General features: G+C 43.2%; 57 protein-coding genes, 2 tRNA genes and 1 riboswitch (2 of these 60 cut by a window edge). Of the genes, 25 read left to right on the top strand and 34 right to left on the bottom strand.

Annotated elements, in window-relative coordinates:
• Positions 1-499: the 5' portion of a guanylate kinase gene (gene gmk / locus P8629_RS00785; protein WP_278163545.1), read on the bottom strand. 119 nt of this gene lie to the left of the window's left edge; only the first 499 of its 618 coding nucleotides appear in the window; the start codon lies at positions 497-499; its stop codon lies off the left edge, out of view.
• Between the two features lie 154 nt (positions 500-653).
• Between gmk and aroK the strand changes: the two genes are divergently transcribed.
• From aroK to P8629_RS00770, 3 genes are read left to right on the top strand one after another with little or no spacing between them, the layout of a single operon-like run.
• Positions 654-1178: a shikimate kinase AroK gene (gene aroK / locus P8629_RS00780; protein ID WP_278163543.1), complete on the top strand. Its 525-nt coding sequence runs from the start codon at positions 654-656 to the stop codon at positions 1176-1178.
• 10 nt (positions 1179-1188) lie between these two features.
• Positions 1189-2265 carry a 3-dehydroquinate synthase gene (aroB, locus tag P8629_RS00775; protein WP_278163542.1) on the top strand — a complete coding sequence of 359 codons (1077 nt, stop codon included), beginning with the start codon at positions 1189-1191 and terminating at the stop codon, positions 2263-2265.
• A 27-nt stretch (positions 2266-2292) separates the two neighbouring features.
• Positions 2293-3198: a D-hexose-6-phosphate mutarotase gene (locus P8629_RS00770; RefSeq protein WP_278163539.1), complete on the top strand. Its 906-nt coding sequence runs from the start codon at positions 2293-2295 to the stop codon at positions 3196-3198.
• Between the two features lie 63 nt (positions 3199-3261).
• Here the strand turns inward: P8629_RS00770 and rpoH are convergent, their stop codons facing one another.
• The 3 genes from rpoH to purT all read right to left on the bottom strand — a co-directional run bounded on the left by rpoH (position 3262) and on the right by purT (position 6293).
• On the bottom strand, positions 3262-4113 hold the full coding sequence (gene rpoH / locus P8629_RS00765; RefSeq protein ID WP_278163538.1) for an RNA polymerase sigma factor RpoH: 852 nt from the start codon (positions 4111-4113) through the stop codon (positions 3262-3264).
• A 255-nt stretch (positions 4114-4368) separates the two neighbouring features.
• Entirely contained in the window at positions 4369-4803 is a 435-nt protein-coding gene (locus P8629_RS00760) for a flagellar export chaperone FliS (protein WP_278163537.1), read from the bottom strand.
• Positions 4804-5111: 308 nt separating this feature from the next.
• Complete coding sequence (gene purT / locus P8629_RS00755; protein WP_278163536.1) at positions 5112-6293, bottom strand: formate-dependent phosphoribosylglycinamide formyltransferase; 1182 nt, start codon at positions 6291-6293, stop codon at positions 5112-5114.
• A 189-nt stretch (positions 6294-6482) separates the two neighbouring features.
• On the opposite strand from purT, the gene P8629_RS00750 reads away from it, so the two are divergent.
• A complete protein-coding gene (locus P8629_RS00750; protein WP_278163534.1) occupies positions 6483-7988 on the top strand; it encodes a GGDEF domain-containing protein in 1506 nt (501 codons plus the stop codon).
• 55 nt (positions 7989-8043) lie between these two features.
• Here P8629_RS00750 and mtnN read toward each other — a convergent pair whose 3' ends face one another.
• The 3 genes from mtnN to P8629_RS00735 are packed head-to-tail and all read right to left on the bottom strand — an operon-like array spanning position 8044 to position 10167.
• Positions 8044-8742: a 5'-methylthioadenosine/S-adenosylhomocysteine nucleosidase gene (gene mtnN / locus P8629_RS00745; protein ID WP_278163532.1), complete on the bottom strand. Its 699-nt coding sequence runs from the start codon at positions 8740-8742 to the stop codon at positions 8044-8046.
• Positions 8743-8754: 12 nt separating this feature from the next.
• Positions 8755-9276 (bottom strand): S-ribosylhomocysteine lyase, encoded by a 522-nt coding sequence (gene luxS / locus P8629_RS00740; RefSeq protein ID WP_278163531.1) that lies wholly within the window; start codon positions 9274-9276, stop codon positions 8755-8757.
• A gap of 18 nt (positions 9277-9294) precedes the next feature.
• Positions 9295-10167: a glucosaminidase domain-containing protein gene (locus P8629_RS00735; RefSeq protein WP_278163529.1), complete on the bottom strand. Its 873-nt coding sequence runs from the start codon at positions 10165-10167 to the stop codon at positions 9295-9297.
• 210 nt (positions 10168-10377) lie between these two features.
• Between P8629_RS00735 and P8629_RS00730 the strand changes: the two genes are divergently transcribed.
• Positions 10378-10836: a PAS domain-containing protein gene (locus P8629_RS00730; RefSeq protein WP_278163528.1), complete on the top strand. Its 459-nt coding sequence runs from the start codon at positions 10378-10380 to the stop codon at positions 10834-10836.
• 19 nt (positions 10837-10855) lie between these two features.
• Here P8629_RS00730 and P8629_RS00725 read toward each other — a convergent pair whose 3' ends face one another.
• The 7 genes from P8629_RS00725 to P8629_RS00695 are packed head-to-tail and all read right to left on the bottom strand — an operon-like array spanning position 10856 to position 17648.
• Positions 10856-11704, bottom strand: coding sequence for a MerR family transcriptional regulator (locus P8629_RS00725; RefSeq protein ID WP_278163527.1), 849 nt, complete (start codon positions 11702-11704; stop codon positions 10856-10858).
• Between the two features lie 32 nt (positions 11705-11736).
• Positions 11737-13176: a cryptochrome/photolyase family protein gene (locus P8629_RS00720; RefSeq protein ID WP_278163525.1), complete on the bottom strand. Its 1440-nt coding sequence runs from the start codon at positions 13174-13176 to the stop codon at positions 11737-11739.
• Positions 13177-13178: 2 nt separating this feature from the next.
• Positions 13179-13727 (bottom strand): chalcone isomerase family protein, encoded by a 549-nt coding sequence (locus tag P8629_RS00715; RefSeq protein ID WP_278163524.1) that lies wholly within the window; start codon positions 13725-13727, stop codon positions 13179-13181.
• A 14-nt stretch (positions 13728-13741) separates the two neighbouring features.
• Positions 13742-14284: a DUF3833 domain-containing protein gene (locus P8629_RS00710; protein WP_278163522.1), complete on the bottom strand. Its 543-nt coding sequence runs from the start codon at positions 14282-14284 to the stop codon at positions 13742-13744.
• A 19-nt stretch (positions 14285-14303) separates the two neighbouring features.
• Positions 14304-15521 carry an SAM-dependent methyltransferase gene (locus P8629_RS00705; RefSeq protein WP_278163520.1) on the bottom strand — a complete coding sequence of 406 codons (1218 nt, stop codon included), beginning with the start codon at positions 15519-15521 and terminating at the stop codon, positions 14304-14306.
• Positions 15515-16309, bottom strand: coding sequence for a DUF1365 domain-containing protein (locus P8629_RS00700; protein ID WP_278163518.1), 795 nt, complete (start codon positions 16307-16309; stop codon positions 15515-15517). Before P8629_RS00700 ends, P8629_RS00705 begins: the two co-directional genes overlap by 7 nt.
• On the bottom strand, positions 16302-17648 hold the full coding sequence (locus P8629_RS00695) for an NAD(P)/FAD-dependent oxidoreductase (protein ID WP_278163516.1): 1347 nt from the start codon (positions 17646-17648) through the stop codon (positions 16302-16304). The genes P8629_RS00700 and P8629_RS00695 overlap by 8 nt, the downstream gene beginning before the upstream one ends.
• Before the next feature lie 111 nt (positions 17649-17759).
• Between P8629_RS00695 and P8629_RS00690 the strand changes: the two genes are divergently transcribed.
• From P8629_RS00690 to P8629_RS00680, 3 genes are read left to right on the top strand one after another with little or no spacing between them, the layout of a single operon-like run.
• Positions 17760-18521: an SDR family NAD(P)-dependent oxidoreductase gene (locus tag P8629_RS00690; RefSeq protein ID WP_278163514.1), complete on the top strand. Its 762-nt coding sequence runs from the start codon at positions 17760-17762 to the stop codon at positions 18519-18521.
• Complete coding sequence (locus P8629_RS00685; protein WP_278163512.1) at positions 18518-18955, top strand: nuclear transport factor 2 family protein; 438 nt, start codon at positions 18518-18520, stop codon at positions 18953-18955. Before P8629_RS00690 ends, P8629_RS00685 begins: the two co-directional genes overlap by 4 nt.
• Before the next feature lie 16 nt (positions 18956-18971).
• On the top strand, positions 18972-20339 hold the full coding sequence (locus P8629_RS00680) for an MFS transporter (RefSeq protein ID WP_278163511.1): 1368 nt from the start codon (positions 18972-18974) through the stop codon (positions 20337-20339).
• Here P8629_RS00680 and P8629_RS00675 read toward each other — a convergent pair.
• The 3 genes from P8629_RS00675 to P8629_RS00665 all read right to left on the bottom strand — a co-directional run bounded on the left by P8629_RS00675 (position 20301) and on the right by P8629_RS00665 (position 21029).
• A complete protein-coding gene (locus tag P8629_RS00675) occupies positions 20301-20654 on the bottom strand; it encodes a hypothetical protein (RefSeq protein WP_278163509.1) in 354 nt (117 codons plus the stop codon). The two genes, P8629_RS00680 and P8629_RS00675, sit on opposite strands and share 39 nt — an antisense overlap.
• 177 nt (positions 20655-20831) lie before the next feature.
• Positions 20832-20915: transfer RNA gene (locus P8629_RS00670), tRNA-Leu, on the bottom strand.
• A gap of 38 nt (positions 20916-20953) precedes the next feature.
• Positions 20954-21029: transfer RNA gene (locus tag P8629_RS00665), tRNA-Phe, on the bottom strand.
• A 107-nt stretch (positions 21030-21136) separates the two neighbouring features.
• Between P8629_RS00665 and P8629_RS00660 the strand changes: the two genes are divergently transcribed.
• The 5 genes from P8629_RS00660 (at position 21137) to P8629_RS00640 (ending at position 26797) form a co-directional block, all read left to right on the top strand.
• Positions 21137-21361, top strand: a complete 225-nt coding sequence (locus P8629_RS00660) for a ChaB family protein (RefSeq protein ID WP_278163507.1) — start codon at positions 21137-21139, stop codon at positions 21359-21361.
• 103 nt (positions 21362-21464) lie between these two features.
• A complete protein-coding gene (locus tag P8629_RS00655) occupies positions 21465-22490 on the top strand; it encodes an AI-2E family transporter (protein WP_278163506.1) in 1026 nt (341 codons plus the stop codon).
• Between the two features lie 115 nt (positions 22491-22605).
• Positions 22606-22989 (top strand): DUF302 domain-containing protein, encoded by a 384-nt coding sequence (locus P8629_RS00650; protein ID WP_278163504.1) that lies wholly within the window; start codon positions 22606-22608, stop codon positions 22987-22989.
• 46 nt (positions 22990-23035) lie between these two features.
• Positions 23036-25885, top strand: a complete 2850-nt coding sequence (locus P8629_RS00645) for an ATP-binding protein (RefSeq protein WP_278163502.1) — start codon at positions 23036-23038, stop codon at positions 25883-25885.
• 15 nt (positions 25886-25900) lie between these two features.
• Entirely contained in the window at positions 25901-26797 is an 897-nt protein-coding gene (locus P8629_RS00640) for a phosphotransferase (protein ID WP_278163501.1), read from the top strand.
• A 9-nt stretch (positions 26798-26806) separates the two neighbouring features.
• On the opposite strand, the gene pnuC is transcribed toward P8629_RS00640, so the two are convergent.
• The 3 genes from pnuC to P8629_RS00625 are packed head-to-tail and all read right to left on the bottom strand — an operon-like array spanning position 26807 to position 29861.
• Positions 26807-27433, bottom strand: a complete 627-nt coding sequence (gene pnuC / locus P8629_RS00635) for a nicotinamide riboside transporter PnuC (protein ID WP_278163499.1) — start codon at positions 27431-27433, stop codon at positions 26807-26809.
• Positions 27420-27695 carry a hypothetical protein gene (locus P8629_RS00630; protein ID WP_278163497.1) on the bottom strand — a complete coding sequence of 92 codons (276 nt, stop codon included), beginning with the start codon at positions 27693-27695 and terminating at the stop codon, positions 27420-27422. Before P8629_RS00630 ends, pnuC begins: the two co-directional genes overlap by 14 nt.
• A 60-nt stretch (positions 27696-27755) precedes the next feature.
• Complete coding sequence (locus P8629_RS00625) at positions 27756-29861, bottom strand: TonB-dependent receptor (protein ID WP_278163495.1); 2106 nt, start codon at positions 29859-29861, stop codon at positions 27756-27758.
• Positions 29862-29921: 60 nt separating this feature from the next.
• Positions 29922-30024: riboswitch (TPP riboswitch) on the bottom strand.
• Between the two features lie 172 nt (positions 30025-30196).
• Between P8629_RS00625 and P8629_RS00620 the strand changes: the two genes are divergently transcribed.
• Entirely contained in the window at positions 30197-30739 is a 543-nt protein-coding gene (locus P8629_RS00620; protein ID WP_278163493.1) for an ATP-dependent zinc protease family protein, read from the top strand.
• Here the strand turns inward: P8629_RS00620 and P8629_RS00615 are convergent.
• Entirely contained in the window at positions 30736-31800 is a 1065-nt protein-coding gene (locus tag P8629_RS00615) for a succinylglutamate desuccinylase/aspartoacylase family protein (protein ID WP_278163492.1), read from the bottom strand. The genes P8629_RS00620 and P8629_RS00615 overlap by 4 nt on opposite strands.
• Before the next feature lie 28 nt (positions 31801-31828).
• Positions 31829-32734 (bottom strand): 30S ribosomal protein S6--L-glutamate ligase, encoded by a 906-nt coding sequence (rimK, locus tag P8629_RS00610; protein ID WP_278163490.1) that lies wholly within the window; start codon positions 32732-32734, stop codon positions 31829-31831.
• Positions 32735-33066: 332 nt separating this feature from the next.
• Between rimK and mgtE the strand changes: the two genes are divergently transcribed.
• Positions 33067-34428 (top strand): magnesium transporter, encoded by a 1362-nt coding sequence (gene mgtE, locus P8629_RS00605; RefSeq protein ID WP_278163489.1) that lies wholly within the window; start codon positions 33067-33069, stop codon positions 34426-34428.
• On the opposite strand, the gene P8629_RS00600 is transcribed toward mgtE, so the two are convergent.
• The 6 genes from P8629_RS00600 to P8629_RS00575 form a co-directional block, all read right to left on the bottom strand.
• Positions 34425-35033, bottom strand: coding sequence for an FMN-dependent NADH-azoreductase (locus tag P8629_RS00600; protein ID WP_278163487.1), 609 nt, complete (start codon positions 35031-35033; stop codon positions 34425-34427). The genes mgtE and P8629_RS00600 overlap by 4 nt on opposite strands.
• A gap of 179 nt (positions 35034-35212) precedes the next feature.
• A complete protein-coding gene (gene adk, locus P8629_RS00595; RefSeq protein ID WP_278163486.1) occupies positions 35213-35860 on the bottom strand; it encodes an adenylate kinase in 648 nt (215 codons plus the stop codon).
• A 69-nt stretch (positions 35861-35929) separates the two neighbouring features.
• Entirely contained in the window at positions 35930-36808 is an 879-nt protein-coding gene (locus P8629_RS00590; protein WP_278163485.1) for a fructosamine kinase family protein, read from the bottom strand.
• A gap of 36 nt (positions 36809-36844) precedes the next feature.
• Positions 36845-39259, bottom strand: a complete 2415-nt coding sequence (locus P8629_RS00585; protein WP_278163483.1) for a penicillin-binding protein 1A — start codon at positions 39257-39259, stop codon at positions 36845-36847.
• A gap of 234 nt (positions 39260-39493) precedes the next feature.
• Entirely contained in the window at positions 39494-39703 is a 210-nt protein-coding gene (locus tag P8629_RS00580; RefSeq protein WP_278163481.1) for a hypothetical protein, read from the bottom strand.
• A gap of 192 nt (positions 39704-39895) precedes the next feature.
• Positions 39896-40759, bottom strand: a complete 864-nt coding sequence (locus P8629_RS00575) for a YicC/YloC family endoribonuclease (protein ID WP_278163480.1) — start codon at positions 40757-40759, stop codon at positions 39896-39898.
• A 161-nt stretch (positions 40760-40920) separates the two neighbouring features.
• Here P8629_RS00575 and rdgB point away from each other — a divergent pair, with 161 nt between their 5' ends.
• A complete protein-coding gene (rdgB, locus tag P8629_RS00570; protein ID WP_278163479.1) occupies positions 40921-41520 on the top strand; it encodes an RdgB/HAM1 family non-canonical purine NTP pyrophosphatase in 600 nt (199 codons plus the stop codon).
• A gap of 13 nt (positions 41521-41533) precedes the next feature.
• Here rdgB and P8629_RS00565 read toward each other — a convergent pair whose 3' ends face one another.
• Together P8629_RS00565 and xthA are read right to left on the bottom strand one after the other, a co-directional pair.
• Positions 41534-42229: an FAD-binding oxidoreductase gene (locus P8629_RS00565; protein ID WP_278163477.1), complete on the bottom strand. Its 696-nt coding sequence runs from the start codon at positions 42227-42229 to the stop codon at positions 41534-41536.
• A 32-nt stretch (positions 42230-42261) separates the two neighbouring features.
• Positions 42262-43083 carry an exodeoxyribonuclease III gene (gene xthA / locus P8629_RS00560; RefSeq protein WP_278163475.1) on the bottom strand — a complete coding sequence of 274 codons (822 nt, stop codon included), beginning with the start codon at positions 43081-43083 and terminating at the stop codon, positions 42262-42264.
• A 180-nt stretch (positions 43084-43263) separates the two neighbouring features.
• Here xthA and purU point away from each other — a divergent pair, with 180 nt between their 5' ends.
• Positions 43264-44121: a formyltetrahydrofolate deformylase gene (purU, locus tag P8629_RS00555; protein WP_278163474.1), complete on the top strand. Its 858-nt coding sequence runs from the start codon at positions 43264-43266 to the stop codon at positions 44119-44121.
• Between the two features lie 6 nt (positions 44122-44127).
• Here the strand turns inward: purU and P8629_RS00550 are convergent, their stop codons facing one another.
• The 4 genes from P8629_RS00550 to P8629_RS00535 are packed head-to-tail and all read right to left on the bottom strand — an operon-like array spanning position 44128 to position 50627.
• Complete coding sequence (locus P8629_RS00550) at positions 44128-46260, bottom strand: GNAT family N-acetyltransferase (protein WP_278163473.1); 2133 nt, start codon at positions 46258-46260, stop codon at positions 44128-44130.
• Positions 46261-46306: 46 nt separating this feature from the next.
• Positions 46307-47707, bottom strand: coding sequence for a CAP domain-containing protein (locus P8629_RS00545; protein WP_278163471.1), 1401 nt, complete (start codon positions 47705-47707; stop codon positions 46307-46309).
• Between the two features lie 9 nt (positions 47708-47716).
• Positions 47717-49732, bottom strand: coding sequence for an EAL domain-containing protein (locus tag P8629_RS00540; RefSeq protein ID WP_278163469.1), 2016 nt, complete (start codon positions 49730-49732; stop codon positions 47717-47719).
• A 10-nt stretch (positions 49733-49742) separates the two neighbouring features.
• Positions 49743-50627 carry a sulfurtransferase gene (locus P8629_RS00535; protein WP_278163467.1) on the bottom strand — a complete coding sequence of 295 codons (885 nt, stop codon included), beginning with the start codon at positions 50625-50627 and terminating at the stop codon, positions 49743-49745.
• 193 nt (positions 50628-50820) lie between these two features.
• Between P8629_RS00535 and P8629_RS00530 the strand changes: the two genes are divergently transcribed.
• The 8 genes in view from P8629_RS00530 to hypA are tightly spaced (at most 40 nt apart) and all read left to right on the top strand, a layout consistent with a single transcriptional unit that may run on beyond the window.
• A complete protein-coding gene (locus P8629_RS00530; protein WP_278163465.1) occupies positions 50821-52125 on the top strand; it encodes a TlpA disulfide reductase family protein in 1305 nt (434 codons plus the stop codon).
• A 17-nt stretch (positions 52126-52142) separates the two neighbouring features.
• Complete coding sequence (locus P8629_RS00525; RefSeq protein WP_278163463.1) at positions 52143-52640, top strand: thioredoxin family protein; 498 nt, start codon at positions 52143-52145, stop codon at positions 52638-52640.
• 40 nt (positions 52641-52680) lie between these two features.
• Complete coding sequence (locus P8629_RS00520; protein ID WP_278163461.1) at positions 52681-53319, top strand: hypothetical protein; 639 nt, start codon at positions 52681-52683, stop codon at positions 53317-53319.
• A 27-nt stretch (positions 53320-53346) separates the two neighbouring features.
• Positions 53347-54105 carry a hydrogenase nickel incorporation protein HypB gene (gene hypB, locus P8629_RS00515; protein ID WP_278163459.1) on the top strand — a complete coding sequence of 253 codons (759 nt, stop codon included), beginning with the start codon at positions 53347-53349 and terminating at the stop codon, positions 54103-54105.
• A 21-nt stretch (positions 54106-54126) separates the two neighbouring features.
• Positions 54127-54366 (top strand): HypC/HybG/HupF family hydrogenase formation chaperone, encoded by a 240-nt coding sequence (locus tag P8629_RS00510; protein WP_278163458.1) that lies wholly within the window; start codon positions 54127-54129, stop codon positions 54364-54366.
• Positions 54363-55529, top strand: coding sequence for a hydrogenase formation protein HypD (hypD, locus tag P8629_RS00505; RefSeq protein WP_278163456.1), 1167 nt, complete (start codon positions 54363-54365; stop codon positions 55527-55529). The genes P8629_RS00510 and hypD overlap by 4 nt, the downstream gene beginning before the upstream one ends.
• Positions 55526-56533 (top strand): hydrogenase expression/formation protein HypE, encoded by a 1008-nt coding sequence (gene hypE / locus P8629_RS00500; protein WP_278163454.1) that lies wholly within the window; start codon positions 55526-55528, stop codon positions 56531-56533. Before hypD ends, hypE begins: the two co-directional genes overlap by 4 nt.
• A gap of 15 nt (positions 56534-56548) precedes the next feature.
• Positions 56549-56677 carry the start of a hydrogenase/urease nickel incorporation protein HypA gene (gene hypA, locus P8629_RS00495; protein ID WP_278163452.1) on the top strand. Its footprint extends 216 nt past the window's final position, so the window shows 129 of its 345 coding nt (coding positions 1-129); its start codon is at positions 56549-56551; the stop codon falls past the right edge of the window.

Here is a 56677-nt window from a genome sequence, read left to right as displayed (position 1 = left end):
TATTGATGACCAAATAATCGAATTCATTGAAATGTTTCATTTCGTTGACGGCATCTGACATACGGCGTTCGATTACTTCTTCGCTGTCAGTTCCGCGCCCTTTGAGCCTTTTTTCAAGTTCTTTAAGGCTGGGCGGTAAAATGAAAATGCTCACGGCTTCAGGGATTAATTTTCTGACTTGCTGAGCACCCTGCCAATCAATTTCCAAAATGACATCCTTGTCCTCGGCTAATTTACTTTCAACCGTGCTTTTAGAAGTACCGTAGTAATTGTCGAATACTTGAGCATGCTCTAAAAAATCGTTTTCAGTGACTTTTTGCTTGAAATTCTTGACGGAAAGAAAGAAATAATTGATACCTTCTTCTTCACCGGGACGCTTTGGCCGAGTGGTGCTTGAAATAGAAACCTGGATTCGACTGTCTTTTTCAGTCAGCTTGCTGACAAGTGACGTTTTGCCAGCACCGGATGGTGCGGAGATAATATAAAGAGAACCAGCCATTTTTAAATTCCTTACGTCTGTATTCTTATTGTTCTTAAAGCGGTGAAAGCTTCTATTCGGCACTCCACGTGAGGGAGCAATACCTTGTCCGTTTTGGCACAACATTTTAACAGAGTTTACCTAAAATTGTTGTGATTAGGCTACAATACTGTCTATGCATAGAGAAAGTATTTTTTTAGTAGGCCCTATGGGCGCTGGCAAGTCGACGGTCGGTCGTTTTTTAGCTGACAAACTGCATTATCAGTTTTTAGACAGTGATCAAGTGATTGAAGATAAAACGGGTGCGACGATTCCGATGATTTTCGATATTGAAGGAGAGTCAGGGTTTCGTGCGCGCGAAAAAGCAGCGATTGATGAGCTGACTAAGCAATCCGAAATTGTCCTCGCGACAGGGGGCGGCGCGATTTTGCACTCTGATAATCGCAAAAATCTGCGTTCAAGAGGGTTTGTGGTCTATTTGAAATCTTCGGTGGATTCTTTGGTTCAGCGAACCCGACATGATCGTAATCGTCCGTTGTTACAAACGGAAAACCCAGAGCAGGTTTTAAAAAAGCTGATTGAAGAGCGCGGCCCATTGTATGAAGAAGTGGCCGATTTGGTGATTCAGACAGAACAGGTTTCAGTGCATCGCGTAGTCAAGCAAATTTTGGATAAGTTGGCAGAGCAAAAAATCATTTAAGGAAAAGAGATTGAAGACACTAACAGTTGAATTGGGGGAAAGAAGTTACCCTATTTTTATTGGACAGGGTTTGTTAGGGCAAGCCGAACTGGTTAAGCCTTATGTAACCGGAACGCAGGTTCTTATTGTGTCTAATACCACGGTTGCCCCTTTGTATTTGGAAAAAGCGAAACAAGCCTTTTCAGAATATGACGTTAAAACGGTTGTTTTGCCGGACGGTGAACAATATAAAAACCTTGATGTTTTGAATCAAATTTTTGACGTGGCGATTGAAAATCGTTTTGACCGAAAATGTACCTTCGTTGCTTTAGGCGGCGGGGTGATCGGTGATATGACAGGCTTCGCTGCCGCATCTTACCAACGAGGGGTGAATTTTCTTCAGATTCCGACCACGTTGCTGTCACAGGTCGACTCTTCTGTCGGCGGTAAGACTGGCGTAAATCATCCGAAAGGGAAAAACATGATTGGCGCTTTCCATCAGCCAGAATGCGTTGTCATTGATACCGATACCTTGAACACCCTTGAGGATAGAGAGTTGTCCGCAGGACTTGCCGAGGTTATTAAATATGGTTTGATTGTCGATTATCCGTTTTTTGAGTGGTTGGAACAAAATCTACCAGGCCTGCTGGCAAGAGACCCCGTCATTTTGGCAGAAGCAATCGAGCGTTCTTGTCAGAATAAAGCCACGATTGTGGCAAAAGACGAAAAAGAAGCAGGTTTGCGCGCTTTATTCAATTTAGGCCATACCTTTGGCCATGCGATTGAAGCCGGAATGGGGTATGGTAATTGGTTGCATGGTGAAGGGGTTAGTGCTGGGATGATGCAAGCGGTTTATCTTTCTAAGTTGATGGGAGATTTAACACAAGCAGATCAGGATCGAATCGCCGCCATTTTACAGTCGTCTCATTTACCCGTGTTGCCACCCAAGGAAATGAGTACTCAACAGTTTTTAGATTTAATGGCGGGTGATAAAAAAGTACAGGCCGGTCAGATTCGGTTGGTTTTATTGAAAACCATCGGTAAAGCCTATGTGACTGGAGATTATCCAGTGGAACTATTGGAACGGACTTTGGTTGAATATCGTTAGTTTGTAAGCATGTGAGGAGGAAGAAGAATGCTAGACAGAATGGCTCAGCAATTTGAAGCAACAGGTGTTCGTCTTTCCATGCGAGAACAATTAATGATGATTGAAGTCGAAAATGACTTTGCTAAAGCCACGATTACGCCGCACGGAGCCTGTGTTCTGAGTTTTGTGCCAAAGAGTGGTAATCCTTCAGGAGAAGATCTTTTGTGGGTGTCGGAGACGGCGGTGTACACTGGTGAAAAACCGGTTCGCGGTGGTATCCCAGTCTGTTGGCCATGGTTTGGTCAAGCTTCGGAAGCCGGACTGCCGGCACACGGGTTCGTTCGTAATCGTGTATGGCATCTAGACAGTGTTAGAAATTTAGAGGCAGGGCTGACTGAAATTGTTTTAATGCTTGAGTCTGATGAAGCATCACTCGCGCTTTGGCCTCATGCGTTTCGTTTGGAGCTAAGAATTGAAGTCGGCACGGAATTGGTGATGACATTGACGACGCATAATTTGAATGATCATGATATTGAAGTGACAGAGGCGTTCCATTCTTATTTTACTGTTTCGGATGCTGAATCTATCCAGGTTGACGGTTTAGAGCATAGCTTTTGTTATGACAAATTAACAAATTCAGACCCGGTTCAACAGGCGGGGAGCTTAGAAATTGTTCCGCCGATTGATTCGGTTTTTATTGACCAATCAATGCCAGTAAAAATTAAGGATGCTCAGCTCCAAAGAAGAATCTGTATTGAAAAAGGAAATAGTCATTCCGCTGTAGTATGGAACCCGGGTCCTGAAATTATTAAGGGGTTCTCGGATATGGATAATGGCGCTTGGACAACCATGTTGTGTGTTGAAGCGGGGAATGTATTACAGAATGCGGTCTGGATTCCAAGTGGCGAGAAGCATAAAATGATTATGAAACTGTATGCGGAAGAATTTAAATAAGCTAAGAAAGTTTTACATATAAAAAAGGCGCCATCGGCGCCTTTTTTGTTGAAGTTCATACGCTTAATCTGCCATACTCGCCTGTAACATTTTGATGGCTTGTTGTTCGATTTGACGAATACGCTCCATGGAAACGCCGTATTCTTGTGATAACGCTTTTAAGCCAGTTTTGTCATCGCTGAGCCAACGCTTTTGCAAAATATCTCGACTACGTTCATCTAGCTGGCTTAAGGCTTGGTACATTTTCCCTAACTCATAGTCAGACTGTGAGTCATTAGATAATTGCATTTCAGGATCAAGTTCCTGGCTGACCAAGACCGGATAAGTCTTAGAGGTAGCTTCTTCCTCGTCTGGGGATAGATCGACAGACATATCTTGACCATAAAGACGCATTTCCATTTCTAAAACGTCTTTACGAGTGACCCCTAGCTCTTTTGCAACCGCATCAGCATCTTTATCTCCGAACCATTCCAAAGATTTTTTCGAACTACGTAGTTTAAAAAAGAGCTTGCGCTGTGCTTTGGTAGTTGCCGTTTTAACAATACGCCAGTTTTTAATCACGTATTCGTTGATTTCGGCACGAACCCAATGAACCGCAAAAGTCATTAAGCGGACTTTTTCAGCAGGGTTAAAGCGTTTAACCGCTTTCATCAGCCCAATATTTCCTTCTTGAATCAAGTCACTTAAAGGTAAGCCGTATCCATTGTAAGAGCGTGCAATCGGCACGACGTAGCGCAAAGACGATAAAATAAGCTGTCTTGCTGCATTTAAATCTTGTTGTTGGTATAGTTTTTCTGCCAACTCTCTTTCTTCGTCAGCTGAAAGTTGAGGAAGGGTTTTTACCGTTCTCAAGTAGCTTTCAATATTCTGTCCAGGAGTAAGATTGTTCGCAAATGTAATCAATTGATTTGTCATATTGATCCCTCTCCTAATTAAATTAATATCAACATATTACACTTAATTTGGCACTCAAGTCAAGAGAGTGCTAATGTTTTTTAAAATTAATGCATTTATTTTTATTTCAATAAGTTAGTGTGGTTTTTTAAAGTATTTTGAAGAATTGTTAAGACTGGTGTCAGAAATGAAATATGAAGGGAAGTGATTGAAGGAGAATGGGGTTAATCAGAACCGGAAAAAGGAGGAGAAACCGGCTCTGACTAAGGTCTGTCATTAACCGTTATCGGCTAACTGACCCGATTGGTGCATCATTTCTAACCATGCATCACGCAATTCGGTTAGGATTTCAATGGCGCTATCTAGGTAAAAACTGTCTTTTTCAAAAACAGCTTCCTGGATTGATTTATCTGCATAACGATAAAGCTCGTCTAAATCATACGCCAGCGGAGTGGTTTCTGACATAGCTAAGCGATCACGTAAAGCGTCTAAGATAGTTGTCATACGACCTAAATGAAAGCCTTTTTCAACAAGGGCGTTACTCTGATGGCATACTTTTGCTAAGTTTCCTTTGTCGACCACACCTTGTAATAATAAAAGAATGGTTTTGCTAGGGTTATCAGCCAGCTTTGATTCTGTATCTGGGTTGCGGTTGTATTCTTGAAGAATTGGGGCTTTTGCTTCTGATGTCATTGTTTGATTCGTTGTCATGATCATGCTCCTGTACGGTAATCTGATTTATTGAACGTTTAAAAAATTCTTTCTGTCTTATTACAGAATCATAGAAAATTCTAAAGTTATTCTGCTAAGGGTCGTACAGCAGACAGCGTGCCAGGTTTGGTTTTATATGCTTAAGATTTTGAAAGTAAAGGGTATTTTAAGAGTTGTATAGCGAGGAAATCAGGAGAAAAAGTGAAGAAATTAGCCAGTAGTCAGATATTTGGCGATGCGATGTTAGAAAGCCACTTTTAAGATATTTAGGTTAATAAACAGTATAAAAGCGGCTTTTCAAAGGCATTTTAGAAATGCACTTTAATTGCCGCAGCGGAGGCCTTGGCTTTTTCAATGGCTTTTTCAATAGAGGTGTCGCGAGCTAAGGCAACCCCCATTCTTCGACGGCCGGCAATTTCTGGTTTGCCGAACAAGCGGATTTGGGTATTAGGTTCTTTTAAAGCTTCTTCTAACCCACTGAATTGAGTTTCTGTTGAGTGGCCTGTTGGCAAGATAACGCTGGAAGCGGATGGTCCGTGTTGGGTAATGTTCGGAATGGGAAGACCTAAAATGGCTCTTAAATGCAGTGCAAATTCAGATAAGTCTTGAGAAATTAAAGTCACCAGGCCTGTATCGTGTGGGCGAGGAGACACTTCACTGAAAATGACTTGGTCATTCTTAATAAAGAGTTCAACCCCAAACAACCCCCAGCCCCCGAGGGCCTCTGTAATTTTTAAGGCAATTTTTTCCGCCGAATCAATAGCGATATCGGACATTGGGTGCGGTTGCCAAGATTGTCGGTAGTCACCATCTTCTTGTATATGGCCTATTGGTGCGCAAAAGCTAGTGCCATTTTTATGACGGATAGTTAATAAGGTAATTTCGTAGTCGAAATCGACAAATCCTTCGATAATGACCTTGCCTTTGCCTGCTCGTCCACCTTCTTGTGCATAATGCCAGGCTGAATCAATGTCCGCTGTCGACTTTATGACACTTTGTCCTTTTCCTGATGAGCTCATAATCGGTTTCACGACACAAGGAGCACCAATGGTATCGATGGCGGCAATAAAGTCTTCTTTGTTATCTGCAAAAGCATATGGGCTGGTTGGTATATCAAGGTCTTCAGCGGCTAATCGACGGATTCCCTCACGGTTCATCGTTAGTTGAGTGGCCTTGGCAGATGGCACAATGTTAAATCCTTCCTGTTCCAATTCGGCTAAAGTGTCTGTGGCGATGGCCTCAATTTCTGGCACGATATAATCAGGTTTTTCTTTTTCGATAATGTGTCGAAGCGCATCACCATCCAGCATGCTTAGGGTATAACTTCGGTCTGCCACCTGCATGGCAGGGGCATTTTCATATCGATCCAAAGCAATCACTTCTAAGCCAAGTCGCTGGGCTTCAATCGCCACTTCCTTTCCTAGTTCGCCTGCACCGCATAATAAAATTTTGGTGGCAGTCTTTGAAAATGTGGTACCGATTTGCAACATGGCATTCCCCTTGCTTATAGACTTCTTAAAAAGAAACAGCCAAATTTATCGGCCGAAAGAATGAAAACTTGAAGGCAATTATAGTGGATTTTATCCAGTTCTGAAAAATAACGATTGAAGTCGAGTGATATTTTTAGCGGTGATGACAGTTTGATTTTCAGATAAGGCAAGGGATGTAGGAATAATAATATGATTGAGTTCGCACAAAATACTGCTTTGGAACCGCTTCTAGATCATTTGAAGTTTGATCGTCGCTATGTATCGTCTCGCTCTTTTGATACTTTTCCGGATATCGCGGCTAATGAAAAGTCCAGTGTTAAGCGGTTATTATCTGAGTTGCAGCACAAGTTTTCAGATTCGGCTGATGTCGCTTATTTGATTGAATCTGAAGTTAGCTCTAGAACAGCGGAATTGTATCGTCGTGCGAATTATGACTCTTTAACGCACTTGCCTAATCGTGCCCATTTTCATGATATTTTAGAAAATTTAATTCAAGGGACTACGCAAAAAGAGAGTGTGTTTTCTTTATTGTTCTTAGATTTAGATGGTTTTAAGACTGTTAATGACACCCAGGGGCATCATATAGGCGATGAATTGTTACGACATGTGAGTGGTCGGTTGATTTCGTCTGTTAGAGAAGAAGATGTTGTCAGTCGTTTAGGCGGTGATGAATTTGTAATTTTGCTAGCCGAGACAGAAGATAGAGCTGAAGTAGAAGATATTTGTCAACGCATTATTAATGAAGTGTCTCGCCCTTACTTGTTTGAAGGACAAGAGGTGAGAACGTCGACCAGTATTGGTGTTTCAATGTTTCCACAAGATTCAAGATTGGCGTCTGAATTGATTGAAACAGCGGATGAAGCACTGTATGTTTCAAAATCAAAAGGCAAGCAAACATTTCGTTTTTATAATGATGTTAAGCAAGAAGTGCCGACTCATAAACATGTTATTCAAGCTAAATTTGATGCCGCTGTTTTAAATGCAGAGTTTGCGCCTTATGTTGAGCCTCAAATCGATTTGAAACAAAATCGAGTGGTGGGTGGTTATGTCAGTATGGAATGGCTAACTGCAGAAAACGGGCAGCAGGCACTGGAGTCATGGCAGCATTTATTAAAAGAGAGCCATTCGGAAGCTTCTATGAGTTTATGGTTGCTGGACAGTGCTTGTTTTTATTTAAACCAATGGTTAAAAGTGGATGCGGAGTTTGTTGTGACGGTGCCTGTTTTGGAAGGGTTGTGGCGACAAAAAGGTTTTCTGGAGCTTTTAAACCAAAGAGTGAATCAGTATGGGATTCCTTCGAGTCAACTGCAGTTAGCCTTTTCATTAAAAAGTTTTGAGACATTTGATCAAGATTTAAAGGCATGTCTTCAAGGGTTGTCCGATCAAGGGTATCAATTGACTTTAACGGGGCTGGGCGGGCAAGCATTTAATTTTGCAATGCTGGTTGGTTTGAATATTCAAGAATTTAAATTTGATGAAGTCTGGTTGCATGAACAACTTGAAACAACCTCTGGACAACAGTGGATTCAAGCCCTGATTCAAATGGCTAAAAGTTTGGATTCTTGTATGATTGCGACAGGGATTACATCAGAAAGCCACGTGAAAAAATTGACGGAATCGGGGTGTACTCTTGGACAGGGCGTTTATTGGTCTGCTCCGATTGAAGCAGCCGAATTTAAACAATTGATGGTTTAAAAGGGGTGCAGCTTTGTCTGAATCTTCAAGCAAAGCCAAGTCAACCCCGGTACCATTAAGGCTTTAAGTGATTTAACATTTCAAGAATAAGGCGTGCTGAGTGTGTGGCTGCTTTATCTAAATATTGTTCAAACGTCACAGCATTCTCTTTGCCAGCAATATCCGATAAAGATCGAATAATCACAAAAGGCGTTTCAAACGCATGGCAGGTTTGTGCAACAGCCGCCGCCTCCATCTCACAAGCAATCATGTCGGGAAAGTATTCTCGCGTGGTGGCGACATCTTCCGGCAAATGCATAAAACGATCCCCGGTGGCAATCAAGCCATGCATATGGGTCACTTCTTGCAAGGCATCAATACTGCGCTTTGCAACATCAATCAACTTTACATCGGCAAGATAGCACTCTGGATGACCTGGCACTTGACCTCGCGCATAGCCGAACGGGGTAACGTCGACGTCATGATGACAAACGGATTGGCTAATCACGATGTCACCGACGTTTAATTCCGTATGGAAGCCTCCTGCCGAGCCTGTATTGATGACAGAGTCCGGTTCATATAGCTTAATCAGTAAAGCGGTTCCAATGGCGGCATTGACCTTGCCAATGCCAGAACGTAATAAAATGATGTCAATGTCATTAATTTGACCCAAATAGTATTCAAAACCACCGTGAACTTCTGTTTTTAAGTTCTGAATCTGGTTGCGCAACAAGGCAACTTCTTCTTCCATAGCACCAATGATGGCAACTTTCATAGAAAATCCTTCTTAAACTTCGTTGCCAAGCGCTTTTAGGGTGTCTTTATCCAAGGCAATGTTTTCATTTTTATTCACCCCAATGCCGTGGTCAATGATGTTTTGTGCAATGGATTTTGCTTCTTCTAAAGAGTGCATTTTATAAGTGCCGCACTGGTATTCATTCAACTCTGGGATGTCTTCCATTTTTTCAACATCCAGCACGTCCTGCATGGCCTTCATCCAGGCATCCGCCACACGTTTCTCATCTGGTGTGCCGATGACACTCATGTAAAAACCAGTACGACATCCCATTGGTGACACATCGATGATTTCCACATCATTTGCATTTAAGTGAGTACGAATAAATCCAGCGAAGAGGTGTTCCAAGGTGTGAATGCCTTTTTCTCCCATCATATCAACATTGGGTTTATTGAAACGTAAATCAAATACGGTGATGGTGTCGCCTCCAGGTGTTTTCATGGTCTTGGCAACTCGAACGGCAGGTGCGTTCATGATTTTATGGTCAACTGTAAAGCTGTCGAGTAATGGCATAATCAATCCTTTGTAACGTTATGATGTCTGATTGTATTGAGTGAGTTTATTGTAACGAATCATGCTTTTTAATTCTTTAACATATTCGTGTTTTCGAGCTGAGTAATTGACCAACCCTTCTGTCATTTTGAGACCGGTTAACGGCTGATTCTGTTGACGAAGTTGGGCACGGATTTTTCTCAGTTGTGCATAGGTTCGGTGGCTATTCAAGTTATGGATATAGCTTTTGACGGAAAAATAAGGGTGGTCAAATGCTCGAACTTCGTGAATGGCGCCTTTAGTGCGTTGTTTAGGAACCAGTCCACACCCCTTTGAAAAACACCATTGACCAAAAAAGTTATTGGCTTGGCGTGCAAAGCGAGATGTTCCCCAGGCACTTTCATTTGCCCCTTGTGCAAGTGCAAGTGAGGTTGGTACGACATCGATTCGGACAAGAAGAGCCTTTAAATCGGCAGCTTTATTGGGGTCCAGGTTTTCCAGTCCATACAGATCACCTTCTTTTTTCAGCCAGGCCTGGTCCTTTTTTGAAAGGGTTTGTGCGGCGATTAATGTTTTGAGGTGAGCACGTTTTTGCATCACTTGTTGATTGGCTTGGTGAATTAAAGGCACCATAAATTTGAAAAAAGCGTCTTTTCGAGGTGGACCCGCAGCGAATTCTTTAAATTGTGGAGGAGGGGGCAATTTTACGGCTGTCTTTTTAGGGGTAGCCTCGACTTTGGCAGGTGTTTTTGTTTCGGAAATGGAGGGGTTGGCTGACGTTGATGTTTCTGCAGCAACAGAGGATGTCGGTTTTTCGGCCGTGTTTGAAGAAGGCGCTTCATTGCAGCCGGTTAATAAAAAGAGGCCACCGATTAAGCCAACCCATGGTGAGGTGAGAGCGATTTTTTTCATTATAGATCCTTGTCGACGCGGTTGAAAACGATGACTATATGATAACGGATTGCAGTCATCAGTTGTAAATAACCTAGTTATCTTCTCGGGTAATTAATTTAAAAAACCAAAGAGTCAGGGACGGGATTTTTCTCCAAAACTATTGGGGCGCTATTTTTTTATCGCAGAAACTCCGCTAGAATGAAATCAATTGAAATGGAACGGGCCGTTATGAAAGATACGAAATTACGTTATGCCACTCTTCTACAGTTGGTTGAAAATGCGCAAGATGGCATTGTGGTGGCAGAAAAAGAAGATCACGATACGATTTTGATTTATGTAAACCCAGCGTTTGAAAAGCTGACAGGATATCGTTCGGATGAGATTTTGTATCGGGACTGTCGTTTTTTACAGGGTAGCGATACCGAACCGGATGCTGTTAAAACCATTCGTTCAGCGATTGATTCGGCCAAACCGGTTAGAACTGTTTTAAAAAATTATCGAAAAGACGGTACGAGCTTCTGGAATGAACTCAGCGTCACGCCTTTTTATGACGAAGTGGACCAGTTGACTTATTACATTGGCATCCAAAAAGATGTGACGGAAGAAGTGGCATTAAAAAATCAATTGGATGCCGCACATGCAAAAATTGCCGAGCTAGAAAAACAACTTGAAGCTGCAAAAGCTTAATTGAGACTTTGTGCTCTTCCTATGGCGTCAATAAGGCGCTATTCAACGGGTGGTAATTGACTTGTAGTTGTTGGGAGATGTCTCCCGGTTTTTGGTTCAAAAACAGAAAAAGTTCAAAGCTTGGATGTGCCTCAATCCAAGTTTGCCAGCCGTCATTATCGAAAGAATCAGTCTCATCTATTATCACAACGCCCATACAATGCAATGCTTGTAGCTGGGGTAAAATCGTTGCAAAATCGACTTGTCCGGACGGTTGTGTTAAAGGATAAAACCCTTTAGACACCATATACAATGCTGCTAATGCACCTTGAATATCGCTGGTCTCAACGGTGCTTTGTAACCATACCCGTTTGAGTGGGGGGCTGAGTTGACGAGTTGATAAGTGTAGCCTTGAATGGAGTCGGGGTATGAGCAAGCTATGCCATAAGCGATAGGAAGGCGTGTCTTTGTTGTCGGACAGCTCCAGTGTTAGGTGTGTCAAAATATCTCGCCAAGCTTCACTGGGATAATCTGCCAACATACTATCGAGTAAGGCGTTCAACTCAAAAATATTTTGGTTTTCTAACAGCTTTCTGAGCTGCGGAGCCAGTTCTTTTTCCGGTTTGGGTTCAATGATTTCAGGTCTGGCAATATTCACCAGGTTCTTGATTTGGCTGATCGGAATGCCCTGCTGGGTCAGCTGCACTACTTCTTTAAGGGTGTCAATATTGTGTTGGGTATAAAGTCGGTGGCCTGAATCGGTTCTCACCGGCTCAATTAATCCATAACGACGCTCCCAAGCGCGAAGGGTGATGGGGTTGACCCCCGTCAGTTTGGCCACTTCCCGAATCGGGAAAAGTGCGTCGGTAGCATGGTGAGAATTTGTCATAGCTGGTATCTTATACAGTAGTTATACATTCGTCAATCTACCTGGGTTAAAGATTTAAGGGCCGCCACTTTTTCTAAATGGTATTGCCTTGATTGCGTTAAGTCGATTATCGGACAAAAACGTTTTTCATCAGGTATGAATTGCCAGGGCGCATGAATGTGTTTGTTGTCATATCGTTTTAAATCAGGTAGCCATTGACGTAAGTAGTGTCCGTTCCTATCAAATTTTTCACTTTGTCGGACGGGGTTGAACAAGCGATAGTAAGGCGCAGCATCCACCCCGCAACCGGCCACCCATTGCCAGCCTAAGGTGTTGTTGGCCGGGTCAGCATCGACTAAGGTGTCATTAAACCATTCTGCGCCGGCGCGCCAGTCAATATCGGCATTTTTGGTGAGCCAGGAAGCCACCAGCATACGGACACGGTTGTGCATCCAGCCTGTTTCCCAAAGCTGTGTCATGCCCGCATCAATAATCGGCACGCCCGTACGCCCCTGACACCAGGCCTGGTAATTTTTTGATTGTTCACAATCTGCTTTTGCCAAAGGGCGGTAAAAGGTTTCAAATTTCGCTTGAAAAGGATGAGTTTCAGTGTGTGGAAAATGCCACAAGATGGCACGGGCAAACTCGCGCCAAGCCAGCTGTCTTAACCAGCCTCGAATGGCTTGATTGGGAATGCTGGCGTGCGTTTCCAGTGCTAATAATTCGAACACAATGGCACGACTGTGGATTTCTCCAAAATGTAAGTGGGGAGAAAGTTGGCTGGTGCCTTCAATGGCTGGAAAGTCTCGATCCTGTTCGTAATCTGCTAAAGCTCCTGTCAGAAAGCCTTCTAATTTTGACCAGGCCTGGGCTTCTCCCACTTGCCAGTGGCTCATCACTTTTTCAACCCACGGGGATGTTAATAATTTTGATAGGCGGGGAGAAAGTTGATGGTCATGCCGTGTCTGACAAGCCGTTTCGGCTGTTTTTTCTAAAGTGTTTATCGAATCGGGAAAGGACTCTAACTCGGACAGCTTTTGGTTGAGACAATTGTAGAAAGGGGTGAACACTTTATAGGGCTGGTTAGACTGGTTGAGAAGTCGGTCATAAGGCAGCCAGTTTTCGGTTTGAAAAGCACGTAAATGAATATTTAAGTGTTGGCATACGTTGAGTGCCTGTTGTTGCATCTGTTTAAACGGGCTGCCGAGTTGGAAAGTATAGAAAACCTGTTGAATCTGGTAGGTTTGAATCAGATCTTTCAGTTCTTGCTCAAAGCTTCCTTCCAGACACCATAACCTGCCATCGAGTGCTTTAAAATCTTGTTGGAGTTGGGATAAGCTTTTGGCAAGCCATGCCGTATTGGCTGCGCCGATGGTTTGTTCAGGGTCATGAAAATACGCCACGATGACATCGTCTGATTCTGCCAGCGCCGCTTCTAAAGCGGGGTGGTGTTGAATTCTCAGTTCTCGTTGCAGCCAAACCAGTGTTTTCATATTCATAAGCCCTTTAAAAGATGGGTCTTAACGGTGTTGGAAAGAGGGGCTTCCCCTAACCATAAGCCAAAATAAATCGCCTTGAATCCAGGTGTTTTATTTTCAAATTTCAGTTGATTGTTTAGCCATAGCTGGGTACCTTTGATCGTGTTATAAGACAGTCTATAACAATCACTTGGCGAGACGTTTTCATAGGCTAAGTATAACTCATTAATCGCTTTTAAATGTAACGGAGACAGTCGTTTCGGTAAGACTTTTTCCGCCGCTTCAACAAAGTTTTTTTGACTTAAAGGGACGTGATAGCACAATTCGAGACTAAGGGCCGTTTGATCTGAAAGCAGGTTTTTATGCGTCGTGATATCAGAGACCCACAACTGTGCGTCGTAAACAGGAATCAGTCCTGCCCAATAGGCGGTCGCTTGACCAGACTTTTTCAGAACGGGCATTTCCGCCATGGTGGGCAAGGGGCGCCCGAATACGACTGAAAATAAAATAAAAAGGGCAACCCAACGAGTCGGTTGCCAAGCATGGAGATAGCTTAAAAAGGACATTTTGATGGTTTCCTCTAAGAGTCTTTGCGGAAAAATAAGGTCACTTCCCCGACCTTGAATCCCCATTTTGTGACTTCCGCACGATTGATTAGGGTGGTGTCTGTCTGTAGGAACATCCAGTCATCAAATTGCACATGCAGGGAATCGTCTTTATAGGGTAAATCCAGCGTGTATCGCCAATTTAAAACCGGTCCGGCTGACATACCTTTTGCCGTTCCGATGACATCGCCCGCTTTACCTTCATATTGATTAGGTGCGGTTTCGGTGATGACCCATTGGCGATGTTGTTTTTCCCCATCGTCATAAAGAAAATGCTCGTCTAGCACCAGTCTTTTCCCGTTTGGGGTCTTTGTAACCGTGCCGTGAATCTCCACTTCAAAGCGACGAATCAGGTCGCCATTTCGATTTTGAAACTGTCCCCAGGCCTTGGTTTTTCCAGAAAAAAAGGTCATCAAATCCAATTTTGGATTCAAATGAGCATATTTTTCAACTGGCACTGCACTGCAGCTGGCGAGCAGTAAAGGAAAGTATAGAATAATAAGGGTCCGACGTAGCATAAATAGACTCCGTGATACGCTAAAAGCGTTTTTCCAAGGTGATTTGATAAACCGAGATATGTTTTTGTTCAAACCCGACACGGCAATAATCTAGGTAGTAACGCCAAAGTCGTCGGAATGCTTTGTCATAGCCCATTTTTTCCAACGCCTCTGATGACGCGTTAAAGTGTTTCAGCCAATGTTTCAGCGTTGTTGCATAGTCCTGACCAAATTCAAACTGATCCACAACCTCGAAGTGATGATCAATTGCCAGTTGGTGAAGTTGTTCCAAGCTTGGAAGAAGTCCCCCGGGAAAGATATAAGATTGAATGAAGTCAACACCATTTTGGTAGGCTTCCGCTTCATCATTATCAATCGTGATAATCTGTAATACTGCCTTTCCATGGCTTTTTAAATTACGTTGGAGCTGTTCAAAATAACGATGCCAGTATTCTTTCCCAACGGCTTCAAACATTTCAACACTGACGATGTAATCATATTGACCAGTTTCATGCCGGTAATCCTGTAAGGCGAGTTCAGTTTTTGTATCGAGAAAAACGGCTTTTAAGCGGTTTTGAGCATACTGTTGCTGTTCAGTGGAAAGCGTGAGTCCTTTAAGGGTAGCGCCTTTTTGCGCGGCCATTTCTGCAAAACCACCCCAGCCGCATCCGATTTCGAGAATATTTTCCTGACCGTGTAATGCGAGTTGATCCAAGATGCGTTGGTATTTCTGCTGTTGCGCGAGTTCGAGAGTGTCGTCACTTGCCAAGAATAGCCCGCTGGAATAGCTCATACTTTGGTCGAGCCAAAGTTCATAGAAATCGTTGCCAAGATCGTAGTGAGCAGCAATATTGCGACGGCTATTCGAAAGGGAGTTATGACGTCTTCGATGACGCCATAAATGCCACATGCCTAAAGGTTTTTTATGGTGTAGTAATTGGGAAAACACCTCTTTGTTTTGGTGTGCCAAGGTCATTAAGTGATACAAGGAGGCCGTTTGAATAGAGCTTTCTATATACGCTTGCGCAAAACCGAGCTCTCCCTGTGTTTTGAGTAAGTAGCCAAATCGCAACATAGACATAATTTCCAGGTCGGCATGCGTGCCGGGTTCAGAGCCTTCAAATCGATAGGATTGCCCTAAATATTGCACGGTGAGACTGCCTTTTTGAATATGTTTAAAAGGCAGATTTTGAATAAAATTTTGTAGTAGCTGAGAAGGAATCATCCATTCAATGGGGGTGGTAATAAGTTTTAACATGATGTCATCTCCGAATCACTGTGCTTGGTTTGAGACAGATTTTTAGGGGTTGAATGAAACTTTCCCCCTTTTACCCAAATTTTGAGTGCCCACCAATGAATCAGGAAAAGAACCTTCACTGAATTCACTGGAAACAGCAACGTTGCCTTTAATAAGAACGCATTGCTGAGCGGTGTCTGCTTACCGGTTTGCGTTGCAACCAGGGTCGGTTGGTTTTGTTCATATTGTTTGATAGACAACTTGTAATGGTCGCTCGGCGCATAAAATCTAAACTGATAAAACGCTTCCATGCTAATGAAAGGGGAAACATGAAAATCTTTATTGGCGCGTGCTTTTAAGGCACTGTGATGAGGCATTAAAGGCGCCCCTTGGTGAGTGAGCACGTAATGGTGCCATTGACAGAAAGTATTGCTGACTTCTGCGATGATGCCGATGAGGTCATTGCTTTGGCTGTATGCATACCAGATTGCCAATGGGTTGAATACCACCCCTAGCATTCTGGGAGAGCAGACCAATTCGATTCGAGCAGCAGGTTGTAGCAACCCATAATCGGCAAATAGGGTGTCCGCCCACTCACGCCAAGAAACGTCTGGATCGCGAGCACCGAAATCTTTGGTGTATAAACTGACCAAGTTGAACCGATCTATTGATAGCCACTTTAATTGATCGGATTCAGTTGCAATATGGTCAATATCGATTCTTAAATTAAAGACTTTGTAGTTAAAACGATATTGGAAAGGACGCAAACGTTGATGCATCACCTCACAGATATATGCATGGCTAGGCATGATTAGGTTCCTTATCAACGGGGTCGTCTTTTTTCCAAGGCAACGTTATGCCGAACAAATTTGCAATTTGAACGGCACTGCGCAAGCCATCTTCATGAAATCCATAACCGGTGTAGGCGCCGGCAAAATACAACCCATGTTTCCCTTGGAGGTCGATTAAGTGTTTTTGCGCTGAAATAGCGGCCTGATCAAAGACAGGATGGTCATACTCAAACCTTTTGAAGGTTTTGTCTGGGTCGGGGTGTGTAATCGGGTTAAGCGTGACAAAAACCGGCGTTTCCGTTTTGAGCGATTGTAAAGAATTCATCCAGTAAGTCACAGCCACTCGATTCTCTTCGTGCGCCATTTCTCTTAGGTAATTCCAAGCGGCCCAAGTGTTTTTACGACAAGGCATTAAATGGATGTCCGAATGCAAATAGGCAGTGTTTTTTTGATACTGAAAGGCTTGTAAGAGAGAAAAGTCTTTTTGACAGCTGGCAGCAATCATCTGATAGCTTTCATCTGCATGACTAGCGAGCACCACTTTATCGAAATAAGTGGTGTCGCCTGATTCGGTTGTTACTTTTATCTGCTGTGTGTCTGACTGCGGAGTGACTTGTGTGACCTTGGTGTGAGTATGACGTTTAAACGTTGCTTGCTTCAAGATTGCTTTTAAATACTCAATGCTGCCATTTGCCACGGTTTGCCATTGCGGACGGTTTTCGATATTCAATAAACCGTGATTTTCAAAGAATTGTAAGAAGCTTAAAACCGGAAACTTAAGCATGGTTTGTGTTGGGCAAGACCAAATCGCGGCTGCCATCGGCAGTAAATAATGGTCACGCATGGCAGGTGACATTTTATGCTTTTCTAAATATTGTCCTAATGTCATTTGTACAAGATTTTTAGATTGAGCCGCTAGGTCTTGTTTTGCGCGCCGATTGAAGCGAACGATGTCGGTGATCATATTCCAGTGTGTAACGGAAAAAAGATTGCGTCTTTGCGCAAAAAGCGTGTTGAGGTTGTTACCGGAGTATTCAATTTTTCCATGATCGATGGATACGGAAAAACTCATCTCTGTCTTAATCGTTTCGATATTTAAATGTTCAAACATTGCCGTTAATAAAGGGTAATTGGGTTCGTTATACACAATAAACCCAGTATCAACCGGTACCGTTTGGTTTTCATGGTCTTGAATTTCTACCGTATGCGTATGCCCGCCTATATAGTCATTTTTTTCAAACAGCGTAACTTCATGGTTTTGACTTAAAAACCAAGCGCTGGCAATGCCGCTGATACCACTACCAATGACCGCAATTTTTTGTTTTTCTGGGGTAACGAAGTTGGTTTTTATTTTCATGATGCTTCATATTGTATAAGTAATCTGTTATTATTTATACATAAGTTATACAGTTATGCAACAATTAGATTTAAAAAATACGAAATTAAAGAAAGATTTGGAGTGTGAGGCATGAAAAGGATATGGATTGTCGGAGCGTCTTCAGGGATTGGGTTGTCTTTGACTCAGTCCTTGTTACAGGCGGATTATCTAGTGGTTGCGTCTTCTCGAACGGCAGAGCAGTCAGATGCTTTAGCGGTGTTGCAAAAGCAATTCGGTAATCAGTTGCAGAGATTGAATGTCGATGTCACTCAGCCCGACGATTTAGTCGCAAAAGTTGACCAGGCCTGGTCATTTTTTGAGGGGATAGATATTTGGTTCTATAACGCGGGGGCATATCAACCGATGTCTTTTGATGCGTTTGATTATGATGCCTTTGCATCGATGAATGCGGTGAATTATTTAGGGTGTGTTGCCATGATGGTCGCCATGAAAAAGCGTGTTCTTCAAAAACCAGATTTTAAGATGCGCTGGATTTGGAACATCAGTATTGCCAGCCAGGTTGGTTTGCCTTATGGCGGCGCTTATTCAGCCCCGAAAGCGGCTTTATTGAATTTGGCAGAATCCATTAAGCCGGAATTGGATTGCTATGGTGTGACGCTACAGGTGATTAATCATGGGTTTGTAAAAACGCGTTTGACCGACAAAAACCCGTTTGAAATGCCAGGTCTTTTAATGCCGGATGATGCTGCAAAAAAGATTGCGCAATTTATTCATTACAACGATACGACCTTTGAGATGACGTTTCCCAAAAAAATGACTTTGTTTTTAAAGTTTTTGAAAATTCTGCCTTATCGTTGGGTGTTTTTTATAACCAAGAGGGTGTTGAAATGAATCAAGTTGATAAAAAAAATTTACTGGTGTATATCCATGCCTATGAAAGCTTAACCGAAGCGAATATGGACAGCCTATTACTTCCCTTGTTTTCTGAAAATGCATATTTTGAAGACCCTTTCAATCAAGTGGTTGGGAGGGAGCGTATTCAAAAGATATTTCAGCATATGTTCAACCATACCCATTCCCCTCGATTCGTGGTGATGAATTATATGTTAGAAGGACAGACCGCTTTTTTACGTTGGGAGTTTTATTATTTAGACAGTCAATTTAAGGAGCATCGCATTATTGGCGTTTCAAAAGTTGTTTTCGACCAAAAAGGATTGGTTCTATCTCATATCGATTATTGGGATTCAGGTAAATATATCTACCAAAAAATTCCTGTTATAAGATCGATTATTCGATGGGTCAATCGTTTCTTTACACCTAATTAATCTAGCACGTTAACGGATGAAACAATCACCCGCTCAAAACCAATCTTCGTTACCCCTTTCAGTCGATGTTGCTTACGGCTGGATGGGGTTTTCACTTGCCTTGCTTGGCATTCCTTTGTATTTATATTTGCCGTCATATTTTTTTGAAAACTGGGGAGTGAGCTTAACCGCGGTTGGATTGGCGTTAATGGTCACCCGGTTGTTAGACATGCTCACGGATCCCATCATCGGCAGGTTGTCAGATAAGTTTGCCACACAAGGGATTTCAAAAGTCTGGCAAATGTTTGTGGGGGCTATGATTTTATTAATCGGACTCGACGCGTTATTTTTTCCAGATGAATCTCTCTTGTCACAATCACCGATGCTCTATATCACTTTTTGGAGTTTTATTACTTTCTTAGGCTGGACGCTGGTAGCTGTGCCTTATCAGGCATTAGCAGCGGAAATAACGCCTGATGCACATGAAAAAACACGCCTAACCCTTTTTAGAGAAGGGTTTAGTATTTTGGGCGTGGTGTTAGCTTTAAGCCTGCCTTTTGTGTTGTCTGTCGCGCCGACTGACCCGTTTGTATTTGACTGGATTTGGTTGCTTGTCTTTTTCGGGATTATTTTGGCTTTAATCGCTCAAGTGCTTCAAGTAAAGCCGTATGTCGATCAAAGAACAAAGTCGTTTTCTCCCTCATTGAAATCATCTGTCTTGAAAAAACTTTGGCGAGATCAACGCTGGAGCTTCTCTGTGATGCCTGCTTATTTTTTGAATAGTTTGGGAAATGCCTTTCCCGCAACCTTGTTTTTGCTATTTGTGTCACATGCGTTACTTTTAGAAGAATATGCCGGTCTGTTTTTAATGGTGTATTTCTTATCCGGTATGTTGGTTTTGCCTGTTTGGTTCTGGCTGTCTAAAAAAATAGGTAAGTATGCTGCTTGGCAATGTTCCATGGCATTTGCCATTATCGGGTTTATCGGCATTTTTGCTGTGTCTGCAGGTGATTTTTATGGTTATTTAATTATTTGCGTGCTGACAGGCATGAGTCTCGGAGCCGATATTGCTCTGCCGTCTTCCATTCAGGCGGATATTGTTCAAAAACTTTCAGAAGAGAGAGATGAGATCAGTGGCATTCTATTTGGTGTTTGGGGAATGCTAACCAAAATGGCGCTGGCTTTAGCTGTCGGGATTGCTCTGCCACTGCTGGAATGGCTCGGTCTCAAACAAGGTGATCAGCTGGCAATTAATACTTTGTGGTTCTTTTATGCAGTCGCCCCAATATTGTTAAAGGTCGTGAGTTTTTATTTAGTTAGTCGAGAAAGAGGGAACTGTTTAAGAACTTCTACCTTGTTATGGGCCCTATTTAGGCATCAAATGGTCAATAAAAAAGATTGTTAATAATAAGATAATGCTGGCAAGTATAGGAAGTCCATACCGATACTTGATGACGGTTTTGGTTTTGGGAGCGCTTTTTTTAGGAAAAGGAATCTCACCTTTATGCATTTTAACGGTTCGAATAAATTCTTGTGCCAGTGTTGGCGAGAGTGCATTGGCGATCTTTGTGACTTTGCTAGAATGGAACGTCGACATCGCCTTGGCAAGCGAGTTTAAGTCACACTGCTTTAGCTCTTTAGAGCGTTGCTCGGTAGGAAGTTGTAACATCCAATCGATTTTCTCTATATCGAGTTCAGTTTTAAACGTTCTTTTAGCCATTGTCATAGATTCCGATAAAACAGTATTATCAGTCAGTTAATCGACTTGTCTTTTGATAACTTTATCACAAACTTTGTCTATTAATGCTTGAATGACTCTGAAAAAGGTTGAATTGAGGAGGTTAAATCATGAGAATAGAAATAAAAAAGCCCAGGTAAAAACCTGGGCTTAATGATGTGGTGCGGAAGGAGAGACTCGAACTCTCACACCAATGGCACCAGAACCTAAATCTGGCGTGTCTACCAATTCCACCACTCCCGCGTATAAAATGTTTTAGAAAAAAACATTTTAAAATAATGTGGTGGCCACACCTGGAATCGAACCAGGGACACAAGGATTTTCAATCCTTTGCTCTACCGACTGAGCTATGTGGCCTTATTTTGATTCGGCGTATTGTATAGAGAGGCGCTGAAGCTGTCAAATTTTATTTTAAATTTATTAAGTTTGATTTTGTTTTTCATCAAAACCGGAGGGAATGTCTTATGCCATACTCATCAAAACGTGATTTACCTGATGCTGTGCAAGCCCATTTACCTGATCATGCTCAAGATATCTATCGAGCAGCCTTTAATAATGCCTGGGAGGAGTATAAAGATCCCAAAGATCGTCAAGGCGATGAAAGTCGTGAGGAAGTTGCCCATAAAGTTGCATGGGCTGCGGTAAAGCAGAAATATCAAAAATCAGGGGATGAATGGGTTGAAAAATAGTTTCAAAACCCCTTTATTTCATAGCAAAAAGGTTGGTTTTTTAAATTTATCATTGGTTTCGGTTAAAATGAGGGTTCTTTATTTAGCGTAAGAAGGCGTTTGAATGGTAAGTAAGAATAAAGGGTTATCCTGGCTGGTTGGCATGGCGTCTGTAATTATCATTTTAACAGCGTTGAAAATAGCAGAAAGTATTGTCGTGCCTATTTTGTTGGCGATTTTTATCTCTATCCTTTCCGTCCCTTTTATTCGACTCATGGAACGTCATTCGGTTCCTAGCTGGTTAGCCATAATGTTGATGCTTAGTATATGGGTTGCGTTGTTAATGTTGTTTTTTTTGATGTTGAGCAACTCTGTAGAAGTATTTAGTAATAATCTTCCTGATTACGCGAATGGCGTTAATGATTTATTGGTTGAATTATCACCGTTATTTAAATATTGGTCTTTTCCTTTTTTTGAGCCCACGTTGAAAGAGCACTTTAGCCCTGAATCAATCATTCAATTTATGGCAGAGGCTTTAGCGGGTATCGGTGTTTTTTTAATGAACACTTTCCTCGTTTTGTTTATTACGATTTTCTTATTGATGGAAGAAAGTACCCTCACTCGGAAGTTTCACGCGGCTTGGCCGAATTCTGAATATAAGCTTCATGCCATTTCTGAGTATTTTAAGCAGGTGAATAAGTATATTCTCATTAAAACCGTAGTGAGTTTTATGACAGGGGTGCTCGTGACCCTTTTATTGATGTTTTTAGATATCGATTTTCCTTATTTGTGGGGGGTTTTAGCTATGCTGATGAACTATATTCCGAATATCGGTTCATTGGTTTCAGCGGTTCCACCTGTTTTCTTAGCATTGATAAATGTAGGCCTTTTTGATGCGTTTATGGTAATGAGTGGGTTTATTGTTATTAATGTTGTACTTGGAAATTTAATCGAACCTAGATTGATGGGGTTTAAATTTGGGTTATCTCCTCTGGTGGTGTTTTTGTCGATAATGATTTGGGGGTGGATGTTTGGTCCGGTCGGAATGATTTTATCAATCCCTCTAACAATGGTTGTCCAAATTGCCCTCTTTCAGAAGGAAGATACTCGAGCCATAGCGGTTTTATTGGGAAATAAAGTGCCAGAGTAGTTTTTCGCTAATAAAAAATCGTCTGACTACTGTAAAATCTGAAGAGATATTTTTGATATTCATCTAAAAAACCAGTTCAATAAAGCTGAGTTTTTAAAAATATAAGGGAAGCAATATGTATTACATCGTTGAAACCAACAAGTCGTTTGAACAAGCAGGTAAAGATCTAGATGCTGCGGTGAAGAATCATCAATTTGGTGTACTTTATGTTCATGATTTGGGCAAAACCTTACGAAGCAAAGGCCTTGAGTTCGCTGAAGACTGTCAAGTGTTTGAAGTGTGTAACCCTGTTAAAGCAGCTGAGGTCATGGGAATTGATATGCGTTTAAATATGGCTTTGCCTTGTCGTATTTCAGTGTATACCGAAAAGGGTCAAACTAAAATCGGAATGATTGAGCCGGCGAAAATGCTAGCCACTTTGTCTGATGATGATGCCTTGCAATCCATCGCAAAAGAAGTTGAACAAAAAGTCATCTCGATGATTGATGAAGCAAAATAAACGGTACGTTCGTTGAGCATAAATATTGAATAATTGATTTGAATAGATGATTAAAAAAACACTTTTAAAGTTCTATGAATGGCCTTTGGTCATTGCTTTTTCGGCAACACTGCTTGCGGTTTATGGGCTTTATCAGGTTTTTGATCAAGGTAATCAACAAGAAATGAAAAGTTGGGGGCAGCTTGCCATCGAGCGTAATAAGCTGGAAACCCTAACGAAAATTTATGATCTTCGAACACAGTTAAAATTGTTGCTGAAAGATGCCGTCGTTCATAAAGATGAAAACGAGCAGCGAGAAATCTTCAATAGAATTTCTCAACTACGGCATAAAATTGTTGAAGAAAGCGCTCGTATACGGCAATTAGCCAGTCAAAAAGAAGAGTTAAGAATCTTGGTTGAGCATAACCAAATTCTTGAAAAAGGGTTGCCAAAGCAGTTCTATTATCAAAGTTTATTACTTGATTTTGGCGCAGTTGAAGAAGCCAAAGAGGTTCTTTATACCGAAGTTATTCCAACGCAAGATTATGCGGATGGCTTACTTTCTTCATTTCATTTGTTGGTCGGCCACTCTATTGAAAGGTTACAACAGGAACATCTCGCTCAAAAAGCCAAAAGAAATGAAAATTTCAAACACCAAATTTGGTTAGTCATTATTTTGATCCTGGCGATCAGTATTCTCGTGATTTCTTTGGTCAGTTATTCCAAACGCCGATTGCAGTCTTATACGGTTGAGCTTGAACAGGAAGTAAAATCTCGCACACATCAGTTAACCGAAGCAAAAAATGAACTTCAAAATTCGTTAGCAGATCTAAAAAGCATTCTCCATGCGGCGCCAGATGGTATTTTAAAAACAGATAAAGACGGCAATATCATGGAAGTAAATCCTGCAATGGAAAAACTGTTCGGGTATTCGTCCGTCGAATTGATTGGCAACAATGTCACGATGTTAATCCCTCGCGCATACCGTAAATACCATACCGAAATTATTCATAATTTGAATGCAAATAGCTTCAATGATACGAATTTAATGGGACAAGATGGTCGCGTAAAAGGTCAGCATAAAAATGGCGGTATTTTTCCGATTGAAGCTGCGATAGGTCCCATTAAGGATTCCGATCAGGATGGATTCACGATTATCATCCGAGACATTACCAGTAGCATGCATATTGAACATAAATTGAAAAAGCAAAAAGAACTGCTGGAAACGCTTTGGAAAGCGACTAACTTATTTATGGTTTATAAAGACCTCCCTGAAGTAACGGATTATTTACTGGGCCGAATTTTAAAACTCACCAATAGTGAATATGGCTTTATTGGAGAGGTGTTAAAAGATGAAGATAATCAGTCTTATTTGAAAACACATGCCTTAACCAACATTGCTTGGAATGAAGAAACGCGAAAGTTTTATGATGAAAATGCGCCGGATGGTTTGGAATTCAAAAACATGAATACCTTATTCGGCAGCGCCATCCGCACAGAGAAAGTGGTGATTAGCAACAAGCCGGCTAATGATCCTAGAAGTGGTGGGCTACCGGAAGAGCACCCTGACTTAGATGCATTTTTAGGGGTGCCGGTATTTTACGGCTCAAAACTGGTTGGAATGTACGGGCTAGCAAACCGTCCAGAAGGCTATGATGACGAAATAGTCGATTTTTTAGCATCCTTTACGCAGAACTATGGAGCATTAATTTACGTTAAACGGATGCTGGCTCAGCAAGAGCAAATGCATGAAGAGATTTTAAAAGAACGTAATGAAGCTGAAAAAGCCAGCCAAGCCAAATCTCAATTTCTATCCAGCATGAGTCATGAGTTAAGAACGCCTTTGAATGCGGTGTTAGGGTTTGCTCAGTTATTGGATATGGAAGACAACCTGACAGCTGATCAAAAAGACAGTATCTACGAGATTGTTAAAGCAGGTAACCATTTACTAGATTTAATCAATGATGTACTTGATTTGGCTAAAATTGAATCGGGAAATATCGATTTATCGATTGAGTCGGTTGGCCTAAAAGAATTACTGGAAGAATGTCGTAACTTGATGCTCCCTGTCGCTGAGAATAAAGGTATTACACTGGATATCCCTGAACTGAACGAACGGTATGTTCGTGCTGATCGTGTGCGTCTTAAACAGGTTTTATTGAACTTGTTATCAAATGCTGTGAAGTACAATGATGATTATGGGCAAGTCTGGGTGGAATGTGAACCACTATCAGCAGAGACTCTTAGAATTTCTGTAAAAGATAGTGGCCTTGGCATACCGACGGATAAGCAAGCTGAGCTGTTCCAGCCTTTTAATCGTCTTGGGCAAGAAGGCGGCGGTATTGAAGGGACTGGTGTGGGGCTTTCCATCACTAAAACGTTAATTGAGTTGATGGGTGGGAAGATTGGTTATGAATCCAATACCCCAAAAGGAAGCAATTTCTTTATTGAGTTGTATATTGACTCTTGTCACCCATTTGAAGCCAGTTTCGACCCGGATTCGCAATCACAATCTGACCAGCTTGATGGCCAGAATAAAACCATTCTGTATATTGAAGATAATCCCGCGAACTTAAAACTGGTGTCGCATGTTTTGGCCAAGCGGGACTATACCAATTTAATTACCGCGCATGAACCTAAGCTAGGGATTGAACTGGCAAAAGCGAACAAACCGCATTTGATTCTGTTGGATATTAATATGCCAGGGATGAATGGTTATGAAGTGTTAGAGGTGCTCAAGAAAGATGACGATATCCGTGATGTGCCAGTGGTGGCGATTACGGCGAATGCCATGTCGCACGATATTCGGCGTGCAAAACAGGCTGGTTTTGATGACTATTTAACCAAACCGTTAGATGTTGAGAATTTTTTAAGCGTTGTAGAATATTATCTCTCGCAAGTTGAAACAAAAGAATAGGGTTGAGAGCTCGTCATGCCGTCAGTTATTGATGCGTTAAAATCTTATTTTGCTCAGGTTGACCCCCGGTCATTTAAACTGATTCCTAGCTTGTATGAAGATAGCAGTCATCATATTTTTTTGCACGAAGCGCCTCATGGAAAAGAGATTATTAAAGCGTTAAATTCGCAGTCTACGAATGGCTCTGACTTTTGGCAAGGCATGGAACGTTTTTTTGGAATTGATTTAAAACAACAGGTGTCGTCTTTTGAATCGCTTTATCCTTTAATTGCACAGTCTTCACCCCTTGATATTCCAACTTTATTGGAAACTTTGATTGTGCCATCAAAGGGTATTTGGGCGATCAAAACTGACCTTTTGTCCGGTCAAGCTGTACAGACACCGCAGGTCACTTCTCATATGGTTCGGCAGTTGGCCGAACACCTCGCAAAATTGCATCAAATTCGGTCCGATCATTTTGGTTATATTGCTAACGACCCGAAAAAACAAATGCACTGGCCGCTTTACTTAAAACAACAACTGAACCAGTGGTTAACGGATCGACCAGTATTGAGTTCTTCTGAAAAAGACGCACTTATTTCTCAAATAGATGAGCACTTTCAATCGGCTTCATTTGGCGTGATTATGCCGGATTTAAGATGGGATCAGTTTTTGCAATTGGATGGACGTTTAACCGCGTTAACTGATTTGGATGCACTGGTATTTGGTCCGGTTGAGTTAGACTGGGTATTGCTGGAGTTTTTACTGACACCAGAACAAGCTCAGGTGTTCTGCGTTGAATATGCGCGACATCACCCGATTCCTGCGATTTCTGATGTCAGAGCTGTATATAGAATGATGCTGTTTTTAATGAATGTGCTGGGCGAAAAAAACTACCAGGCCTGGCGTGATCAGCCACGGCTTTTTAACTGAAAATGTGTGTTATTTTGTCGTGTGTGGCATAGGTGTTGGTAATTCTTGACGCCAAGCTCGATAGCCTACAATGGCTAATCCGAAATACAATATGAACATCAAAATCGTAAAATAAAACCCACTTTGCCAGTACAAAATAATGGCAGCACTGTTGATCACAAGCCAATAAAGCCAGTTTTCCAATACCTTTCGAGCCATTAGGTAAGTATTCATCACGGAAAAAATCATGACACCCGCATCTAAAAAGGGTGCACGTGAATAATCACCTTGTTGCAGATAAAACCCGATTGCGATGGTTAGGGTTGCCCCGATGGCTAAAAAGCCAAGATGAAAAGCGATAGGCTTGTTGTGAACATGAATGGCTTCGCTGGACTGGGAAGGTTTTCGCCAAAGCCAGAAACCATAAATAGCCATGACCAGATAATAGGCATTGAGAATAGACTGAAGTGGGAGTTGTCCATTCCAAAAAAGCAATGTGTAGATAAACGTGCTGAAAAAAGCACAAGGCCACGCCCAAACTGATTGTTTTATCGCGAAGAGGATATATCCCATGCCGAGGAGCGTTGCAAGCGCTTCCCAGCCCGACAAGGCTAAGATAGATGCCAGGATGTCAGAAAAAAGATTAGTGGTCTCCACAGTGCTCAATATCCGCTTTTGATCGGTCCGTACCCAGTAGCTTTAAAACAAAAATGGTTTTTGGGTTTTTTTGTAACACCTGTTCAATGTCTTCAGTCAATGCGGCCATTAAGATACGATAGTCGCCAAAAATCTGTGTGCTCATGGCATTTTTTTTAATACGGATTTCATCGTGTTTTTCCAGCGACGCAATAAAGTTTAAAATCGGTTGGCAATATTGCTCCTGTAACGGGTACATACTGATTTCAATAGATGCTAGCATAGAAACTCCTTGGTTATAAACCGTTAAAAATGGCCAGGCCTGGCCATTTTTTTGAACCCCTTAAAAGTGTACTCTAACCGTTGCGCCAAATTGGCGAGGGTCGCCTAAATGGATGTACTCTTTTACACCTGCCCCGTCACCATGATCAAACTTAAAGCCTCGGGTTGCATAACGCTCATCGGTTAAGTTGTTACCCCATGCATAGACTTCCCAATCTTTTGCTTCGTACCCAATACGCGCATTAAGGATTTGGTAAGCTCCTGTTTTGCCATCATTCACATTATCAAAGTAGTAACTGTCCATGCCCCGTACTTCGGTACGAGCAAAAAAACCATTGTTTGCACGATACTGGGTGCCTAAATGGAATTGATAGTTCGGGGCATGGGCTTGATCGCGGCCAGACATTTCAAAGGCGCTGTTGACGGGGGTGCCTTCTACATCGGTAAATAGTAATCCTAACGAACCGAAAAACTGCCAAGCATAGGTCGCTTGCCAATCAAATGAGGTTTCTAGGCCATAATTCTGTGCTGCATCAAGGTTTTCTGTGTAGAAAATCCATTCTCCTCCATTGTCAGCGCTGCCAGCAAATTGAGGGTTCTGTCGGTCCATATAAAAAAACGTGGTCGCCGTTTGTAACCGGTTGTTCAGATAGTTTGATTTTAGCCCGATTTCATAATTCAACAAGGTTTCCGCATCATAAGTGACATTGGCAGAAGAACCGCTTCCGGCATTAAACCCGCCTGCTTTATAGCCTCGGGTAACACCAGCAAAGGCCATCTGGTTCGGATTATAACGATACTTATAGTGAATTGATCCACCCCAAAGGGTTTCAGTGGGTGAGAAATCATCGGTTAAAGTATTGTTATTATAATTTTTTTTGGTTTGATCAAAAGTTTGTTGATTATGCTCAATCCGTAGGCCATACGTTAGGGTTTGCTTTTGGTTTACGTGTTGGTCAAGTTGTGAATAAGCGGCCAGTTTTTGGTGGTTAAAGTCGCTGTCAATCAGTTCAGTTTTGCTGGCATAATAGGTCTGATCCCAATAGTTATCAGCATGGTTGCTTTCATTCATATTCGAGAAATATGCACCGATCAACCAATCGGTTGAATCATTAAAAATGCGCGCAGATTCTTTTGATTGGAATCGTAAGTCTTGGGATATATGGCGACGGTGTTTTTGAGTTTCATAAAACTGGCCTGTTTTTGCTACCCAGTCACCATCAAAGTTATAAAGCGCATCAGTATTCGATAGGCTAGTGGTGGAAATCAAGTTATATGCTTTGTTCCCCTCATAAGTCACTTTCATCGCAGCCGCATTGGAAAGCTGGTTATCATTTCCAGGTTGGTTAGAGCGAGTTGTGAAAGTGTTATCTCGTGACCAAGCATCATAGCCATCAATAAAGTCAGCATGTAACAAGGTTAAATCAATCGTGGTATTGTCAGTTGCAAAAACGCGTAGTTTGCCGCGTAATGTCAATTCATCCTTGGAATTGGTGTCTTTGCGATTCAATGTCGCATTTTTATAGAAGCCATCGCTTTGATGCTTGAATACAGCAATACGGTATTGGGTTGCGTCTTTTTTGTCGCTGACGGGGCCACTAGTCATTAATCCGAGCTCTTTATGGCCGTATTGTCCTAGACTGGTTTCGATTAAGCTTTCACGGTAAGGCGTTGGGTCATTGCTTTGAATGTTAACCAACCCGCCAATGGCGCTTTGTCCATAACGGGTATTTTGTGGGCCGCGTAAAATTTCGACCTGTTTTACATCAAATAAACTGCCAATGCCGCCGAGTCCGCTGAAATCAATATCGTCAATCGCGAGGCCGACACTGGCATTTGGAGCACCAGTATATTCTTCTCGTTCGCCCATGCCGCGCACCTGTATGTGTTTGATACGAGCATTCTGGTTTGATACATTGACATTTGGTGCACTCAATAGCACATCATCAGTATGGGCTGCGCCAGCATCCTGTAATTCGGCTGAGTTAATGACGGTAACGCTTACCGGCATATCTTCAGCATCAGATTGTCTCAAATCGGCTTCTACTTTGACGGGGGCCAGCACAACGGTGTCGTCTGATAAAGCATATGGACTATGGAGTAGGCTCAATAATAACGTTGGGGCGGTTAAATAAGCAAAAGGTTTAAAAAGTGTTTTTGAGTTCATGGTCAATTCCTTTTTAGTTAACCAAAAAGGACAGGGCAGGTCGGTACTTTGAAGAAGACAAAGTCGAGTTGCAGCCTGTTCCTACGCCAGTATTAACTGGATCAGGTTATAAGGGTTCCCAATTTAGGATCTCAGGCCATTACGGCCACCCCTCGGCGATATTTCAAATATTCGATAAAGAGCGGGGATTATAGAGTAAAAATGAACAATACACAAAAACAACTTTAACTAATTGAAAAAATAAAGGATTTCTTAAGGTTGCTTAGTTTGAATTTGTATTAAAATAAAACTATAAGAACTGTCGTTAATGTTGCATCTTGCATAAGAGGTAGGTTATGAACTCTGTAAGCTTTGAAGAAAAGAATAGAATGAAATTGATGTCGCATTTAAAAAAGTACAGTGCTGTTCTTTTTTTAGCAGTGTGTGGATTAAATGTTCAGGCGGATAATAGCCCTGTTGTGATGGGCTGGGTTGAAAAAGTTGCGATTCCTGAATACAACTTGACGCTAAAAGCGAAAGTGGATTCTGGGGCTGACAACTCTTCTTTACATGCGGTAGCGATTCATCGGTTTACCAAAAACGACCAGGCCTGGGTGCAATTTAGGACACAGGGCGGGGTTGCGATTCAGAGACCGGTCACCCGTATTGCTTATATCAAAACCAAAGTGAATGGTACTCAAGCCAGAGAAGTGGTTGAAATGCCGATATGTTTGGCAGGACGTTTAACGACCGTGCCGGTTAATTTGGTCGATCGAGGGCATTTTTCTTATCCGATGTTAATCGGGCGTTCCGCGATGGAAGGAACTTTTTTGATTAACCCTCATCAACAGTTTCTAACGAAACCAGAGTGCGGTTCCAAAAACAGCAAAGCTTCTTAAATAGACGGAATCCCCTCATTATCGTAAGGCAGAGTGTCTTCTCCATGAATATCCTCAGAAAAAGACTCAACACGCTCTTCCGCTAAGTCGGTACGGGCGAACTGGGCAATATGGTATAACGCATCTCCTTCATTCACTAATGGCATCACCATTTGACCAATCACAATGCCATTGGCATTGGCATAAATTTCAAATTCGGCTTCACCAAATGGATCTGATACGACACCTAACACCGTTTTATCTTTTTGGACACGATCTCCATCGTTGACTAATGACCGGAAAATACCACTGTGCGGTGCGCGAATCCAGTAACTCGAACGAGCGATCATCGGCTTGATTGGGACTTTTTTGGAACGACCTTTTGCAATCATATCTAACGATTTCATCACGTTTAAAATGCCGTTGACCCCAGCACGAATGCTGAACTCGTCAAAGCGAAGTGCTTCCCCTGCTTCGTAAAGCAGGATTGGGATGCCTTTTTTGACCGCTGAAACGCGTAGAGAGCCTGGCCGAAGAGCGGCATTCATCATTAACGGCGCACCAAATGCGGTTGCCATTTCCAGAGTTTCAGGGTTCTCCAGGTCGGCTCGGATTTGAGGTAAGTTGGTTCGGTTGATGGCACCAGTGTGCAAGTCAATACCATGAGAGCATTGCGCAACGATTTCTTTTAAAAATAAATTCGCCATTCGCCCGGCTAAAGAGCCTTTGGATGAGCCGGGAAAACTTCGGTTGAGGTCGCGACGGTCAGGGAGATAACGGTTTTGGTTAATGAATCCGTGTAAGTTAACAATCGGAACGGCAATTAACGTGCCTTTTAAGCGATTAAGGGATTTCACTTTCATCAAACGCCGAATAATCTCAACCCCATTCAGTTCATCACCATGAATCGCAGCACTGACAAACAAAGTGGGCCCTTTTTGTTTGCCATTAATCACTTGCACCGGCATATTGAGTTCGCCGTGGGTATAGAGCTTTCCGACTTGTAAGTCGACCGTTTTACGTTCACCAGGATTAATGGTTTCCGGTCCGATTTTAATCGGACGGTTTGCAATTTTTTTCATCAGATGCTTCCTAATAGCCCTTTAGAGGTTACCCTTTGCCACGCGTTTTGGTGTGAAAGGGTTTAGCATTTTTTTCAATAAAAGTAATGATTTGTCCTGCAATATCTTTTTGCGTTGCCATTTCAATTCCTTCAATACCGGGAGAAGAGTTGACCTCCATTACGACCGGGCCATGGTTGGAGCGTAACAAATCCACCCCACAGACATTGAGCCCCATTATTTTAGCCGCTCTAGCCGCCGCAGCCCGTTCTTCAGGCGTGATACGAACCAAGGAAGCTGAGCCTCCTTGGTGAAGATTTGAACGAAATTCCCCTTCTTTCGCCTGACGCTTCATGGAAGCAACTACTTTCCCCCCAATGACGAAGCAGCGCAAATCCGCACCCCGAGCTTCTTTTATAAATTCCTGTACTAGAATATTCGCTTTTAATCCATTGAATGCTTGGATAACGGATTCCGCTGCTGAGTGCGTATCTGCTAAAACCACGCCAACGCCTTGCGTGCCTTCCAGTAACTTGATGACCACAGGGGCACCACCAACAGTCTGCAACAAATCGTTAACATCATCAGGTGAATGCGCGAATCCTGTTACAGGGAGACCGACGCCTCGGCGGGACAACAGTTGTAAACTTCTGAGTTTATCTCGAGAGCGGGAAATCGCGACGGATTCATTGAGCGGGTAAACCCCCATCATTTCAAACTGTCTTAAGACCGCTGTGCCATAGAACGTAATTGAAGCACCAATTCTTGGAATAATCGCATCAAATCCATCTAAAGTTTCCCCTTTATAGTGTACTTGAGGGTGATTGGACGTAATGTTCATATAGCAACGTAATGCATCAATGACTCTGACCTCATGACCACGTTGTTTAGCCGCTTCAATTAAACGACGGGTTGAATAGAGCTTGGCATTACGGGATAGGATAGCGATTTTCATACGGATTTCTCTTTAAATTCGGCGTTTCAGTGAGGTATGCATCTTGTTGAAATTATTGAGAGAACTCAATGAGATTTAATGACACCTACCTATTACTTTAACTATAAGATATTTCTTGTCAAGGAAGTAAAAAAACACAAATTATTTGCGATGCAACCAAGCAGTATGACTTTAGTTTACAACGTAATTAGGGTATAAAGAGAGCGGCCCAGAAAAATGGCTGTTATAAAATGCTTATCATCCTTAATGGATAGGCTATTGAGAGCCAAACCGTAGGTTCCGCATGCTAAAAATGTCAGAAGTGAATCACTCACCCGAAAAAAGAGAACGTTATGACTGTGAATGAAGAAAAGCCATTTTCCTCAGAAGAAAAACTTGTCCAACTGCAAGCGTTATTAGCCCAAGAAGATCAAACAGCCGTTTGCGATTTTTTTGTCGACTTATCCGATACTGAAATCGCATTGTTACTAGAGTCTTTTCCCGCGAGCGATCGAGAAAAAATCTGGGTTTGCGTTCCTGATGACTTGAAAGGGGAGGTGCTGGCTGAGGTTGGTGATGATGTTCGAAGTGTATTAATGTCTGAAATGGCATTGTCTGATGTCTCGGAGTTGACAAAAGACCTTGGGGCGCAAGACATTGCCGAAATCCTGGATACGGTGAATGAATCAGTCAAAGAGGCGGTGATTGATAAGCTGGATGACAGCACGCGTGAACAAGTTCAAGCCTTGCATGCTTATGATGACAATATGGTGGGTCGTTATATGGATCCGAATACGGTGAATATCAAACAAGATGTCACCTTGGAAACGGTTCAGCGTTATATCCGAATTAAGGGGTTATTGGACGAAACAACTCAGGAATTTATGGTCACTGATAAAGACAACCGGTTAGTGGGGTCTTTAGGGCTGGTTGATTTGGTTAAACAAAACCAAGAAGCACAAGTATCTGAGTTCATGCATCAATCGGTGTCATTGCTGGATGAGATGAATGTTCATGATGCGGCGGTGATTTTACGCTCTAAAGAACTCCGTTTTGCGCCGGTTGTGAATCAGGAGGGGATTCTGGTCGGGCAATTGAACATCGATCACATCATGGAAATTACCCGTGAGGATGCTGATACCACCTTATTAAGTATGGCAAGAGTGAGCGATGATGAAGAATTATTTGCTCCTATTCTTTCCAGTGCCAAAAGTCGAGGAATTTGGTTGGGCATTAATCTGGCAACGGCTTTTTTAGCGTCCTACGTGATCGGGCAATTTGAAGCGGTGTTATCGCAAGTGGTGGCGTTGGCTGTTCTGATGCCGGTGGTGGCCAGTATGGGCGGTATTGCCGGAAGTCAGACCCTGACAGTGATTATTCGTGGTTTGGCAATGGGTCAAGTGGGGGGAAGTAACCGATGGTGGTTGTTTAATAAAGAATTGTGGGTAGGCGCTTTAAACGGCTTGGTTTGGGCGTTTGTGGTTGGTGGCGTGGCTCAGCTGTGGTTTGAAAACTGGATGATGAGCCTGGTGATTACATTGGCCATTGTCATTAATATGACCGTCGCCAATGTGTCCGGTATTGCCATCCCGTTATTGTTACGCCGAATGAAAATTGATCCAGCTTTATCTGGCGCAGTCATTTTAACGACGGTCACCGATGTGGTCGGGTTTATGTCTTTCCTAGGGCTTGCGACACTATTGATTTTAACTTAGAGACAGTCGCGTAAAGCCTGTTTTGCCTGCTCAATCGATGAATTGATAGAGGCTTCATCTCCAGCCATGCCTGGCGCCTCGACAAGAGTGACGTCTTCAATTCCGATAAAGCCCAATGCGGTCTTTAAATAAGGCGTGACAAAGTTCAGTGAATCTAAAGGGGGCTGTGAATAATCGCCACCGGATGCCGCCATAACAATGGCTTTTTTCCCTTCTAATAACCCTTTGGGACCTTTATCCGTGTAAACAAAGGTTTCCCCGACGCGTAAACTGTGGTCTAAATAGGCTTTCAACGTGGATGGAATGCCAAAATTATACATAGGCGTGCTGATAAGAATGACATCGGCTTGTTTCAGTTGTTCGATATAGTCAGTGGATAAGGCCAATTGCTGCGTTTGTTCTTGAGAACGTTCTTCAACCGGTGTAAACATGGCGCCAATCGTCGCTTCGGATAAGTGAGGCGGAGGTGTCTGACTTAAATCAAGTGTTTGAAACGTATCGGCCGGGTGTTTTTCTAACCATTGGGTTTGAAAAAAATCGGCCAATGCTTTTGAGTGAGAACCGTTTGATAACGCGCTGCTGTCAATTCGTAAAACCGTTGCCATGTAGCTTTCCTTTTGAATATCAACTAAATTATCAATAGTGTAAGGAATTTGATCTTTCTTAAAAAGAAAGGAAATGGCAAAAAACTATTGCGGTTTTAGCAACAATGATGCGGAAAATAGCAAGGCTTGCCATAGCGTGTCTAAACAAGGAGAAATCACGCTATGGCCAGAAGCGGCTTTTACTTTAAAGCGGAAAGAATGGATTTCTCAACAGTGTCGATGGGTTGAGTGCCATCTACTTGAATATATTTTAATTGGTCATTTTTCTCAGCTTCTACTTTGTAATAACCGATTAATGGAGCCGTCTGCTCGTGGTAGACTTTTAAACGGTCTAAAACCACTTCCGCTTTGTCATCTTCTCGTTGAATCAGGTCATCCCCGGTTTCGTTGTCTTTATTTTCAACTTTTGGCGGGTTGTAAGTGATGTGATACGTGCGACCTGATGCAGGGTGGACACGACGACCGGCCATACGGTTAACGATTTCAGAATCAGGTACGTCAATTTCAATGACGGCATCAATTTCAACGCCAGCGCCTTTTAATGCATCCGCTTGAGGTACCGTTCTTGGAAAACCATCTAACAAGAATCCATTAGCACAGTCCGGTTCGGCAATACGGTCTTTAACTAGGCCGATAATGATTTCATCCGTCACCAGTTTGCCAGCATCCATAAACTCTTTGGCCATTTTTCCCATTGGGGTTTGAGCTTTGATTGCTGCACGCAGCATATCACCGGTAGAGATTTGAGGGATGTTGAACTCTTTGGTTAAAAATTGTGCTTGCGTTCCTTTGCCGGCCCCGGGGGCGCCTAACAGAATAAATTTCATAGTCAGTTCTCGCTAAGTTCTTGTTTTAAATTAAATCAGACGAATCATAAAAATTTTGGCGCTATTCTATCAAACTGAATCCAAAAGCGTTTGAATCATTCGTTCAGACTGGTGGGCATAATGGCCGCCAAACAAATTAAAGTGATTGAGTACATGGTACAGATTGTAGAGGCTTTTACGGTTAGCATAACCCATATCCAGCGGAAAGACCGAGTGATACCCCTCATAAAATTTTGGGCTAAAGCCACCAAACAATTCTGTCATGGCAAGATCCGCTTCTCGGTCCCCATAATAGCTGGCGGGGTCATAAAATACCGCTTCTCCCGTTTGAATAAAACCACTGTTTCCGCCCCAAAGGTCACCATGCAATGGGGAGGCTTCTGGCTGATAGGTCTGAAAAAAATCAGGTAGTTTTTCAATCAGTTGCATTCCCATATCCATTAAACGATAGGGAGCCTGATTTGAAATCGCCAAATTTAATTGCGGTTGTAAACGGTTTTGACCGTAAAATCGAACCCAGTCTGATTCCCAATCATTTGGTTGCCGGGTTTGGCCAATAAAATTATCTTCAAACCAACCGAACTGTTTTGTTTTATTGACTTGGTGATGAAGTAAAGCCAGGTCTTTGCCGCGCTGAAAATCATCCCCCTGTCCAGTCAGGTCTAAATGTTCTAACAGTAACCAGGCCTGGTCATTTTCAACGCCGGTTGCAATAACTTTTGGGACGGTAATACTAAAAGTGTCTGATAGGGCTTTTAAACTGTTTGCTTCCGTTTCAAATAGCGCTGCTTTGGAGGTGTGGTTGGTTTTAAGAAAATAATTTCCTTGAGCAGTGTGCAAGCGATAGGCATTATGAATGTCGCCCCCAGAGACAGGGGCGGCGCTTTCTATTTGAAAAGGCGTTTCGGTGAGTTGTGAAATTGAGTTTGCCAGTGCATTCCAATTCATGGTCTCTCCTTTTACTGGGTGGTCTTACCCCTCGGTTTATTCAAATAGTTCTTGCGTGATTTCTTCCATGCGTTTTTCCGAGATATCCGGGATTTTGGGCGCAAAAGATTCTCGGAAAACTTCGAAGAATGCGCCGGGCGTATCTGCCGGAACTGCCTTGCCAGTTGAACGGTCGATTGGAACATTGACCAGTCCTTCCGGTAATGGAAAAGGGGCATTTGGATAGGGTTTTAATGCTTCTCGCATATAATCAATCCAAATCGGTAAGGCGGCACGCCCACCAACTTCGGAGCGCCCTAACGTTTTCGGTTTATCAAACCCGACCCAAACGGTAGTTGCAATTTCTGGGTTGAAACCAGAAAACCAAGCATCTTTTTGCTCATTGGTTGTCCCAGTTTTTCCAGCAATATCTTGTCGCCCCAACACTTTTGCTTTACGCCCCGAACCATAATTGATAACGTCCTGCATCATCGAGGTCATGATGTAAGCATTCTGAGGCGTAATCACGCGTGGAGCATTCAGCGGATCCCCTTCATAGCATTGCGATATACATGCTTTGATAGGCTGCGCTTTATATAGTGCTTCACCATTAAAGTCCAAAACCGAATCAATCAGATAAGGTTCAATACGATAACCGGTATTCGCAAAAGTAGCGTAACCTCGTACAACTTGAATCGGGGTCAATGGAACTGACCCTAATGCTAACGAAAGGTCACGGTGTGCATTGAGTTGGTCTTTAGGAAAGCCGAAGCGTTTCATATAATTGACCGCATAACGAATACCGATTTGGCGCAATAATCGAATCGAGACCAGGTTTCGCGAATGTGCTAAAGCTTGGCGCAAACGAGTTGGGCCATAGAAGCGCCCAGAGTAGTTTTCTGGGCGCCAAGTATCTTCCAACGCGCTGTCATGAAAGACCACTGGTGCATCATTGATGATGCTGGCAGCAGTTAAGCCTGTTTCCAAGGCACTCGAGTATAAGAAAGGTTTGATGTTAGACCCCACCTGGCGCTGTGCTTGCAGTACGCGGTTAAATTTACTTCTAAAGTAATCAAACCCGCCAACCAGTGCGATGATTTTGCCATCTTTAGGGTCAATAGACACCAAAGCGGATTCGGTTTGTGGATCTTGTGCTAACTGCCGATGATCCTCTTTGTTTTGTAAAAAAATCACATCGCCAGCGGTCAGGACATCCAGAGCGCTTTCAGGGTCAGGGCCGGTTTTATTTTCATCAATATAAGGTGCTGCCCAGCGCATGTCTTCGAAAGTGAGGCTGACTTGTTCATTGTTTGCCATCAAGACGGTGGCATCTGCTTCCGTGACGTTGGTGACTACGCCAACTTCAAGGAAGCCATATTTTGGAATGTCATCTAAGGTTTCCAATAATTTTTCGTTATCGGTCAGTAAGGTTGGAGCCAGGTGTTTGATCGGACCTCTATAACCATGACGCCTTTCATAGTCTTGCAACCCTTTTCTAACTGCCAGGTTGGCGACCGATTGAAGGTGGCTGTCAAGGGTGGTGACAATCGTCAATCCATTTTTTAAAGCATCTTCCCCAAAGTGTTCAACCGCAAAGCTTCGCGCCATTTCAGCGACATAGCCAGCTTCGATATCAATTTGAGCGCCAGTTAATTTGGCATGAACTGGGACATTCTGCGCCTGATTCATCTCTTCTTGAGTGATGTAGTGGTTCTCATGCATTCGACGTAATACATAGTTACGACGTAATTTTGCGCGTTCCGGATTGTAGATCGGGTTGTATCGTGAAGGCGCTTTAGGCAACCCGGCAATCATGGCAAATTCGTCTAAAGAAAGTTGGTTAATCGACTTGCCATAGTAGGTTTGAGCCGCTGCCGCCACACCATAAGAACGGTAGCCTAAAAAGATTTTGTTTAGGTACAGTGCTAAGATTTCCTGTTTACTGATTTGGTGTTCAATTTTATAGGAAAGAACAATCTCGTTCACTTTACGCAAATAGGTTTTTTTCTTGGTCAAAAAGAAGTTTCGCGCCACCTGCATGGTGATGGTCGACCCCCCTGACTTTTTGCTTCCGGTGGTGATCAGTTCATAAACGGCTCGAGCCAACCCTTTGTAGTCCACGCCGCCATGTTCAAAAAAGCTTTCATCTTCCGAAGAAATAATGGCTTGCGTCATTCTTTCTGGAATCTCGGAATAATCTAACGGGATACGTTTTTTGGTACCGATTTCGGTAATAAGTTGATTATCCCGGGTGACGATTTTCAGAGGAACCTGGTATGTGACATCTTTTAATGCCGAGGCATCCGGCAGGGTCGGGTATATGGTGATTACATAGACCGCAACCACCACTGCAGGCACAACGATAAATCCGAGTAGGCTTGAAAACCAGAAAAAACGTTTAAATTTACCGCGTTTTTTCTTAGGAGGGGTTTCGTTATCTTCTGGCGCTTGAGGATTTGAGTCAGTGGTCATGGTTACGTTTTTTACCGTTTCAGGATGTAAGGAATCTTTGTTATATCAATATCTAAGCTTAGTTTTAAACCAAGAGTTGATTATCGCATCTCTTTTGAAAATCAAAAAAGCTTTTTTTAGCTAAATTAGGAAAGGATTATACGAGAAAACCGTTAAAGACTAAAGAGATAGCTGGAATTGAAAGCAAAAACCCGGCATAGGCCGGGTTTTTAAGCACGTATTTTCAACGAAAGATTACTTTGAATAACGCTTTGTTTTGATGTCACTGTAAATCATATACAGATGACCCAATACGATAACAGCGATTGCTGCGATGACACCAAACATGCCGATACCAACTTGTAGAGATTCTGGAAGATAACCTGCCCAGATTCCTAATATCACTGCCAGTGGGATAACAACCGTCACCACAAGCACACCAAGCATTTTCATAAAATTGTTCATTTTTTTTTCCTCAGATAAGTTGTGATTCCTTACAACATTTCGAACTATACTGCGCTTATAGTCAAATTTCAAATAAAAATCTTGATTGAGGTCAAGAAAGAATCTTTATGAGCTGAAAAACTATCAGGCAGCGGTTGTGAGAAGTTTTGGCATCTCTAATAAGGAATGTTTAACGACACTCTCTTTGATTTATTATTCAATATTTTGAATTTGCTCACGGATTTGTTCAATCAGTACCTTTAATTCTACACTGATTTGAGCGGTGCGGCTATCGATGGATTTGGATCCAAGCGTATTGGCTTCACGATTCAATTCTTGCATTAAAAAGTCTAGACGACGCCCCACAACTCCTGTCGTTTGTACCAATCTTTCCACTTCATCTAAATGCGTGTTGAGCCGATCCAGCTCTTCAGCTACATCCATCTTTTGCGCTTGAATTGCGATTTCTTGATGATAGCGGACTTCATCTAACGAATCGGTTAAATCGATGATACGGTGTTTCAATTGTTCAGCGAAATGTGCTTGTATTTCTGGCAATAATGTCTGTGCTTGTGTGACCAACGCTCTCATGGCTTGGCTTTTTTCGATAATGATTCTTTGAAGAGACGCGCCTTCACGCGAACGGGTTTGGTTAAACTCGTTTAACCCCGTTTGCAGCGAATTTATGATGTCGCTGTTGAGGGTTTCATTGGTTTCAGTATTTTGGTTTTGCAGCAGGCCTGGCCATTTTAGCAAGTCGACAGGATTAACTTGGGTGGCTTCTGGCAGTGCCATTTGGACAGTCTGAATGGCTTGAGTCAGGTCTTTTAGCAGGGCTTCATTCAAGCAGAACTCTGCATCGGATTGTGTGATGGATAATCGAAGAGTCGCTTCAACCTTGCCACGCGAAATCTGTTTTTTGAGGTGTTCGCGAATCGCCATCTCCAGCGGCTTAATACTGTCTGGAATTCTTAAATGAATTTCCAGATAGCGTTGATTGACCGCACGCAATTCCCAAGTAAGTGATCCCCAATCAAAAGAGTGTTTGGATAATGCAAAGGCAGTCATACTTTTCATGGTAATTCCTTACTGAATATGTGAGGGCTTTTCGTTAAGCTAGCGAGATGCTTTCGGTATAATGCCTGTATTCTAAATGCTTATCACTTTTTTTGCACGGAACGACTTGTATTCATGAGTAAGGAGCAAAAAAACGCGCAAAAACAAATGGAGTCTTTATTATGAAAACAATCGTTCTGGCCACGGGAAATGCCGGAAAGCTTGCTGAAATGCGCGAGATTTTGGCGCCCTTAGCATTATCCGTTCAGCCTCAATCAGGCTATTTCACCGAAGAAGCCGTTGAGGATGGCTTAAGCTTTATTGAAAATGCCTTAATCAAAGCACGGTTTGCTAGTGAGAAAACGGGATTGCCGTCGATTGCGGACGATTCAGGATTGGAAGTCGATTTTTTGCAGGGGCGTCCTGGTATTTATTCAGCGCGGTATTCCGAGGGGTATCAAGGCCAAGCGGCTTCAGATTCGCTGAATAATCAAAAATTAGTGGATGAATTGGATGGGGTGCCGACTGAAAACCGCCAGGCCTGCTATTACTGCGCCATGGTATATGTTCGTCATTCAGAGGATCCGACGCCGTTGATTGGACTGGGACAATGGTGTGGAACTGTCTTAGAAGCGCCGAGTGGAACGGGTGGGTTTGGCTATGATCCGTTGATTTGGATGGCAGATGAAGGGTGTTCTGTGGCGGAACTTCCCAAAACGGTCAAAAACAAAATCAGTCATCGCGCGAAAGCACTACAGGCACTTGTCGCACAACTGAAATAAATTATCGAAGCAATTAGTTGAAAGCGTCTGGCGCAAGTCCCGCTTCGACGAAACTGGCTTTCGCAGATTCTACCATCGGCCATGGACCACATAGGTAGACTCGAGCTTGGCTTAAATCCGAGTGATCTTGCAGAACTTTATGATGAATGCCGCGTTGATCTGGGTGTTCAGCAAAGTCTCCCGAGACACTCGAAATATAGCGAATATTTGGGTGTGATTCTGCCAATTTTTGCATGTCCTGATTCAAATATAAATCCTCATCACTTCTTGCACCCCAGTAAAATTCAATCGACAAAGCATCTGCTTCTTTTTGTTGGAGCAACTCATCCAACAACGCTTTCATTGGTGCAAAGCCTGTTCCGCCGGCCACTAAAATAATAGTGTGCTTTTTCAGTGTTTCAATCGGATCCAGTTCATATTGATTATTTGGTCCGTCAATGTAAACGTTCGTGCCTGGTTGAAGCGCAAACAAGTCCTGCATCCATTGAGAATTGTCTTGGTTACGAATGTGGAGTTCAATCAATCCGTCCGTTCGACTGGAAGAGGCAATGGAGAAGGGTTTGAGGTCAGTTGGTACCAGCCCGAGCATGACGTATTGTCCGCCGTGGTAGATAAATTCCTTAGACGGTCGCAATAATAATAACAGGGTGTTTTCTGTTAATTTTTCCGTTTGCTCAACGGTCATTGGTTGCAACGCAGTTTGAAACATGTTGATTCCTAAGCTGTTTTCAGCGACGGGGGTTAAAATTTAAATTCGGTCCAGACCGGTGCGTGGTCAGATGGTTTTTCCATTCCACGGATATCGTAAGCAACACCACTGTCGACAGCCTTTTCGGTTAAACACGGGGTCGCCAGTACGGTATCAATTCTGAGTCCGCGCTTCGGTTCGGCATCAAAGCCTTTAGAGCGGTAATCAAACCAGCTGAAAATACGGTCTTCTTCCGGGTGAATTTTTCGATACGTGTCCTGCAGCCCCCAGTCAAGCAGTGTGGCCCACCATTCACGCTCTTCTGGCAAGAAGCTGGTTTTACCCTCTCTTAACCAACGTTTACGGTTGGGTTCGCCAATGCCGATGTCTTTATCTTGGGGGGAAATATTAAAATCCCCGATGACCACCAAGTTTTGTTCAGGAGAACAGTCTTCTTTTAAGTAGGTCATCAAGTCTTGATAAAAGGCTTCTTTTGCCGGGAATTTAATCGGATGGCTACGGTTTTCCCCTTGTGGGAAATACCCATTCACTACGCGCACTTCATTGCCATCTGAATCTTCGAAGTCGGCCATAATCATCCGCTTTTGCGCCTCTTCGCCATCGTGCGGCCAACCATACTGGCTTGCTTTCAAAGTGAGTGTTTTTTTATACAGAATGGCGACGCCATAATGGGTTTTTTGACCCATATAAATTGCATGATAGCCCATGGCTTCGATGTCTGCTAACGGGAATTCATGGTCTTGAACTTTGGTTTCTTGCAAGCCGATGATGTCGGGTGCATACGAATCAGTCAGCGCTTGCAATTGATGTATTCGCATCCGCACGCTGTTGACGTTAAAAGAGACAATTTTCATAAGGGATTGAGTTGTAATAATAAATAAAATTAATAAAGATAAAAGTATAACAGACTTAAAGAAAAACACCCAGGCCAGGGTGTTTTTTAGCCGTTTCTATGTTCTTTATGCTGAACCGGGTGGAATTTGCTAAAATACCTTTTTTTATTTAATAGCTTAGCGCTGATTTGAGAATTTATTATGAATCGTGTTTTTCGTTTAATCATTTCTTGCCCGGATCAAGTGGGGATTGTTGCCAAAGTCGCTGGATTCATCGCTTCGGAAGGCGGGTCGATTATTGAGGCCAATCATCATACCGATGTTTTGAATAAGTGGTTTTTTATGCGCCATGAAATTTTAGCATCCTCTTTAAATAATGATCTGGAAGGCTTTAAAACGAAATTTGCGGCGATTGCTGAAGAGTTTGAGATGGATTGGCAAGTCACTGATTCTGATCAACCGAAAAAAATCGCATTGTTCGCCTCAAAAGAATCGCATTGTTTAGCCGATTTGTTGTATCGCTGGCATGAAGATGATTTGCCGGGAGAAGTGGCTTGCGTCATTGCAAATCATGATGATTTACGTCGAATGGTTGAATGGTATGACATTCCATTCCACCATGTTCCGGTGACGCCAGAGACCAAGCCCGAAGCGTTTGCGAAATCCCAAGAATTGGTGGCGCAATACGATGTCGATGTCATTGTGTTGGCGCGTTATATGCAAATTCTGCCACCACAAATGTGCCAGGATTATTCGGGTCGGGTGATTAATATCCACCACAGTTTCCTACCGTCTTTTGTCGGGGCTAAGCCGTATCACCAAGCTTATGAGCGTGGTGTTAAATTGATTGGTGCTACCTGTCATTATGTAACGGAAGAATTGGATGCCGGGCCAATTATTGAGCAGGATGTGATTCGAGTCAGTCATTCGCACAGCATTGACGATATGCGCCGTTTAGGGCGTGATGTTGAAAAAACCGTGCTGTCTCGCGGTTTACGTTATCACTTGGAAGACCGGGTGTTGATTCATGGCAACAAAACCGTAGTATTCGATAACTAATAACGTTTAATGCGCCTGAAGGACGGATTTTAACCAAGCTTTAAATTCAATTTCCAGCGCTTTACGATTCAATTTTTCCTTTAAACACACCTGTTGCCAAGGGTGTGTTTGCAATACTTTTTCAACCCAACTTTCCATTAATGGGGTTACTTTAATCTGGTCGATATGCGCTAACGTCCAGTCACGAAGTGCAAAAGCGACCGATTCATACGGTTGCTGCTGCAAATACCCTTTAGGGAAAGTGGTGTTGGGGAAGTTTCCTCCCTGCAAAATCGCAATGGCTAAAGCGGGTTCCAAGTCTTTAAAGCTATCGGTCAGATTCCAAGCAAATTGAGTTTGAAAAGTTGATAAAGTCGATTTTGTCAGGGCTTTTGCCGTGGCAGAAAACGGCTGACACATCACTAAAGAGTGCATGCCACTGGCTTTATCTCGTTTGAGGCCTAAGTGCAGGGGCTTGAAATGGTTTTTGCGCCAAAACTGGATCAGTTCCGGCGTGGCGCCATAACTGGTGGTGACACAATCGTAATCGGTTTGATTTGCTTGCAAAAAGTCACTCACCAATTGGGTGCCAATGCCTTGTTGCTGAGTGTCCAATTGCACGGCCACACGTTGAATGCGCAATGTTTTGAGAGCAAGCCAAGAGCGATCTGCTGTGTTTTTCGTTAGTAGCTGAGGACACAAATGGCCTTGTAAACGCCTATTTTCAGCCAAATCCGTTGGCAATTCCCCTTCTTCAACAGCCAATAACACGCCAATGACTTTGTTATCGGCTTGTGCAACCCAGAGTTGTTGGTTGGGCACTTCTAGGATTTGCATTAAATCATTCGGTCGTGTTTGGTAATGGGCTTGTGTTAACAGCTGAAAAATTTGTTTGAGACGCGCTTTTCCCTCTGCTGATTGTAATAGCGACAAGACAGAACATCGTTGTATTTGGCAACCACCGCTGGATGATGCATGAAGCGTCTCAATCGTTGGCGGATCGTTTTCTAATAATAAAAGCTGGTTGATTCCTTTTTCTAAAGGGTCTTGGGCATGCCAACGAATCGGAGTATTGAGTTTTAGATGTTTCCAGCCAGGATAGTGTTGACTTAAGTAGTGTGAAAGCTTGAGTTGAAAGCCTCTCCCAGACCCTTCGTAGCCTTGTTGGGTGGTGGCCAGAACGGTGCGAGAATAAAGCTTCAAAAGTTGTTTTAACATCGGTAATGGCAAATGAGCAGATTCATCGACCATCAGAATGTCGCTGGTATAATCTGAGGCAATCAAGTCATCCGGCGCTTTGAATTCAATACGGTAAAGCTGATCGTTGTGTTGAAAAACCACCAGGCCTGGGCGTTTTTCAACGCATTCGAAGCCGTTATAAGTCAAAGCATCTGTTTGTTCTTCAATGGCCTTAAATGCCATCTGGACTTGCGTCAGTCGGGCAGCTGTCAAAGTGATGCGTTTTTTTCCCGACCGTATCAGCTCAATACACGCCAACCCCAAAGCGGTGGATTTCCCCCGCCCTCGATCCGCTGTCAGTACCAATGGTCGCTTTCGGTGACCATAAGCGACATGGTGAATGGCTTCCAAGGCATCGATTTGATCAGGGGTTCTATTTCCTTGCCAGGCCGAAACTTCTTTGGCCGGCTTTAAGGTCGATAAATCTGGCAAGGGTTCATGAGGTGTACACCATAAGGCAGTTTGTTGTAATGCTTGCCAAAGATAGCGGTTAAACCCTTGTAAGCTGTCATTCGGGGTTAGGGGAAAGTTTAAGACGTGTTTTAGTAGCGGGTTCGGTAAGTCTTCAAATGTGGTCTGATCCGGCAAACAGATAATACACAGTCCACCGGCTCGAATCATACCGCTGACAATCCCAAGTGCGTCGGCTTCAATGCCTTCTTCGGCGCGAAAAATGGCGAAGTCGGTTTCCTGGCCCAGCAACAATTTGAGCTGTTTAGGGTGGGTGGCTTCGGCTTGGGAGTGTAAGGAGTGGGTACCAATAAAGATCCCTTTTGTGCCTGTCTGAATTAAAGTGTTCAACATCTGCTGCTGCCAGCTGAATTCGCCACTTAAGACCAAGCAGGCTCGATGACGATGAAACGTCAGGGTATTGTGAAGCTGTTGAGACCAGTTTTTTAAGTCAGAAGAGGTGTGAGTCATAGTCCTATTCTAGCGCAACAAGATTAACAAGAGAGGAAACCTCTTCCTAATCGGTTTCAATTTCAAACCGTATCAAGGTTTGGCTAGGACCATAGGCAATGGAAAAAGCCCCCCCAAATGGGGCGGCATTCAATGTGACCTGAATGGTTTCACCGTCAATAAAACGGCTGCTGACATCGATCGATTTGGGGATTTGTTTGCGCATCACAATGGTTGATGCCATTTTGCATTGGCTGGGTGGGAAATACAGGGTGTAGGTTTGTCCTTTTTTTATGTTAAGCGTCTGTTGTTGCCCTTTTTCAGCCGTAAAAGTGACCAGGCCTGGCTGGTTTTGAGTGGTAAATTGCCAGCGTTTCGTTTTGCGCTGTCCGTCTTCTTTATATTGAATTTCCGCTTGATAGTGGCTGTTCCAGTTCAAACGGTGTTTTGGGAAAAAAGCAATCCAGCGATCTTTTTTAGAAGACGATTTTAAATGGGCTTTTAGTGCGTTCAGTGCCGTGACCGGGTTGCTTTGATTGTCGAAAATGGTTTGGGGGACGATGGGAATCATTTCGCCATTTTTTTGCTCAAAGACTTTAAAGGTTTCATTCAAAAGTTCGATACGCCCGGCATAAATGGGGTTAATCTGTAAGTGAACCGGGTAACCTGAAACATTGCATTCCGGTAAAGGGTCGGGCGATTCTTCATAAAAAACCGGAGAAACGTCTCCACCTGGTTTCGGCCAGACAATGAGTTTGGGGTTTTGTTTGGCCACTTGGTTTAAGGCTTTATCGTAATCCCGTTTTGAAACGGGACGATTGTTTTGACATACGTCCTGGTAGTAATAGGTTCCGGGCTGAGGAGAGGGCGGTGATTGGCATAAGGCATTTAATGTTTGATTGCCCAGTAAGGCCGTTAGACTTGAGTTGACCGTTCCCTTCCCATCACCCGCGATGCCGATACCGATTTGATCTTGGGTCATGCTCAACAAAGATAGGCGATGATAAATCGCTGACATCAAATCATCAATAAAGGGGTGTGGGCGGCGATGATTGTAGGCGATGACTTCTGCAACGGGGCTTTGATAGCCGGCTGTGAAAGCGCGCGTTGTCGGCGTTTGGCCACTGAACCCGGGTAAGTTGGGACGTTCTTCATGGCTTTGAATATTGTTTAGTGAAGAATAGCTTGCATGTTGATGCGCCGCATTCGACAACGCTGTGTTGTATTGTAACGGGGTAAGCTGTACGCTTTGACGAAGGCGGTTCAGGTACAACCTAGCCTCGCGTTCTTGTGCTTTTGCCATAGACGGCGTCAAGGGCTTCGCCGTTGGTGTTTTTTGATAGGGCTTTTGTTGTTCTGGAATGCTTGATAGATCGCTTGGCGGGGTCATTATTTTTTCTAGTCCGCCGTTAAAAAACCAGATCAAAAACAGTCCGAGCATAAAGTAAAGCAGTAATCGAATCAGCATAAATATCCTTTAAGTCAACCATTCCGTAAGAGGTTTCGGGCGGCCTAAGAAATAGCCTTGGCCATAGGTAATTCCAATCTCGGTTAAAACGTCCACATCCTGTTGAGTTTCAACATATTCTGCGACGGTTTCTTGGTTTCGTAAAGCACTGATTTCCTGAATATAACGAATAACAGCTTTGTCGCTCGGATCTGAATGCATATCTTTCACAAAGCTACCATCAATTTTAATCACATCAAAAGGGAGGCTTTTAAGGTATTCAAAAGAAGACATGCCAGTGCCAAAATCATCTAAGGCCAGCCCAATGCCCAAGGCTTGACAATATTGAATAAACGGCATGGCCTGATTGAAGTTGCCCACTGCCGAAGTTTCCGTAATTTCCAGCTCCAATTTACGCCATGGAAAATTAGGGTGCTCGCTGACGAGTTGTTTTAAGCGCGCCTGAAAATCAGCGTTGTTTAAGCTTGATCCCGCTAAGTTGATGTGGACTTTATGCAATTTTGTTAAATGAGTGGGTAACGATTGCACCCTATTTAAGTACTGGGTGAGCACAAAACCATCGATATCGGCCATCATTTGGTATCGTTCAGCAGTGGGTAGAAATGCATCCGGTGCAATCAGGTTATCATTCATATCTCGTAAACGGATTAGGATTTCATAACTGACCTCATCTCGGTTGTTATGTTGTAACGGGGTAATGCCTTGCGCAAACAGTTCGAAATAAGCGGTGTTTTTAAGGGGGTTGGATGTAGACTCTTGCGCCAAAGCTTCTTTAATGTAGCTGGCGATTTGTACTTCGTGTTTATGATATTGCGACTCTTCATCTTCCGAGTGGAAAATGTGGAGCTTATTGCGTCCAGCCGATTTGGCGGAATAAAACGCGGAGTCCGCTGCTTTAACGAGTTCTTCCAAAGTATATTCATAAGGCCTGAAAGCCACCATGCCGATGGAAGCGGATACCGAATAGGCTTGGCCTTCCCAGCTGAACCGAAAGTCGGACAAGTGTTCCAGTAACATTTCAGCAATGGCCTTGCCAACTTTTTCAGAATGATTGGGCAGCAAGATATAAAAGTCGTCCCCGCCAATACGAGCCATGGAAACATTGTCAGATAAAATCTCCTGACAGCTGTGTGCCACCATTTTCAGTAGTTCATCTCCTGCACTATGCCCAGCGGAATCATTGATCAGTTTGAACTGATCCAAATCGATGTTCAGCAGCACATGATGTTGGGCGGTTTCATCTTGCAGGGCTTTTTGAATCAGTAGCTCAATGTAATAACGGTTGTAAAGACCGGTTAAATCATCATGTTCGGAAAGATACCGCATTTGTTCTGTGGTGGTTTCCACTTTATGGATCATTTCGTTATAGCCATTGAAGAGTGCTCCAATTTCATTTTTAGCATCGGTATGCACAGGAGAGAATCGATTTAGGCTGACGTCATTATGTTTCATCGCCTCGACTAATTGGGTGAAGGGCTGGTTGTAGCTGCGACTGATCCACCAAGTAAAAAGTAAAGCCAATAATAATTCTAAAGGTAAAGCGATGAATAAAAAAATTAAATGTTTTTGAAATTGCGTTGAGAAAGACATCATGTCGATGACATAAACAGCAGACCCATATCGGTGGCCATCTTCTATCAGAGGCTGTTTAACAAATAAATCTTCACCATGAAACTGAGGGGTTTCCGTCGTCCGATCGACCAGATGTTGATAGGTTTTGTTAGTATGTAAGTAATTAAATACCGGCTTGTTTTGGTCATCCAGCAATAAAACACGATCGATCTGTTGGAACCCGGCCAAACGAAAGCTGAGATCGGAATAGACACTGGCATCATTCGACAAAATACCTTTCAATAAATCATGGCGTAAGGCCGCATTGACTGTGGTCGACAAACTCACCGCCAGCGTTTCTCTTTGTTTCACATCTAACCAGAACGCAATACCTAACGACCCGAACGCAATCATAAAGGTCACGGCTGAAATCCAAATCATCAGTTGGACTTTGATGCTGAGTTTACGCCACATATTTTATTCCTTATGGTTTCATCTGTGCCTGTGAGGAGGTGACAATCGGTAATGAAAAATCATTGCCCCATTCTAGCCAAGAAGCGTCATAGTTCGCCACATCATACCCCAGTTCGCGTAATGCCAGATAATTGGTGGCCGAGATGCGTCCGATGGCGCAATACAACACGACTTTTTTATTTTTTGGGATATTAAAATAAACGTTTTTGAGGTGCGTCACCGAAGAAATCTGGGCAAAGTGGTTAGTTGAGTCAATATTATGAGAGGCGGGAATGTTAATCGCACTTGGAATATGACCAAACCGTTTAGCGTGCGATTTTAATCCTAAATAGGCCTGTTCAGGACGGGCATCAATCACAATCTGGTTTGGGTTTTGGGTGGCGGTTTGTGTCGAGAATTTGGTGGCCAGTCGTTTATGGTTGATGACCGGAACATAATCGCTTGGAGTAATCTTGGGCGTATCATCGCTCGTGGGATAATTTTGTGCGGCCCAGTAATCATATCCACGATTCAGAACCTTAACTTGGGTGAAGCCGTAAACTTCTAATGTCCAGAATAAGCGAGCGGCATCGACTAAAGCGCCTTCATCATAGATAACAATCGGCATTTCTCTATCTAAGCTCAGTTGGCGCAAGATCATTTGAATCTGGTTGGGGGAGGTGATTTTTCCATTGATGCTTTTATGCTCGTACGTCCAATTCACAGGAAAATTGCGCGCTCCTGGAATATGGTCTTGTTCGTACAGATTGGTAGAGCGGGCATCTAAAATGATCACAGCATCATTGGTGAGGTTGTTTTTTAATTGTTCAGGCGCAAGCAGCAAACTCTGTGCATAGGCAGGGAGACTGCAGAGGCAAAAGATGATTATTCCCAGTTGTTTTTTCCAACAAGACATCATGTATTCCTTTGCTTACCAAATAGATAAAACCAAATATAGCGGTTACCCTGTTATTATTCAATAAAATTTGTCGGGAATTTATAAAGGAAAAGCCAAAAATTTTAAAGAAAATGGCTCCGTATATTTACTCAGCGATAATTTGCGTATAATGTTGTTAAGTTAAAACGTTGCCAAGAAAAGGGGCATGGTCATGTTGAATCATAAAATGCATATCGGGTTGATGCTGGTGTGGTTTTGCATCAATGCATTTCATGCTGCTATTGCCGAGATTCCGCATGAGCATACGCTGGAAGGTGCATTGGAATCTGAAGTGTATCCTGCCACCACGCCAATTGCGAATGTGTTGTGGGTACCTTCCGAGCATGGGGTGCTTAAACAAGAACAGATGGTGGCTGAAGAATTAGCCGATTCTGGATTCACCGTGACCATGCCCAACCTGTTTGAAAGTTACTTTTTGCCAGTTGCTTCTAGCAGTCTGAGAAAAATTCCGTCCAATATTATTGAACGAGAAATCGCCAGACTTCATGCCAGTGAGTTGCCTTTGTTTGTAATCAGTTCGAATGAGGGTGCCGCGCTGGTCATTAAAGCGCTCGCCTCTTTTCAGCAAACGTCAACCTCGATGGTGGGCTTGGTTTTGTTGAACCCCAGTCTCTATATTGAAACGCCACAAGCAGGGCAGAAAGCGAAATATTGGCCGACAGTGTCACAAGTTAACGCACCGGTTTATATTATTCAGTCTGAATTGTCTCCCTGGCGTTGGCATCTACCTCAGTTACAACAACAATTGAGCTTGTCCGGTTCGGATGTTTTTATTCGTTTGCTGCCGAAGGTGCGGGATCGTTATTATTTCCGTCCCGATGCGCTTCCGGTGGAGCAGACGCAAGCACAGAGGTTAGCGTCCGATTTGATGCAGGCGATGAAAACATTGGCGCCTTACTTACCCGTTTTTCGTGAATCTGCTTTGGCTCAAAACGAACACTCTGAAAAAATGATAAATGGCGCTGCCATGACAAAACCCCGTGCTCAATCTACCGATAAAACCGGCTTGCAGCCTTATTCCGGTTCACAGCAACGCTATCTAAAACTCAATGATATGAATGGTCAATCGCATTCGTTGGATGCCTACCAGGGCAAAGTGGTTCTTCTGAATTTTTGGGCGAGCTGGTGTCCACCGTGCGTACATGAAATCCCTTCGATGACCCGGTTGAAAACAGTGCTGAAAGACCAGCCGTTTGAAATTCTGGCAGCGAATTTGGCAGAGGAGAAGCCTGCCATTCAGGATTTCCTGAAACAACACCCGGTGAATTTTCCGATCTTACTCGATCCGAAAGGGTCGGCGGTGCAGGCCTGGCAAGTTTTTGCTTATCCGAGTTCGTATGTCATCGATGGTCATGGCAAAATACGGTATGCTTTATTTGGCGGTCATGAATGGGATGACCCGCTGACAATACAGAAAATACAATCTCTTATCGAAAAAACCACTGCTTCAGATTAAGAGCCACGAGAGACCTTATGAAATTGATTCAACTTTTCTGCTTAATCCTTTTATTGACGATAGGCTTTTCAACAACTGCTAAAGCCGATGAATGGCGACTGAATACCATTGAAGATTTTTCCAAACTCGGTCAAAAAGCAAAACAGGATAAGTTGCCTATCGCTATTTATTTTAATCGTGTGCGGTGTGGTGCTTGTGAAAAGCTGAAAGAGGCGGCAATTTTACCGATGATTGAAAATGGATTGCTTGACGGTTATGTTCATATGGTCGAAATCCGTACTGATGCCAAGGGCACACAAACACGGGATTTTTATGGTGAACAGGTAAAAAACAGTTTTTTTGCAGATTTTTATAACGTCACAACCTTTCCTAGTATTGTTTTTGTAAACGCAGATGGGGATGAAATTGGCAAACGTATGGTTAATTCCGGGGCGTATGACTATGTGCCTTATCGGTTAAAAAAGTTGATTAACCGTGCTTTGGCTGACATGGATAATGACAAAAGAATGCAATGAGATGATGGGATGAACACGATAACAAGGTTAGGTGAGTAACATGGAATTGAGTTTATTGATTATTTTTTGGTATGGTGTACTGCATGCTATGGGGCCAGATCATTTAACCGCAATTGCCGATTTTTCAATTGGTAAAAACATCAAAAAAACCATGATGGTAACGTTATTGTTTGCAGTTGGGCATGGGGCTACTTTATTTTTGTTTGCCAAATTACTGCAAAGTATGCCAGGTATCCAAGCGTATACCGACTATGGAGATGTTATTTCCGCCAGTGTGATTGTAATGATGGGTGTTTATCTCCTTTATATGGCCTTGAGCGACCGAATTTTATTGAATAAGCATACCCATGACGGTAAAGAACATATTCACATCAGCTTTTCACGAACACACCAACATCGCTGGTCCGATATGATGCCAGCTCTGAGTTTAGGGGTGTTAATGGGAATCGGCGGGGTAAGAGGTATGTTGATTACCCTCGGGTTGGTCAGTCATCAGGAAGTAACCTTGAGTATGATTGCCTTATTTGCCTTGGGCGTCATGTTGGTGTTTATCAGTTTCGGGGGCGTTATTTTACTGCTGAATCGGTACTGGTTAAATTCATTGACCAATGTACGGCGTGTGTTCGGAGGGCTTGGAATCGGCTCAATCGTGGTTGGCGCGCAGATGTTATGGTTTTAATTCTCAGAGAAGTCAAAGGAAAAGAGTATGTGTGAAGATTGCGGTTGTTCCATTACCGATGTTGCTGAAGAGCATCACGCTCATCACCACGACCACGTTCATGTGCATGATAACCCGCAGTTAAATGAGCCAAAGACGGTGGATGTGATTAAAAATATCCTGCATAAGAATAACCATGAAGCGATGCATAACCGGGCTCATTTTGAAAAAGCTGGCGTCTTGGCGATTAATTTGATGAGTAGCCCTGGCAGCGGTAAAACCAGTTTGCTGGAAGGGTTAGCCGAGTTTGATAAACGCCCGTTTGAATTTGGTGTGATTGAAGGCGACCTGCAAACGTCTCGCGATGCTGAGCGTATTCAAGCCAAGGGTATTCCGGCCTATCAGATTCAAACCGGCTCTGCCTGCCATTTGGATGCCTTTATGGTGCACAAGGGATTACATGCGATGCCGTTAGAGAGTATGGATGTGTGTTTCATTGAAAATGTTGGCAATTTAGTCTGTCCGGCCAGTTACGATGTGGGGAGTCATTTGAATGTGGTGTTGGTTTCAGTTCCAGAAGGCGATGACAAAATTGAAAAATATCCCGTTATGTTTCATCAGGCCGATTTAGTTGTGATCAGTAAAGTGGATTTGTTGCCACACTTTGAATTTGATATTGAAGCGGCAAAAGCGATGGCGAGAAAACTCAAGCCCAATGTCGATATTTTGGAGTTGTCGACCAAAAATCCAGCGTCAATTCAGCGATTGGTGGATTGGATTGAATTCAAACGTAAAATGCGCGGATAAGGAAAACTGGCAGAGCTAATTATGTGTTTATCGATTCCTTCAAAAGTGATTCAAATTGATGCTACTAATATTGCTACGGTCGATACGATGGGCGTGCAGCGTCAAGTGAGTTTAGACTTAATGCCCGATCCTGTTGTGATCGGCGATTATGTATTGATTCATGTTGGCTTTGCCATGAATAAAATCGATCAAGAAGATGCGTTGGAAAGTCTGAAACTGTATCAGCAGATTCATGATTCGCTGGAGGCTGAAGAAGGATGAGTACGCTTCAGCTGCAAGACTTATATCAGGGATTCCGACAGCCTAAAACCATTCAGGCGTTGGCTCACAAAATTCATCAAGCGGCGCAATCCTTAAGTTCCCCCCTTCGTATTATGGAAGTCTGCGGCGGACATACCCACACCATTATGAAATATGGCTTGAATCAGTTGTTACCGGAAAATATTGAGTTTATCCATGGTCCTGGGTGTCCTGTTTGTATTATGCCGAAAGAGCGGATTGATCATGCCATTGCGCTGGCGAAAATGCCAAATACAATTTTGCTGACATTAGGTGATATGATTCGTGTGCCCGGTTCGAAAACCAGTTTGGCAAAGCAGCGTGCGTTAGGCAGTGATATTCGAGCCCTTTACTCGCCGTTGGATGCCTTGAAAATTGCGCAGGAAAACCCGGATAAGCAGGTGGTGTTTTTTGCCATTGGCTTTGAAACCACCACGCCGATGACGGCGGCAGTGATTCAGCAAGCTTTAGCATTGAAGCTGACCAATCTTTTTTTTCATATCAACCATGTGTTGGTCCCCCCGGCGGTAGCGGCCATTTTGTCTGATTCAGTGTGTCAGGTTAACGCGTTGATTGGTCCTTCCCATGTCAGTGTGATCAGTGGCGCGCAAATTTATCAGCCACTGGCAGAACAATATCAAATGCCAATCGTCGTGAGTGGCTTTGAACCAGTCGATGTGATGCAAAGCATTTTAATGATTGTGGAGCAAGTCCTTCAGGAAAGGCATGAGATCGAGATTCAGTATTCGCGAGCCGTGACAGAACAGGGCAACCAGAAGGCGCAAGAGATGATTCAAACCTATCTTGAACCACGTTCTCACTTCCGGTGGCGCGGGTTAGGGGATATTCAACTCAGTGCGTTGCAATTGAAAGAAGCGTATCAATTTATCGATGCCGAAGCGGTCTTTGAAGCGGTTTTGTCGGATGAACCGATTGACGATCATAAGCTGTGCATTTGTGGCGATATTCTTAAGGGCGTCGCCAAACCACAAGACTGCAAGGTGTTTGGGCGAGGCTGTGACCCGACACGGCCATTAGGCAGTTGCATGGTGTCCAGTGAAGGTGCCTGTAATGCGTATTATCGTTATGCTGAAGTGGCATTACGATCGGTTAAGCCAATTGAAAGAAAACAGGCAACCGCATGAAAGTGATTGAACTTAGCCAAGGTGGCGGTGGGGCCGAAAGCCAGCAACTCGTCCAACAATTGTTTTATCGTTATTTCGGTAATGAGATTTTATTAAAATCGGAAGATGCTGCCGTCCTAAGTTTGCAGGGGCAGTCTGCCTTTACGACCGATAGTTATACCGTCAGTCCGCTGTGTTTTCAAGGAGGCAATATCGGCAATCTAGCGGTTGCCGGCACGCTGAATGATTTGGCAATGATGGGGGCCGCACCGTTGTATTTAAGCTGTGCATTTATGATTGAAGAAGGCTTGCCTTTTAGCACCTTGGAAAAGGTCGTCAAAAGCATGGCCGAGGAGCTTAAAAAGACCGATGCAAGAATTGTGTGTGGTGATACCAAAGTCGTTCCACAAGGGGCTGTGGATAAGTTGTTTATAAACACGTCAGGCATTGGACAGATACAAACCACCACACAAGCGATGCCTTCGGCGCATCAATTGCAAATCGGGGACGCGATTCTGGTCTCCGGTGATATCGGACGTCATGGTGCCGTGGTGATGTCGGCACGTGACAATATGAATTTGCACAGTGACTTGAAAAGCGATTGTGACGTGTTGTGGCCGGTGGTGGAAGCCCTTATAAATAAAGGGCTGTCGGTGCATGCGCTACGAGATGCGACTCGCGGCGGACTGGCCGCGGTGTTGAATGAATGGGCGCAAACCTCACAAGTTTGTATCGAGGTAGAAGAGGATAAAATTCCGATTTCGGATGCCGTGCAAGGCTTGTGCGAACTGCTCGGTTTTGAGGCGTATGACTTTGCAAATGAAGGCACTTTTTTGATGAGTCTACCCTGTTCACAAGTTGAAGAAGCATTAGCGGTTTTTCAACAATTTGAGTGTACGCAGCAGGCAGCAATGATTGGAAAAGTGTCTGAATTTCAGCCAGGCCTGGTGGTTTTACAAACCCCTTGGGGAAGTCAACGGGTTTTAGAGTTACCCAAGGGCGAATTATTGCCCAGAATTTGTTAAGCGAGCACATAGATTATGCATGAATACTCTATTGTTCAAGCGTTGATCGAACAATGTGAAACCTTGGCCCAAACGAATCAGGCAACTCATGTCTCAAAAGTGTCGGTGAAGATTGGGCAGTTAAGCGGGGTAGAACCTTATTTG

The sequence above is a fragment of the Hydrogenovibrio sp. 3SP14C1 genome (assembly GCF_029625905.1).
GTDB lineage: Bacteria > Pseudomonadota > Gammaproteobacteria > Thiomicrospirales > Thiomicrospiraceae > Hydrogenovibrio.
This window is presented reverse-complemented; position numbering and strand designations above follow the sequence as displayed.

Excerpts from the sequence above, each read along its gene's own strand:
- rdgB (WP_278163479.1), top strand. The coding sequence starts at position 40,921 with ATGAAAACAATCGTTCTGGCCACGGGAAATGCCGGAAAGCTTGCTGAA.
- P8629_RS00550 (WP_278163473.1), bottom strand. The coding sequence starts at position 46,260 with ATGACTCACACCTCTTCTGACTTAAAAAACTGGTCTCAACAGCTTCAC.
- P8629_RS00520 (WP_278163461.1), top strand. The coding sequence starts at position 52,681 with ATGGAATTGAGTTTATTGATTATTTTTTGGTATGGTGTACTGCATGCT.
- P8629_RS00530 (WP_278163465.1), top strand. The coding sequence starts at position 50,821 with ATGTTGAATCATAAAATGCATATCGGGTTGATGCTGGTGTGGTTTTGC.
- P8629_RS00645 (WP_278163502.1), top strand. The coding sequence starts at position 23,036 with ATGATTAAAAAAACACTTTTAAAGTTCTATGAATGGCCTTTGGTCATT.
- P8629_RS00770 (WP_278163539.1), top strand. The coding sequence starts at position 2,293 with ATGCTAGACAGAATGGCTCAGCAATTTGAAGCAACAGGTGTTCGTCTT.
- purU (WP_278163474.1), top strand. The coding sequence starts at position 43,264 with ATGAATCGTGTTTTTCGTTTAATCATTTCTTGCCCGGATCAAGTGGGG.
- P8629_RS00535 (WP_278163467.1), bottom strand. The coding sequence starts at position 50,627 with ATGTCTTGTTGGAAAAAACAACTGGGAATAATCATCTTTTGCCTCTGC.
- P8629_RS00580 (WP_278163481.1), bottom strand. The coding sequence starts at position 39,703 with ATGAACAATTTTATGAAAATGCTTGGTGTGCTTGTGGTGACGGTTGTT.
- aroK (WP_278163543.1), top strand. The coding sequence starts at position 654 with ATGCATAGAGAAAGTATTTTTTTAGTAGGCCCTATGGGCGCTGGCAAG.
- P8629_RS00695 (WP_278163516.1), bottom strand. The coding sequence starts at position 17,648 with ATGAAAATAAAAACCAACTTCGTTACCCCAGAAAAACAAAAAATTGCG.
- rimK (WP_278163490.1), bottom strand. The coding sequence starts at position 32,734 with ATGAAAATCGCTATCCTATCCCGTAATGCCAAGCTCTATTCAACCCGT.
- P8629_RS00685 (WP_278163512.1), top strand. The coding sequence starts at position 18,518 with ATGAATCAAGTTGATAAAAAAAATTTACTGGTGTATATCCATGCCTAT.
- P8629_RS00675 (WP_278163509.1), bottom strand. The coding sequence starts at position 20,654 with ATGGCTAAAAGAACGTTTAAAACTGAACTCGATATAGAGAAAATCGAT.
- P8629_RS00705 (WP_278163520.1), bottom strand. The coding sequence starts at position 15,521 with ATGTTAAAACTTATTACCACCCCCATTGAATGGATGATTCCTTCTCAG.
- P8629_RS00655 (WP_278163506.1), top strand. The coding sequence starts at position 21,465 with ATGGTAAGTAAGAATAAAGGGTTATCCTGGCTGGTTGGCATGGCGTCT.
- P8629_RS00585 (WP_278163483.1), bottom strand. The coding sequence starts at position 39,259 with ATGACCACTGACTCAAATCCTCAAGCGCCAGAAGATAACGAAACCCCT.
- P8629_RS00565 (WP_278163477.1), bottom strand. The coding sequence starts at position 42,229 with ATGTTTCAAACTGCGTTGCAACCAATGACCGTTGAGCAAACGGAAAAA.
- xthA (WP_278163475.1), bottom strand. The coding sequence starts at position 43,083 with ATGAAAATTGTCTCTTTTAACGTCAACAGCGTGCGGATGCGAATACAT.
- P8629_RS00525 (WP_278163463.1), top strand. The coding sequence starts at position 52,143 with ATGAAATTGATTCAACTTTTCTGCTTAATCCTTTTATTGACGATAGGC.
- P8629_RS00720 (WP_278163525.1), bottom strand. The coding sequence starts at position 13,176 with ATGAAAACACTGGTTTGGCTGCAACGAGAACTGAGAATTCAACACCAC.
- P8629_RS00575 (WP_278163480.1), bottom strand. The coding sequence starts at position 40,759 with ATGAAAAGTATGACTGCCTTTGCATTATCCAAACACTCTTTTGATTGG.
- hypB (WP_278163459.1), top strand. The coding sequence starts at position 53,347 with ATGTGTGAAGATTGCGGTTGTTCCATTACCGATGTTGCTGAAGAGCAT.
- P8629_RS00615 (WP_278163492.1), bottom strand. The coding sequence starts at position 31,800 with ATGAAAAAAATTGCAAACCGTCCGATTAAAATCGGACCGGAAACCATT.
- P8629_RS00730 (WP_278163528.1), top strand. The coding sequence starts at position 10,378 with ATGAAAGATACGAAATTACGTTATGCCACTCTTCTACAGTTGGTTGAA.
- adk (WP_278163486.1), bottom strand. The coding sequence starts at position 35,860 with ATGAAATTTATTCTGTTAGGCGCCCCCGGGGCCGGCAAAGGAACGCAA.
- P8629_RS00700 (WP_278163518.1), bottom strand. The coding sequence starts at position 16,309 with ATGCCTAGCCATGCATATATCTGTGAGGTGATGCATCAACGTTTGCGT.
- rpoH (WP_278163538.1), bottom strand. The coding sequence starts at position 4,113 with ATGACAAATCAATTGATTACATTTGCGAACAATCTTACTCCTGGACAG.
- P8629_RS00760 (WP_278163537.1), bottom strand. The coding sequence starts at position 4,803 with ATGACAACGAATCAAACAATGACATCAGAAGCAAAAGCCCCAATTCTT.
- P8629_RS00630 (WP_278163497.1), bottom strand. The coding sequence starts at position 27,695 with ATGCTAGCATCTATTGAAATCAGTATGTACCCGTTACAGGAGCAATAT.
- P8629_RS00620 (WP_278163493.1), top strand. The coding sequence starts at position 30,197 with ATGAACTCTGTAAGCTTTGAAGAAAAGAATAGAATGAAATTGATGTCG.
- P8629_RS00540 (WP_278163469.1), bottom strand. The coding sequence starts at position 49,732 with ATGTGGCGTAAACTCAGCATCAAAGTCCAACTGATGATTTGGATTTCA.
- P8629_RS00680 (WP_278163511.1), top strand. The coding sequence starts at position 18,972 with ATGAAACAATCACCCGCTCAAAACCAATCTTCGTTACCCCTTTCAGTC.
- P8629_RS00590 (WP_278163485.1), bottom strand. The coding sequence starts at position 36,808 with ATGAATTGGAATGCACTGGCAAACTCAATTTCACAACTCACCGAAACG.
- hypD (WP_278163456.1), top strand. The coding sequence starts at position 54,363 with ATGAGTACGCTTCAGCTGCAAGACTTATATCAGGGATTCCGACAGCCT.
- P8629_RS00750 (WP_278163534.1), top strand. The coding sequence starts at position 6,483 with ATGATTGAGTTCGCACAAAATACTGCTTTGGAACCGCTTCTAGATCAT.
- P8629_RS00625 (WP_278163495.1), bottom strand. The coding sequence starts at position 29,861 with ATGAACTCAAAAACACTTTTTAAACCTTTTGCTTATTTAACCGCCCCA.
- luxS (WP_278163531.1), bottom strand. The coding sequence starts at position 9,276 with ATGCCATTACTCGACAGCTTTACAGTTGACCATAAAATCATGAACGCA.
- P8629_RS00725 (WP_278163527.1), bottom strand. The coding sequence starts at position 11,704 with ATGACAAATTCTCACCATGCTACCGACGCACTTTTCCCGATTCGGGAA.
- mtnN (WP_278163532.1), bottom strand. The coding sequence starts at position 8,742 with ATGAAAGTTGCCATCATTGGTGCTATGGAAGAAGAAGTTGCCTTGTTG.
- P8629_RS00640 (WP_278163501.1), top strand. The coding sequence starts at position 25,901 with ATGCCGTCAGTTATTGATGCGTTAAAATCTTATTTTGCTCAGGTTGAC.
- P8629_RS00690 (WP_278163514.1), top strand. The coding sequence starts at position 17,760 with ATGAAAAGGATATGGATTGTCGGAGCGTCTTCAGGGATTGGGTTGTCT.
- P8629_RS00600 (WP_278163487.1), bottom strand. The coding sequence starts at position 35,033 with ATGGCAACGGTTTTACGAATTGACAGCAGCGCGTTATCAAACGGTTCT.
- P8629_RS00735 (WP_278163529.1), bottom strand. The coding sequence starts at position 10,167 with ATGAAAAAAATCGCTCTCACCTCACCATGGGTTGGCTTAATCGGTGGC.
- P8629_RS00715 (WP_278163524.1), bottom strand. The coding sequence starts at position 13,727 with ATGTCCTTTTTAAGCTATCTCCATGCTTGGCAACCGACTCGTTGGGTT.
- P8629_RS00710 (WP_278163522.1), bottom strand. The coding sequence starts at position 14,284 with ATGCTACGTCGGACCCTTATTATTCTATACTTTCCTTTACTGCTCGCC.
- mgtE (WP_278163489.1), top strand. The coding sequence starts at position 33,067 with ATGACTGTGAATGAAGAAAAGCCATTTTCCTCAGAAGAAAAACTTGTC.
- purT (WP_278163536.1), bottom strand. The coding sequence starts at position 6,293 with ATGTTGCAAATCGGTACCACATTTTCAAAGACTGCCACCAAAATTTTA.
- P8629_RS00650 (WP_278163504.1), top strand. The coding sequence starts at position 22,606 with ATGTATTACATCGTTGAAACCAACAAGTCGTTTGAACAAGCAGGTAAA.
- P8629_RS00510 (WP_278163458.1), top strand. The coding sequence starts at position 54,127 with ATGTGTTTATCGATTCCTTCAAAAGTGATTCAAATTGATGCTACTAAT.
- hypE (WP_278163454.1), top strand. The coding sequence starts at position 55,526 with ATGAAAGTGATTGAACTTAGCCAAGGTGGCGGTGGGGCCGAAAGCCAG.
- P8629_RS00545 (WP_278163471.1), bottom strand. The coding sequence starts at position 47,707 with ATGCTGATTCGATTACTGCTTTACTTTATGCTCGGACTGTTTTTGATC.
- P8629_RS00660 (WP_278163507.1), top strand. The coding sequence starts at position 21,137 with ATGCCATACTCATCAAAACGTGATTTACCTGATGCTGTGCAAGCCCAT.